Here is a 57037-nt window from a genome sequence, read left to right on the forward strand (position 1 = left end):
CTGGCCGCGCAAGTCGTCGCCATCGCGGGCAACTACAGCCACATCCTGTTCCCGGCCACCGCCTCGGGCAAGAACGTCGCGCCGCGCGTGGCCGCCTTGCTCGACGTCGGCCAGCTCAGCGACGTCACCAAGGTCATCAGCCCCGACACCTTCGAGCGCCCGATCTATGCCGGCAACGCGATCGCCACCGTGCAATCGGCCGATGCCATCAAGGTCGTCACCGTGCGCACGACCGGCTTCGATGCCGCCGCCGCCACCGGTGGCAGCGCCGCCGTCGAAACCATTGCCGCCGCGGCCGATAGCGGCAAGAGCACATTCGCCGGCCGCGAGGTCACCAAGAGCGATCGCCCCGAACTCACCGCCGCCAAGATCATCGTCTCTGGCGGCCGCGCGCTGGGCTCGAACGACAAGTTCATGGAAGTGCTGACCCCGCTGGCCGACAAGCTCGGCGCCGCCCTGGGTGCCAGCCGTGCCGCGGTGGACGCCGGCTATGCGCCCAACGATTGGCAGGTCGGCCAGACCGGCAAGATCGTGGCGCCGCAGCTCTACATCGCCGCCGGCATCTCGGGCGCGATCCAGCACCTGGCCGGCATGAAGGATTCGAAGGTGATCGTCGCGATCAACAAGGATCCCGAGGCGCCGATCTTCTCGGTGGCCGACTACGGCCTCGAGGCCGATCTGTTCACGGCCGTGCCGGAACTGGTCAGCAGCCTGTAATTCCTAAAGCCTATTGAGCCTGAGGGGCGCCCGACTTCACGGTCGCGGCGCCCTTGTTGTATCTGGAGTGAGACCATGACTTACCGCGCCCCCGTCAAAGACATGCTGTTCGATATGCAGGAGCTTGCCGGCCTGCAGACCCTCACCGAGCAGATCCCCGCCTTCGCCGACTATGGCGTCGACACCGCCCAGGCGGTGCTCGAGGAATGTGCCAAGCTGAACGAGGACGTGATCGCCCCGCTGAACGTCGACGGCGACCGCAACCCGTCGTCCTGGAAGGACGGCGTCGTCACCGCCACGCCCGGCTTCAAGGAGGCCTTCGCCCAGTTCGCCGCCGGCGGCTGGCAGGGCCTGCAGCACCCGAGCGACTTCGGCGGCCAGGCGCTGCCCAAGACCATCGGTGCCGCCTGCGGCGAGATGGTCAACAGCGCGAACCTCAGCTTCGCCCTGTGCCCGCTGCTGACCGACGGCGCCATCGAGGCGCTGCTGACCGCCGGCACCGACGCGCAGAAATCGACCTACATCCCCAAGATGATCGACGGTAGCTGGACCGGCACGATGAATCTGACCGAGCCGCAGGCGGGGTCGGATCTTGCGCTGGTGCGCACGCGTGCCGAGCCGCAGGGCGACGGCACGTACAAGATCTTCGGCACCAAGATCTTCATCACCTGGGGCGAGCACGACATGGCCGAGAACATCGTCCATCTGGTGCTGGCCCGCGTCGCCGGCGCGCCGGAGGGCGTCAAGGGCATCAGTCTGTTCGTCGTGCCCAAGTACCTGGTCAACGCCGACGGCTCGCTCGGGGCGCGCAACGACGTGCACTGCGTATCGATCGAACACAAGATGGGCATCAAGGCCAGCCCGACCGCGGTCCTGCAATTCGGCGACCATGGCGGCGCGATCGGCACGCTGGTGGGCGAGGAAAACCGCGGCCTCGAGTACATGTTCATCATGATGAACGCGGCCCGCTTTGGCGTCGGCGTGCAAGGCATCGCCGTGGCCGAGGCCTCGTACCAGAAGGCCGTCGCCTATGCGCGCGATCGTGTGCAATCGCGCCCGGTCGACGGCTCGGTGGCCGGCAGCGCCGCCATCATTCACCACCCGGACGTGCGCCGCATGCTGATGACGATGCGCGCGCTGGTCGAGGGCTCGCGCGCGATGTCCATCGTCGCTGCCGCCGCCTACGATGCCGCCCACCATCACCCGGACGCCGAGGCGCGCAAGCAGAACCAGGCCTTCTACGAATTCATGGTTCCTCTCGTCAAGGGCTACAGCACCGAGATGAGCCTGGAGGTCACCGACCTCGGCGTGCAGGTCCATGGCGGCATGGGCTTCATCGAGGAGACCGGCGCGGCGCAGTTCTACCGTGACGCCAAGATCCTGACGATCTACGAAGGCACGACCGCCATCCAGGCCAATGACCTGGTCGGCCGCAAGACCACGCGCGACGGCGGCCAGCTGGCCCGCGCCGTGGCCGGCCAGATCGAGGCGACCGAGGGTCTGCTGGCCCAGCGCGATAGCGCCGCGGCCAAGGCGGTGCTGAAGCGCCTGAAGGCGGCGCGCGAAGCCTATCTGGACGTGGTCGACTTCATCGCCAAGAACGGCAAGAGCAATCCGAACGCCGCCTATGCCGGCTCGGTGCCCTATCTGATGCTGGCCGGCAATCTGGTCGCCGGCTGGCAGCTGGCGCGCTCGCTGCTGGTCGCCGAGGACAAGCTGGCGGCCGGCGAGGATGCGCCGTTCATGACGGCCAAAATCGCCACCGCGCGCTTCTATGCCGAGCACATCCTGAGCCGCGCCGGCGGCCTGCGCGACGCGATCGTCGAGGGCGCCGACAGCGTCACCGCCCTGAGCCTGGAAGCCTTTTAAGGAGCCGCCCCGTGTCCCTGCCTCCCGTTTTGCAGAAACTCCCGCTGCCCATCATCGGCTCGCCGCTGTTCATCATCAGCAATCCCAAGCTGGTGATCGAGCAGTGCAAGGCCGGCGTGATCGGCTCGATGCCGGCGCTCAATGCCCGTCCGGCCGAGTTGCTCGAAGAGTGGCTGAAGGAAATCACCGAGACCCTGGCCGCCTACAACGCGGCCCATCCGGACAAGCCGGCCGCACCGTTTGCGATCAACCAGATCGTGCATAAGAGCAATGACCGGCTCGAACACGACATGGCCCTGTGCGCCAAGTACAAGGTGCCCATCATCATCACCAGCCTGGGCGCGCGCGAGGATGTCAACCAGGCCGTGCATGGCTGGGGCGGCATCGTGCTGCACGACATCATCAACAACAAGTTCGCCAAGAAGGCGATCGAGAAAGGGGCCGACGGCCTGATCGCCGTCGCGGCGGGCGCCGGCGGCCACGCCGGGGTCAAGAGCCCGTTCGCGCTGATCCACGAGATCCGCGAATGGTTCGACGGCCCGCTGGCGCTGTCGGGCTCGATGGCGACCGGCGACGCGGTGCTGGCGGCGCAGGCCATGGGCGCCGACTTCGCCTACATCGGCTCGGCCTTCATCGCCACCGAGGAGGCGCGTGCGCCCGAGGCCTACAAGCAGATGATCGTCGACAGCAATAGCGACGACATCGTCTACAGCAGCCTGTTCACCGGTGTGCATGGCAACTACCTGAAGGGCTCGGTGCTCGCGGCCGGCATGGACCCGGACAATCTGCCCGAAGGCGATGTGAAGACCATGGACTTCGGCGGCGCCGGTGCCAAGAAGGCCTGGAAGGATATCTGGGGCAGCGGCCAGGGCATAGGCGCGGTGCGGGAGATCGTGCCGGCGCGGGTGCTGGTCGAGCGCCTGGCGCGCGAGTACCAGGCGGCGCGCAAGCGGCTTGCGCTCTGAGTCGACGCGACGCGCAAAACAAAGGCCTCCCGCGGGAGGCCTTTTTCATCGCTGAGGCGGTTTACTTCACGGTGGTGAACCGTGCCTGCGGCGCGTCGTTGGCCTGGTGGATGGTCTCGACGTTCGCGCGCATTGCCCAGGGCCGCACCTGGTGGTGCAGCGGTACGAAGAAGAACTCGTCGCGCGTGCGCAGCAGCGCCTCGCGCATCAGCGCATTGCGCTTGGCGGCGTCGGTCTCGACCTTCATGGCCTGCACCAACTGGTCGATCTTCGCGTCGCTGAGCTTGGTGTAGTTACCCTTGCCGTCGATGCCGCTGGTCTTGGTGTGGACGATGTCCTGCAAGGTGTACTGCGCATCGAAGGTCGTGACGCCCCAGCCATACAGATAGAAGGGCGTCTCGAATTTCTGCAGGGTGATCGAGTGCTGCGACATCGGCGCGGCGATCAGCCGTGCCTTGATGCCGATCTTGGCCCACATCGCCACCGCCGCCTGGCAGATCTCCTCGTCGTTGACGTAGCGGTCGTTGGGGCAGTTCAGCGGCACCTCGAAGCCATCGGCATAGCCGGCCTCGGCCAGCAGGGCCTTGGCCTTGGCGACGTCGGCCTTGGGCGCCTGGTCGATATCGCTGGAATAACCCTGCGTGCCGGGTGCCACCATGACGGCGGCCGGCATCGACAGGCCGCGCATGATGGTGCGCTTGATCGCCTCGCGGTCGATCGCCAGGTTCAGCGCCTCGCGCACGCGCTTGTCCTTGAACGGGTTCCTGCCCTTGATATTGGAGCCGCGCAGTTCCTCGCTGCCCTGATCCATCGCGAAGAAGATGGTGCGGTTCTCGTTGCCCTCGAGCACCTTCAGCTTGGGGTCGGCGCGCAGCTTGGCGACGTCCTGCGTCGGCAGGTCGGTCAGCAGGTCCACATCGCCCGAGAGCAGGGCCGCTACCCGCGTCGCGTCCGACTTGATCGGCGTGTAGGTCACCTCGGTCACATTGCTCTTGTTCTGGTCCCACCAGTCCTTGTTGGCGACCATGGTGATCTTCTGGTCGGGCTGCCAGCCGGTGATCTTGTACGGCCCCGTGCCCATCGCATTGCGCGAGGCATAGGTGTCTTCCTTGGCCTTGTAGTCCTGCGTGTTGAGCGACTTGTTCTTCTCCGCCCAGCTCTTGCTGATGATGCGGAAGTAGACGATGTTGCGCAGCAATACGGGGTTGGGGCCCTCGAGCACCATGTCTATCGTGTGGCTGTCGACCTTCTTGATCTCCTTGATGCCCGACACATAGATGGACATATTGGCCTGCGGCTGGCGGATGCGGCCGAAGGAGAAGATCACGTCGTCGGCGGTGAAGGGCGTGCCGTCATGGAACTTGACGCCCTTGCGGAGTTCGAAGCGCACCTGGGTCGGACTGGTGAAGGTCCACTTGGTGGCCAGCGCCGGCTCGACCTGGAACTTCTCGTCGTAGCGGGTCAGGCCCTCGTAGGCATAGCCGGTGATCGTGTTCGTCGACGAATGGTTCTGCGAATGCGGATCCAGGGTCTGGATGTCGTTCTGCGCCGCCCAGCGCAGCGGCGCCGCCTGGGCCACGAGAACGCTGCCGCTCAGCAGCAGGGCCGCGGCCAGGGTCGTCAGGGTCTTCTTCTTGCTCATGCTTGGGGTTCTCACTTGATCGTGGTGAAACGGGCTTCGGGGCGGTCGTTGGCGCGGTGCAGGGTCTCGACATTGGCCTGCATCGCCCAGGGCCGGATCTGGTGGTGCAGCGGGACGAACAGCGACTCGTCGCGCACGCGCAGCAGCGCCTCGCGGATCAGCGCATTGCGTTTCGTGATGTCGGTCTCGTACTTCATCGCGTCGATCAGCTGATCGAGCTTAGCGTCGCTGACCTTGGAGAAGTTGAAGCTGCCGTCGGCGCCGCTGGTCTTGGTGCGGGCCAGCGCCTGCAGCGCATAGAGCGCGTCGAAGGTCGAGACGCCCCAGCCCAGCATGTACAGCGGCGCCTCGAAGCGCTGGAAGGTCTGGCTGTGCAGCGACATCGGCTGCGCGATCAGCCGCGCCTTGATGCCGATCTTGGCCCACATCGCCACCGCCGCCTGGCAGATCTCCTCGTCGTTCACATAGCGGTTGTTCGGGCAATGCAGCGGCACTTCGAAGCCCTGCGCATAGCCGGCCTCGGCCAGCAGCTTCTTGGCCTTGTCCAGGTCGGGCTTCAAGGGCTGGTCGATGTCCGGCGTATTGCCGTTGACGCCGGGCGCCACCATGATGCCGGCCGGCACCGACAGTCCGCGCATGATGGTGCGCTTGATCGCCTCGCGGTCGATCGCCACGTTCAGGGCCTCGCGCACGCGCTTGTCCTTGAACGGGTTCTTGCCCTTGACGCTGGCGCCGCGCAACTCCTCGCTGCCCTGATCCATCGCGAAGAAGATGGTGCGGGTCTCGTTGCCCTCCAGCACCTTGAGCTTGCCGTCGGCCTTCAGCTTGGCGAGGTCCGGCGTCGGCAGATCGGTCAGCAGATCGACGTCGCCGGAGAGCAGGGCGGCGACGCGGGTCGGATCGGATTTGATCGGCAGGTAGCTGACTTCGGTCACATTGCTCTTGTTCTGGTCCCACCAGTCCTTGTGGGCGACCATCGTGATCTTCTGCTCGGGCTGCCAGCCGGTGATCTTGTAGGGGCCGGTGCCCATCACATTGTGCGAGGCGTAGGTCTCCTCCTTGGCCTTGTAGTCCTGCACGTTCTGGCTCTTGTTCTTCTCCGCCCAGGCCTTGCTCATGATGCGGAAGTCGACCAGATTGCGCAGCAGGATGGGGCTGGGCGCATCGAGGATCAGATCGATGGTGAAGTCATCGACCTTCCTGATCTCCTTGATGCCCGCCACATAGATCTGCATCGTGCCCTGCGGTTGGCGGATGCGGTTGAAGGAGAAGATCACGTCGTCGGCGCTGAAGGGCGTGCCGTCGTGGAACTTGACGCCACGGCGCAGCTCGAAGCGCACCTGGGTCGGGCTGGTGAAGCTCCACTTGCTCGCCAGGCCCGGCTCCACCTCGAACTTGGCGTTGTAGCGTGTCAGGCCTTCATAGGCATGCTGAAGGATCGCGCTGGTGGTCGCATGGTCCTGCGAATGAGGGTCGAGCGTCAGCACATCGTTCTGCGCGGCCCAGCGCAAGCTGGCGGCCTGGGCGCCGAGCGCCAGGCCGGCGCCCAGCAGCAGGGCGGCAATCGTCTTGAGGCGGGTCTTCATCGTCATTCCTTCCTGCGTATCGAATGAGATTGATGCCGGCCATGCTAGCCTTGCCGTCGCTGCTGCCGGCTAGTGGCTTGCCCGGACTGCGGCTCCAGCTCGGAATCGCAACCGACGCCGGCGGCGATCCAGCGTGCAACCAGCCGGGCCCGAAGGCGGGCGGCGAGGCCTTGGCCCTGCCCGTGCAGCAGACCGCAGACATAGCGACCATCGTCCTCGGACCAGCGCAGCGCGCGGCAAGCGCCGTGCCGTCTGAGGCTGACGACGATGCCGACGGGGCAGGGCTCGGCCAGGCAGCAGACGCCGCAGCCATTGCAGGGCTGGCCCGGCGCCGGCTTGAGCGGCGCCTCGGGCTGGATCAGGATGACGCGGGGCGGCGTGGCCATGGGCCACTGTAATGAGAAATGAAAAGGCCGGGCGCCTGGCGGCGTCCGGCCTTGTCTGCGGGCGTTTCAGTGAGCGTTTCAGCAGGTGGGGTCAGGTCTTCACGCCCAGTTCGCGCAGGCGCTCCTGCAGATAGCTGTCGGCCGTGTAGCGGTCCGAGAGCACCACGTCCGGGCGCGGATGCAGGAACAGCGGCAGCGAGACGCGGCTCTTCTTGGCGCCTTCGCCCGTCGGGTTGACGACGCGGTGCTGCGTCGAGGGGTAATAGCCCTGGCTGGCCTCCTGCAGCATGTCGCCGATATTGATGGTCAGGGTGCCGAAGTCGCAGGGCACGTCGTACCAGGCGCCGTCCTTGCCCAGCACCTGCAGGCCCGGCTCGTTGGCGGCCGGCAGGATGGTCAGCAGATTGATGTCGCCATGCGCGGCGGCGCGCAGCGAGCCGGCCGGCTCGGATCCGGTCAGCGGCGGATAGCGCAGCACGCGCAGCAGCGTCAGCCGGCTGTCCTGGATCATGTTCGAGAGCGGCTCGCGGTAATGCTGGGCGATCTCGGGCGGCGTGTAGCGCTCGACCCAGGACAGCAGTTCCTGCGCCAGCTCATTGGCCTGCTGGTAGTAGGCGTCGGCCTTGGCCTTCAGCTGCGCGGGCACGCGGCCCCAGGGGTAGATGTGGAAGTATTCCTTGATGTCCTTCTGCGTCGCGCCCTTGGCCGTCTCGGAGATCGCGGTCGAGAAATAGCCGTCCTGGGTTTCCTTGGAGAAGGCGAACTGGTGCTTTTCCTCGCCGTTGAAGAAATCCAGCCATTCGGCGTAGATGCCCTCGACCAGCGCCTGCTGGATCGGGTGATTGGTCAGCACCCCGAAGCCGGTCTCGTGCAGCGAGCGGGTGAATTTCTCGGCCGCGTCGGACGCGCGGTAGTCGACGACTTGAACTTGCATGGGATCTCCTATTGTCCCGGCGGCCGGCCATTCAATCGTGGGGCGGGACCGCAGCCGTTAGTCTAGGCCAAAGCCCTGCCGGTTCGCAAACGTTTGCAGTCAAGGCCGGCAGCTCGCCGCGGCGCTGGAGCGTGGATTGATTCACATCAGAGCGCGCCGGATTTCCTAGGGTAAGCCAGCAGTGCTACAGTCCGCCCCGAGACTTTTCTCGGTCCTTCCCGTCCCCTTTTCTGGCAACAGTCAAGGCGGGTCGCAATCCGCCAACCGGTCGAGCCGTGTCGCGGAAGGTTTATCAACCAGCCAACAGCTCTGGAAACCAGGGCAGAAGGTGAGCGAAAGATGATGCAGCAATACAGGTCGAACTCGTACCTGTTCGGGGGCAATGCGCCCTACGTCGAGGAGATGTACGAGGCCTACCTCGACAACCCGGGCTCCGTGCCCGAGAACTGGCGCGCCTACTTCGACGCGCTGCAGAACGTGCCGGCCGTCGACGGCTCGGACAACCGCGATGTGGCCCATGCGCCGGTGATCGAATCGTTCGCCCAGCGCGCCCGCGCCAATGCCTTCGGCAACAAGGCCTCCAGCACCGAGCTGGCCGTGGCCCGCAAGCAGGTCCATGTGCAGTCGCTGATCGCCGCCTACCGCAATGTCGGTTCGCGCTGGGCCGACCTGGATCCGCTCAAGCGCACCGAACGCCCGAAGATTCCCGAGCTGGAGCCCGCGTTCTACGACCTGAGCGAGTCCGATATGGACATCTCGTTCAGCGCGACGAACACCTATTTCTCCAAGGCCGAGACGATGACGCTGCGCGAGATCGTCCAGGCCCTGCGCGAGACCTACTGCGGCACGATCGGCGCAGAAATCATGCACATCACCGATCAGGTCGAGAAGCGCTGGTGGCAGGAGCGCCTGGAAAGCGTGCGCGCCAAGCCCGCCTTCTCGCCGGAGAAGAAGAAGCACATCCTGAACCGCCTGACCGCGGCCGAGGGCCTGGAGCGCTATCTGCACACCAAGTACGTCGGCCAGAAGCGCTTCTCGCTGGAGGGCGGCGAGAGCTTCATCGCCTCGATGGACGAGGTCGTGCAGAGCGCCGGCGCCCAGGGCGTGCAGGAAATCGTCATCGGCATGGCCCACCGCGGCCGCCTGAACGTGCTGGTCAACACCCTGGGCAAGATGCCCGGCGATCTGTTCGCCGAGTTCGAGCACAAGGCGCCCGAGGATCTGCCGGCCGGTGACGTCAAGTACCACCAGGGCTTCTCCAGCGATGTGTCGACCGCCGGCGGCCCGGTTCACCTGAGCCTGGCCTTCAACCCCTCGCACCTGGAGATCGTCAATCCGGTCGTCGAGGGCTCGGTCAAGGCGCGCATGGACCGCCGCGGCGATGCCGAGGGCGACCAGGTGCTGCCGGTGCTGGTGCACGGCGACGCCGCCTTCGCCGGCCAGGGCGTCGTGATGGAAACCCTGGCGCTGGCGCAGACCCGCGGCTACTACACCGGCGGCACGCTGCACATCGTCATCAACAACCAGATCGGCTTCACCACCAGCGACCCGCGCGACACCCGCTCGACGCTGTACTGCTCGGACGTCGTCAAGATGATCGAGGCGCCGGTGCTGCATGTGAACGGCGACGATCCGGAAGCGGTGGTGCTGGCCACGCAGCTGGCGCTGGAATACCGCCAGCAGTTCAACAAGGACGTGGTCGTCGACATCGTCTGCTTCCGCAAGCTGGGCCACAACGAGCAGGACACGCCGGCGCTGACGCAGCCGCTGATGTACAAGAGCATCGCCAAGCACCCCGGCACCCGCAAGCTCTACGGCGACAAGCTGGTCGCCCAGGGCGTGCTGGCGGCCGACGGCCCGGACGAGATGGTCAAGGCCTTCCGCGCCGCGATGGACGAGGGCCGCCACACGGTCGACCCGGTGCTGACCAACTTCAAGAGCAAGTACGCCACCGACTGGTCGCCCTACCTGGGCAAGAAGTGGACCGACAGCTGCGACACCGCGCTGCCGGTGACCGAGTGGAAGCGCCTGGCGGAGAAGGTCACCACGGTGCCGGCCGGCTTCAAGGTCCACCCGCTGGTCGAGAAGGTCTTGGCCGACCGCGCCGCCATGGGCCGCGGCGAGATCAATGTCGACTGGGGCATGGGCGAGCACATGGCCTTCGCCTCGCTGGTGGCCTCCGGCTATCCGGTGCGCCTGTCGGGCGAGGACTGCGGCCGTGGCACCTTCGTGCACCGCCACGCGGTGCTGCACGACCAGAACCGCGAGAAGTTCGACGAGGGCATCTACATCCCGCTGCAGAACGTCGGCGAGGGCCAGGCGCCCTTCGTCGTGATCGACTCCATCCTGTCCGAAGAGGCGGTGCTCGGCTTCGAGTACGGCTACGCCTCGGCCGACCCGCAGACGCTGACGATCTGGGAAGCCCAGTTCGGCGACTTCGTCAACGGCGCGCAGGTCGTCATCGACCAGTTCATCGCCTCCGGCGAAGTGAAGTGGGGCCGTGCCAACGGCCTGACGATGATGCTGCCGCACGGCTACGAAGGCCAGGGCCCCGAGCACAGCTCGGCCCGCCTGGAGCGCTTCATGCAACTGGCCGCCGACAACAATATGCAGGTGGTGCAGCCGACGACGGCCTCGCAGATCTTCCACCTGCTGCGTCGTCAGCAACTGCGCATGTTCCGCAAGCCGCTGGTCATCATGACGCCGAAGTCGCTCTTGCGTAACAAGGATGCGACCAGCCCGCTGAACGAGTTCACCAAGGGCGAGTTCAAGACCGTCATCGCCGAGCAGAATCCCGACATCGATGCAGCCAAGGTCAAGCGCGTGATCGCCTGCTCGGGCAAGGTCTATTACGACCTGGTCAAGGCGCGCGGCGAGAAGAAGGACGTGGCCATCATCCGCGTCGAGCAGCTCTACCCCTTCCCGCACAAGGCCTTCGCGGCCGAGATCAAGAAGTACGGAGCAGCGAGCGACATCGTCTGGTGCCAGGACGAGCCGCAGAACCAGGGCGCCTGGTTCTTCGTCCAGCACTACATCCACGAGAACATGCTCGATGGCCAGAAGCTCGGCTATGCCGGCCGCCCGGCCTCGGCCTCGCCGGCCGTCGGCTACGCCCACCTGCACCAGGATCAGCAGAAGGCGCTGCTGGAGCAGGCCTTCGGCAAGCTCAAGGGCTTCATCCTGACCAAGTAATGCTGCACGGGCCCGGCCGCTGAAGAGCGCGCCGGGTCGCCAGCTTCCGAACACCGAAAAAGACACACATCATGGCTATCGTTGACGTCAATGTTCCCCAGTTTTCCGAGTCCGTGTCCGAAGGCACGCTGCTGACCTGGAAGAAGAAGCCCGGCGAGGCCGTCGCTATCGATGAGACCCTGGTCGAGATCGAGACCGACAAGGTCGTGCTCGAAGTCCCGGCGCCGGCCGGCGGCGTGATGGGCGAGATCCTGGTCGCCGACGGCGCCACCGTCACCAGCCAGCAGCTGATCGCCAAGATCGACACCGAGGGCAAGGCCAGCGCTGCCGCCGCTCCGGCTGCGGCCCCGGCCGCCGCACCGGCCGCTGCCGCCGCCGCCGCACCCGCCGCCAACAAGGGCGACGTCGCGATGCCGGCCGCCGCCAAGCTGCTGGCCGAGAAGGGCCTGGCCGCCACCGACGTGGCCGGCAGCGGCAAGGACGGCCGCGTCACCAAGGCTGACGCGCTGGCCGCCGCACCGAAGGCCGCCGTGCCGGCACCGGTCTCCGCACCGGTGGCCGCCAAGCCGGCGCTGCCGCCGGTGGCCGCGCCGGTCCAGCAAAACCTGGGCGATCGCCCCGAGCAGCGCGTGCCGATGTCGCGCCTGCGCGCCCGCGTCGCCGAGCGCCTGCTGCAGTCGCAGTCGACCAACGCCATCCTGACCACGTTCAATGAAGTGAACATGGCGCCGGTGATGGAGATGCGCAAGAAGTTCCAGGAGAAGTTCGAGAAGGAGCACGGCGTCAAGCTGGGCTTCATGAGCTTCTTCGTCAAGGCGGCCGTCGCGGCGCTGAAGAAGTTCCCGGTGCTGAACGCCTCGGTCGACGGCAATGACATCGTCTACCACGGCTACTTCGACATCGGCATCGCCGTCGGTTCGCCGCGCGGCCTGGTCGTGCCCATCATCCGCAATGCCGACCAGCTGAGCTTCGCCGACATCGAGAAGAAGATCGCCGAGTTCGGCCAGAAGGCCAAGGAAGGCAAGATCTCGATCGACGACCTGACCGGCGGCACCTTCTCGATCTCGAACGGCGGCACCTTCGGCTCGATGCTGAGCACACCCATCATCAACCCGCCGCAGTCGGCCATCCTGGGCGTGCATGCGACCAAGGACCGCGCCGTGGTCGAGAACGGCCAGGTCGTCGTGCGCCCGATCAACTATCTGGCGATGAGCTACGACCACCGCATCATCGACGGCCGCGAGGCCGTGCTGGGCCTGGTGACGATGAAGGAAGCGCTGGAAGATCCGGCCCGCCTGCTGTTCGACATCTAAGCCTCACAAGAACCGCCGCGTGGCCTGGGTCTATCTGCTGCTGGCGGGCCTGTTCGAGATCGGCTGGCCGCTGGGCTTCAAGCTGTCTCAGCAGGCCGAGTACCGCGTCAGCGGCATCGTCGGCGCCGTCGTCTCGATGGGGCTGTCGGGCTGGCTGCTGTGGATGGCCCAGCGCGAGATCCCGATCGGCACCGCCTACGCGGTGTGGACCGGCATCGGCGGCGCCGGCACTTTTCTGATCGGCGTGATGTTCTTCGGTGACGCCGCCACGCTGTGGAGATTCCTCGGCGTGGCGATGATAGTCGGCGGGGTCGTCACCCTCAAACTCGCGCACTGACCCCAGGTCTTGCGCCAAGGAGTTCTCGATATGAGCAACAAGCAATTCGACGTCGTCGTCATCGGCGGCGGCCCCGGCGGCTATGTGGCCGCGATCCGCGCCGCCCAGCTGGGTTTCAACACCGCCTGCATCGACGAGTGGAAGAACGAGAAGGGCGGTCCGGCCCCGGGCGGCACCTGCACCAATGTCGGCTGCATTCCGTCCAAGGCCCTGCTGCAGTCCAGCGAGCATTACGAGCATGCGCGCGAGCATTTCGCCGAACACGGCATCTCCACCGGCGAGGTGAAGATGGACGTGGCCAAGATGCTGGGCCGCAAGGACCAGGTCGTGAAGCAGAACAACGACGGCATCCTCTATCTGTTCAAGAAGAACAAGGTCAGCTTCTTCCACGGCCGCGGCAGCTTCGTCGCCGCTTCGGACGGTGGCTATGAGCTCAAGGCCGGCGACGAGAGCATCACGGCCAAGCATGTGATCGTCGCCACCGGCTCGAACGCCCGCCAGCTGCCCGGCGCACCGTTCGACGAGGAGCAGATCCTGTCCAACGACGGCGCGCTGCGGATCCCCACCGTGCCGAAGAAGCTGGGCGTGATCGGCTCCGGCGTGATCGGCCTGGAACTCGGCTCGGTCTGGCGCCGCCTGGGTTCGGAAGTCGTCGTGCTCGAAGCGATGCCCAGCTTCCTGCCCACCGTCGACGAGGCCGTCGCCAAGGAAGCCGCCAAGCTGTTCAAGAAGCAGGGCCTGACGATCGAGCTGGGCGTCAAGATCAGCGAGGTCAAGAAGGACAAGAAGGGCGTCAGCGTCAGCTACACCGACGCCAAGGGCGCCGAGCAGAAGCTCGAGGTGGACCGCCTGATCGTCTCGATCGGCCGCACGGCCAACACCATAGGCCTGAACCCGGAGGCCGTCGGCCTGGCGCTGGACGAGCGCGGTGCCATCGTCGTTGATCATGACTGCAAGACCAATCTGCCCAATGTCTGGGCCGTCGGCGACGTCGTGCGCGGGCCGATGCTGGCGCACAAGGCCGAGGAAGAGGGCGTGGCCGTGGCCGAGCGCATCGCCGGCCAGCATGGCCATGTCGACTTCGACATCATCCCCTCGGTGATCTACACGCACCCGGAGATCGCCCAGGTCGGCAAGACCGAGCAGCAGCTTAAGGCCGACGGCCGCGCCTACAAGTCGGGTCAGTTCCCCTTCCTGGCCAACGGCCGCGCCCGCGCGCTGGGCGACACCTCGGGCTTCGTCAAGTTCCTCGCCGACGCGACGACGGACGAGATCCTCGGTGTCCACATCATCGGCCCCTTCGCCTCGGAGCTGATCTCGGAAGCCGTGGTCGCGATGGCCTTCAAGGCCTCGGCCGAGGACATCGCGCGCATCTGCCATGCGCACCCGAGCCTCAGCGAGTCGACCAAGGAGGCGGCGCTGGCCGTCGACAAGCGCACGCTGAACTTCTGAGCGATGTAATCGACCAAGGGGCGGCGCGAGCTGCCCCTTCCTTCATGACCTCTGTCACCGAGCTTTATCAGCAGACCCTGGCCGAGCGCGGCTACACGGCCGACCCGGCGCAGCTGCGCGCCGTCGCGGCGCTGCAGCGCTGCCAGGACGAATGGGCGGCCTACAAGGCGCGGCGCGGCAATGCGGTGACCAAGCTGCTGGTACGGCCGCCGCTGCCGCGCGGCGTCTATATGTACGGCGGGGTCGGCCGGGGCAAGAGCTTCCTGATGGACTGCTTCTTCCAGGCCGTGCCGCTGACGCGCAAGACGCGGCTGCACTTCCACGAGTTCATGCGCGAGGTGCATCGCGAGCTGCAGGAGTTGAAGGGCATCGCCGATCCGCTGGAGGAACTGGGCAAGCGGATTGCCAAGCGCTTCCGCCTGATCTGCTTCGACGAGTTCCATGTGGCCGACGTCACCGACGCGATGATCCTGCACCGTCTGCTGGACGCGATGTTCAAGCACCGCGTGTCCATCGTCACGACCTCGAATTTCCGCCCCGACGAGCTGTATCCGAACGGCCTGCACCGCGATCGCATCCTGCCGGCGATCGCCTTGCTGAACGAGAAGCTCGAGGTGATCAATGTCGACAACGGCTTTGACTACCGCCGCCGCGCGCTCGAGCATGTCGAGCTCTACCACTGGCCGCTGGACGAGACGGCCGACCAGGCGCTGAGGACGGCCTTCGAGTCGCTGGCCGAGGCGCAGGACGAGGATCCGCTGCTGCATATCGAACACCGCGAGATCCGCGCGCGCCGCCGCGCCGGCGGCGTCGTCTGGTTCGACTTCCAGACCCTGTGCGGCGGCCCGCGCTCGCAGAATGACTATCTGGAGCTGGCCTCGCAGTTCCACACCCTGATCCTGTCCGAGGTGCCCGAGATGCCGGTGCGCCTGGCCAGCGAGGCGCGCCGCTTCACCTGGCTGGTCGATGTGCTCTACGACCGCCGCGTCAAGCTGATCGTCTCGGCCGCGGTGCCGGCCGAGCGCCTCTACACCGAGGGACCGCTGGCCCACGAGTTCCCGCGCACGGTCTCGCGCTTGCAGGAGATGCAATCGTCGGAGTATCTTGCCCTGGCCCGACGGGATGTCGATACCTCGCTGACCTGAGGCCGCCGCGATGAAGCTGCTGACGACGACCTTTTTGCTGAGCCTGCTGGCGCCCTTGAGCGCTGCCGCTGCCGCTGCCGCTGCCGCCGAGGCCGGCGACGAACGCGCGCAGTTGCAGCAGCAGCGCGCCGCGATCGAGGCGCGCTTCGCGCAGGACAGCGAGGCCTGCCAGCACCGCTTTGCCGTCAACGACTGCCTGGACAAGCTGCGCCAGCGCCGCGGCGCCGAACTGCAGCCGCTGCTGCAGCGCGAGCAGGAGCTCGATGCCGAGCAGCGCCGCGTGCGCGCTCAGCAGCAGCGCGAGCGGGTCGCCGACAAGCAGCGCGAATTCGCCGAGGAAGAGGCGCGCCGCCGCAACGAGTTGCTGAACGCACCGGCCGCCGCCTCGGCGCCGGCGGGCCGGCTGACGCCCGATCCACGCACGCCGCGCGGCTCGGCGCAGGTCCATGGCGAGGCGGTGCAGGCCGAGCTGGCCAACGCCGAGCGCGAGGCGCAGCGCCGGCTCGAGCAGACCGCCGCGCGCGAGAAGGCGGCGCGCGAGCACCAGCAGGCGGTGCAAAGGCGCGAGCAGCAGCGCCTGAAGGAAGGCAAGAAGCCGGCCGCGCCGCTGCCGCTGCCCTCGGCCGCCGAGGTGGCCGCCATCGCGGCGAGCGCCGCCAGCGCGCCGGCCTCGTCGACCCGGCGCTAGGGTCTGTTAGCAGGCCCTAGTCCAGCGCCTGCAGACGCACGATCGCCAGCGACAGGTTGTCGCCGCAGCCGCGCGCCCGCTGGCGCGCCTTGTCGATCAAGAGCTCGGCCGCCTCGCGTGGCGGCAGGCTGTTCAGCACCGTGCCCATCTCGCGCGGGGTGAAGTAATGCCAGAGCCCGTCGCTGCAGCACATCATCGTGTCGCCGACCTGCAGCGGCTCGCTGTGGTCGATGCTCAGGGTCGGATCCTGCACGGTGCCCAGGCAGCCGGTCAGCAGATTCGACTGCGGGTGGACCGCCGCCTCGGCCTCGGTCAGCTGGCCCTCGTCGACCAGCTTCTGAACATAGGAATGGTCGAAGGTGCGCTGGAGCATGGTCGCGCCGCGGAACAGGTAGAAGCGCGAATCGCCCGAATGCACCCAGTGGCAGCGCCGGTCGGCGCCGATGACGAAGGCGGCGACCGCGCTGTGCGGCTCCTCCTCGGTGGCCAGCGCGGTCAGCTTGATCATCAGATGCGCCTCGGCAACCAGCTGGGCCAGCAGCTCGGCCGGATCCTCCTCGCCGGGCACGAAGCGCTCGAACAACTGCCTTGCGGTCAGCACGACCTGGTCGGCCGCCTTGCGGCCGCCGCTCTTGCCGCCCATGCCGTCGGCGACCAGGGCCAGCATGCAGCTGCTATTGCGCGGATGGGTCATCACCTCGACCTGATCCTGCTGGTAGACGCGGTCGCCACGGTGGATGCCGGTGGCGGCGCTCAGGCGAAAGCCCGGGGGGGTGCGAGTCATGCGGTCGGTCGGCTGTGGCGGTGATTCCAACGATTCCCGGGTCATGCCCTGGGGATCGCAAAACTATAATCGTTTCTCCGGCGCGCCCCCGCGCTGACTGTGTCCATGGACGAACAACTTCACTCCCTGTCGCGCCGCCTGATCGAGTTGCGCATCGAGCATGCCGACCTCAACGTGCTGATCGATCGCCTGGCGCTGGAGCAGCCGCTGGACGAGCTGGCGCTGCAGCGCCTGAAGAAGCGCCGCCTCGGCCTGCGCGACATCATCGTGCGCCTGGAGCGGGCCTGCGAGCCCGATGAACCCGCATGAGAACGGGTCCCTCAGCTTGAGCGAATCCGCAACGACCAGCGTTCCGAGCGAACTGGAGCAGTGGGTGCTGGCCGCCTTCGACGAGGGCGGCCCGCTGGCGCGCTCGGCGCCCGGCTACAGGCCGCGCGAGCAGCAACTGGCGATGAGCCAGGCGGTCGCGCGCGCGATCGCGCATCGCGAGACCCTGGTCGTCGAGGCCGGCACCGGCGTGGGCAAAACCTTCGCCTATCTGGTGCCGGCGCTGCTGTCGGGCAGCCGTGCGCTGATCAGCACGGCGACCAAGAACCTGCAGGACCAGCTCTTCATGCGCGACCTTCCGCGCCTGTGCGAGGCGCTGCAGGTGCCGCTGCGCATCGCGCTGCTGAAGGGTCGAGGAAGTTACCTCTGCTTGCACCGCATGCAGCATGCGCGCCACAGCGCCGAGCTGCCCGACCGCCGCGCCGTGCTGGCGCTGTCGCGCATCGAGCGCTGGGCGCAGGGCACGGTCAGCGGCGACTTTGCCGAGCTGGACGGCCTGGACGAGCGCTCGCCGGTGATCCCGCTGGTCAGCTCGACGCGCGAGAACTGCCTGGGCAGCGACTGCCCGGAGTTCCGCGCCTGTCATGTGGTGAAGGCGCGGCGCGAGGCGATGGAGGCCGATGTGGTGGTCGTCAACCACCATCTGTTCTTTGCCGACGTGACCCTTCGCGACACCGGCGTCGCCGAGCTGCTGCCCAGCGTCGAGCTGGCGGTGTTCGACGAGGCCCATCAGCTGGCCGAGGCCGGCGTGCAGTTCCTCGGCCGCATGCTGGGCACGGCCCAGCTGATCGATTTCGGCCGCGATGTGCTGGGCCTGGGCCTGGCGCAGGCGCGCGGACTGCAGGACTGGCAGGGCCTGCAGGCGCGGCTGGAACGCGCCGCGCGCGAGCTGCGCCTGGCCTGCGCCGGGCCGCTGGCCACAGGCGGCCGCGAGGTCCGCGGCATGCTCAAGCTGGGCTGGAAGGAGCGCGCCGGCCGGCCCGGTTTCGCCGAGGCGCTGGACGAGGTGGCCGAGGTGGCCGGCCTGGCGATCGAGATGCTGGCCACCGTCACCGAACTGGCGCCCGACTTCCTGCGCCTGCACGAGCGCGCCGGCCAGCTAAAGAAGCTGGTCGAGCTGTTCGCCCGCGAGCCCGATGCGGCCGATGTGCGCTGGATCGACCTGACGCCGCACCAGGCGCGCCTGGTCGAGTCGCCGCTGGACATCCGCGAGGCGATGCAGGAGCAGCTGGCCGCCGCGCCCAAGGCTTGGATCTTCACCTCGGCCACGCTGGGCGACGACGAGCGCCTGTCCTGGTTCACCGAGCCGGCGGGCCTGGACGACGCCACGGTGTTGCGCGTCGGCAGTCCCTTCGACTATGCCCAGCATGCGCGCTTCTACATTCCGCGCGCCTTTCCCAAGCCCTCCGAGCCTGACCATCCGCTCGAGGTGGCGGCGCTGGCCGGACGCTGCGCACGTGCCCTCGGCGGCCGCACCTTCGTGCTGACCACGACCCTGCGCGCGCTGCAAAGCGTCGCCGACCAGTTGCGTGCCGAGTTCGAGCACCATGGCGACCAGCTGGCCGTGCTGCAGCAGGGCGCCGCGCCGAAGCGGGTGCTGCTGCAGCGCTTTCTCGACGATCCGCGCGCGGTGCTGGTCGGCTCGGCCAGCTTCTGGGAGGGCATCGACGTGCCCGGCGACAGCCTGCAATGCGTGCTGATCGACAAGCTGCCGTTCCCGCCGCCGAACGATCCGCTGGTGGAGGCCCGCGTGCAGCGCCTGGAGGCCGAGGGTCGCAACGCCTTTGCGCATTACTTCATCGCCGAGGCGGCGATTGCGCTGAAGCAGGGGGCCGGCCGGCTGATCCGCACCGAGCGCGACCGCGGCCTGCTGGTGGTCTGCGACCCGCGCATGGCCGGCATGAACTATGGCCGGCGCCTGCGCGAGGCGCTGCCGCCGATGACGCGTCTGGAGCGCGAGGAGGAGGCGCTGGACTGGCTGGCGAAGCTGGCGGCGGAGCGCGAGGCGCCATAAACGAAAAAAACGCGTGCCTGGGCACGCGTTCTGGTTCAGTCGGGGCGGCGGGCGCTTACCAGAGCTTCCACCAGGCCTTCTCGGAATAGCCCTTGGCGGCCAGGGTGCTGTTGGGGAAGTTCAGCTTCAGCACGCGCAGCGCGTCGTCGCGCAGATTCGGCAGGCCCAGCTTGTCGTAGCTCTGCACCATCAGGTACAGCGCCTCCTCGGCCGAGGGGGCGTAGCGGAACTCGCTCAGCGACTGCTGGGCGCGGTTGGCCGCGGCCAGGTAGGCGCCGCGGTTGTAGTAGTAGCGCGCGACATGGACCTCGTACTTGGCCAGGGTGTTGGTGATGTAGTCGATCCGCACGCTGGCCTCGGCCGAGTACTTGGACTCGGGGAACTGCTCGACCAGTTGCTTGAAGGCCAGCATCGCGTCGCGCGAGGCCTGCTGGTCGCGCTCGGAGATGTCCTGGTTGGCCATGCGGCCGAACAGGCCCAGGTCCTCGTTGAAGTTGACCAGGCCCTTCATGTACAGCGCGTAGTCCAGCGCCGGGCTGGACGGGTTCAGCTTGATGAAGCGGTCCAGCACCGTCAGCGCGGCGGCGCGCTCGCCGGCGCGGTAATTGGCCCAGGCCAGATCGAGCTGCGCCTGCTGCGCCATCAGCGTGCCGGCGGCGCGGCCCTCGATGCGCTCCAGGGTCTTGATCGCGCGGTCATAGCTGCCCGAGCTCAGGTCGTCGCGGGCGTCTGCGTACAATTTGTCCAGGCTGGCCTGCGAATTCGGGTCGTCCTTCGGCGAAGACGAGCAGGCCGACAGGGCCAGCAGGGCGACGCCGGCGGCCGCCGCCAGGGCGGCTCCGAAACGGCCCCGCGGTGCCTCCGTCAGGGCCTGTGCCGGGCGGCGTTCCACGCTTTTTTCGATCATGATCCCTATACGGGCGGTGCTCTTCACCGACCCAGCTGAAAACGGAGCGCCGATTATATGGTTGAGGCCCTGCCTGCCCGCTTGGGTGTCACGGCGAGCACTGCCGACGAGGAATGGGAGGGCGCCGGTGCCGACGCCGGCGAGGAGGGCGCCGAGGTCCGCGAGGCCGAGGTCGGCGCCGATGGCCATGCTCAGCGCCTCGATCGCTGGCTGGTCGGCCTGGCGCCGGAGTTCTCGCGCAACCATCTGCAGCATCTGGTCGAGCGCGGCTGCGTGAGCATCGACGGCCAGGCCGTGCGCAAGGACGCGCGCAAGCTGCGCGCCGGCGAGCGCGTGCGCATCGAGCTGCTGCCGACCGAGGAGAGTCGCGCCTTCCGCGCCGAGCCGCTGGCGCTGGACATCGTCCACGAGGATGCGCATCTGCTGGTGCTGAACAAGGCGGCCGGCATGGTCGTCCACCCGGCCGCCGGCAACTGGTCGGGCACGGTGATGAACGGCCTGCTGGCCCACCATCCGTCCGCCGCGACCCTGCCGCGGGCCGGCATCGTGCACCGGCTCGATAAGGACACCAGCGGCCTGATGGTCGTCGGCAAGACGCTGGAGGCGGTGACGGCGCTGGTGCGCATGATCGCCGCGCGCGAGGTGCACCGCGAATACCTGGCGCTGGCCCATGGCCGGCTGGCCGAGCCCCTGGTCGTCGACGCGCCGCTGCGCCGCGACCCGGCCACCCGCATCAAGATGGCGGTGCTGGCCGGCGGCAAGCCCTCGCGTACCGATGTCTATCCGCTGGGGCAGGGCGAACTGGCCGATCCGAACGGCGCGGCGCGCAGCGTCAGCGCCGTGCACTGCGTGCTGCACAGCGGCCGCACCCACCAGATCCGCGTCCACCTCGCGCACAAGGGTCATCCGCTGATCGCCGACACGCTCTACGGCGGCGCGCCGGCGCTGGGGCTGGCGCGCCAGGCACTGCACGCGGCGCGCCTGGGGTTTGCCCACCCCATCGGTGGTCAGGCGCTGCAATTTGATGCGCCCATGCCACAGGATCTGGCCCGGGCCTGGACTTTGCTGGGCCTGGATGCGCCACGGCTTCCCCAGCGCGGCGATTGAGCGCGATACAATGCGGCCTCGTGCGATGCCAGAAAAGGCGCGACGGGCCGCAAGTCTTGAGTCCGCCGCAGCCGGTGTCGCCGCCGCCTTGCCGCCGCCATCGGACGATGGGCCGCGAGGCAGCCGCAGGACCGATGGTCCCGGTCGGCTCAGAGCCAGGCCAGCCCCAGGGGCCTGGACCGCAAAAACCCCGCTTGAACGGGAAAGATGACGAAAGTCAATGAACACACAGGATGCGAAGCGCGTCCTTGAGACCGCGCTGATTTGCGCCCAGCAGCCCTTGACCCTGCGCGAGATGCGCAGCCTGTTCGCCGACGAGCTTGGCGCCGACACCCTGCGCAGCCTGCTTGACGAGCTGTGCCGCGACTGGGAAGGTCGCGGCGTCGAGCTGGTGGCCGTCGCCTCGGGCTGGCGCTTCCAGAGCCGGCCGGAGCTGCGCGAGTACCTGGATCGGCTGCATCCGGAGAAGCCGCGCCGCTATTCGCGCGCGGTGATGGAGACGCTGGCCATCATTGCCTACCGCCAGCCGGTCACGCGCGGCGACATCGAGGATATCCGCGGCGTCGTCGTTTCCAGCGAGATCGTCAAGCAGCTCGAGGAGCGCGGCTGGATCGACGTGATCGGTCATCGCGAGGCGCCGGGCCGCCCGGCGCTGTATGCGACGACGCGCCAGTTCCTCGACGACCTGGGTCTGTCCAGCCTCGAGCAGTTGCCGACGCTGGAGGTCGGCGCCGCGCCCGGCCATGCGCTGGGCCAGGCGCTTGGCGACGGCGCCGCTCTGCAGGGCCTGCTGCTCGAAGAATCCAATTCCGAACCCCACCCGCCTGCCGACAGCCCCGATGCGGCAGCCCCGACCCCACCGGCTCCCGACGAGCCCTCCCAGTCCGACGCCGCCGAACAGGTGCAAGCCAACGCATGAATTCCAACGACATCGATCCCAAGTCCGAAGCCGCCGCGCCGGTGAATGATGAGGCCGCCGAGGCCGCTGCGAGCAGCAAGCGCAAGCGTGCCCCGGCCAAGCCCAAGGTCGCCGCCGAGGCGGCCGGCGAAGCCGAGGCCGCGCCGGTCGCCGCCAAGCCGCGCGCTCCGCGCAAGACGGCGGCCAAGAAGGTCGCCGAGGAAGCGGCGGCGCCAGCAGTGACGGGCGAGACCGTCGCTGCCGCTGCCGCTGCCGACGAGGCGCCGGCGCCGAAGAAGCGCGCGCCGCGCAAGACCGCGGTGAAGATCGAGGCGGCCGAGGCGCCGGTGCCCCCGGCGGCACCGGCCCCCGCTGCGCCTGCCGAGCAGGTCCCGCTGTTCAGCCTGGCGCCCGAGCCGGCCGCCGCGGCCGATGAAGGCGGCGGCGAGGCCGAGGCGGGTGGTGAAGCGGCCGAAGCCGCCGACGGTGAAGCCGAAGGCCAAGGCGAGGGCGGCGAGCGCCGCGGCCGCAACCGTCGCCGTGGGCGCAAGGAACGCGGCGAGCGTGCCGAGGCCGGCGAGTCCGCCGAGGCCGGTGGCGAGGGCCGTGCGCCGCGCGAAGTGCCGGCGCCGGCGCCCGAGCTGCTGGCGGCCGTCGGCGAGCGTTTTGCCGCCGTGCTGACCGGTGATTTCGATGCCGAGGAGGCCGAAGCGGGTGCCGAGGAGCCGGCCGAAGAGGCACAGGCCGAAGAGGGCGAGAGCAAGCGCGTGCTGGCGCCGGAGCCCGATGCACCCAAGCTGCAGAAGGTGCTGGCCCAGGCCGGCATCGGCTCGCGCCGCGATATCGAGGACATGATTGCCGAGGGCAAGATCGAGGTGAACGGCGAGGTCGCCCATATCGGCCAGCGCATCTCCTTCGGCGATCGCGTCCATGTCAATGGCAAGCAGATCCGCGTGCGCATCTCGCCGCCGGCGCCGCGCATCCTGGCCTATCACAAGCCGACCGGCGAGGTCGTGACCTTCAACGACCCCGAGGGCCGTCCGACGGTGTTCCGCAGCCTGCCCAGGTTGCAGCAGGGCAAGTGGCAGGCGGTCGGTCGCCTGGACCTGAACACCGAGGGCCTGCTGCTGTTCACCAATTCCGGCGACCTGGCCAACCAGCTGATGCATCCGCGCTTCGGCGTCGAGCGCGAGTACGCGGTGCGCGTGCTGGGCACGCTGACGCCGGAGCAGAAGGCGCGCCTGCTGGAGGGCGTGATCGTCGAGGGTCAGCAGGCCTCGTTCAAGAGCATCGAGGACGGCGGCGGCGAGGGCGTCAACCACTGGTACCGCGTCGTCATCACCGAGGGCCGCAACCGCGAGGTGCGCAAGCTCTTCGACACCCAGGGCCTGACGGTCAGCCGCCTGATCCGCATCCGCTACGGCACGGTGGTGCTGCCGCGCGGCCTGAAGCGCGGCGTCTGGGTCGAGCTGGGCGAGGACGATACGCGTCTGATCCGCCGCCTGGCCGGTGGCGGCCGCGAGGAGCGCGGCGAGCGCGGTGAGCGCAATGCCCAGGGCGATCGCAACGAGCGCGGCGATCGCGGCGATCGCGGCGACAAGAACCGCAACCAGCAGCAGAAGCGCCGCGCCGATGGCCGCCAGGCCGGTGTCGGCCCGCGCCCGAGCCGTCCGCCGGAGCGCCAGGACCGTCCGGAGCGCGACCGCTTCAACGAGGCGCCGCGCGGCCAGGATCGCAACCAGGACCGCGGTCCGGATCGCGAGCGCGAGGACGACGACGACTTCATGCCGCGCAATATCAACCCGCTGGAGCAGACCTTCGACCGGCGCTTCGCGACCGGCAGCAAGCGCATCCCGCAGGGCTTCGGCGCCGGCGGCAGCGGCCAGGGCCATGGCCCGAACCAGGGGCGCGGCGGCAAGGGCAAGCAGGGCAGTGGCCCGCGCGAGCCGGATCCGATGCAGACCTCGGTCGGCTATATCGGCGCCGATGCCTACCAGCGCCGCGGCGGTCGCGGTGGTGGTGGCGGCGGACGCGGTGGCCAGGGCGGCGGCCGCTCGGGCGGCGGCTTCGGTGGCCGCCATCGCTGAATGCGCGTCCCCGGCCGGTTTGAAGCCCCGGCCGGCCGCGGTTTGTCACCATCTGACATTACAATAGCGGGTTTTCCCAAGCCCCCAGATTCAAGAACTTTAAGGAGTTGAGCCATGGCCATCGAACGTACCCTTTCCATCATCAAGCCCGATGCCGTGGCGAAGAATGTCATCGGCCAGATCTACGCCCGCTTCGAGGCCGCCGGCCTGAAGGTCGTGGCCGCCAAGATGGTCCACCTGTCGCGCGGCGAGGCCGAGGCCTTCTACGCCGTCCACAAGGCCCGTCCCTTCTTCAATGACCTGGTCTCGTTCATGATCTCGGGCCCGGTGATGATCCAGGCGCTGGAAGGCGAAGGCGCGATCCTGAAGAACCGCGACCTGATGGGCGCCACCGATCCGAAGAAGGCCGAGAAGGGCACGATCCGCGCCGACTTCGCCGACAGCATCGACGCCAACGCCGTCCACGGCTCGGACGCCGCCGAAACCGCCGCGCAGGAAGTTGCCTTCTTCTTCCCCGGCATGAATGTTTACAGCCGTTAAATCGGTCAAGCGCCTCTTGTGCTCCGGCCTCGAGGCCGGCACTCGGAGGTAGTCGATATGGACGCGGTCAACCTGCTTGGATTTGATCTGGAAGGCCTGGCCGCGTTCTGCGAGCAGCTGGGGGAGAAGCGCTTTCGCGCGACCCAGCTGTTCCGCTGGATCCATCAAAAGGGCGCCGCTGATTTCGATCAGATGAGCGACCTGGCCAAGTCGCTGCGCGACAAGCTGCGCGACAAGGCCCATATCCGTGCGCTGCCGGTGATCTCGGAGCATGTCTCCACCGACGGCACGATCAAATGGCTGTTCGACGTCGGCAATGGCGATGCGGTCGAGGCCGTCTACATCCCCGAGACCGATCGCGGCACCTTGTGCGTCTCCAGCCAGGCCGGCTGCGCGGTCGGCTGCCGTTTCTGCTCGACCGGCCACCAGGGCTTCAGCCGCAATCTGGCCACCTGGGAAATCATCGCCCAGCTCTGGTATGCCGAGCATTCGCTGCGCAAGCGCCAAGGTACGAGCGAGCGGGTGATATCGAACATCGTGATGATGGGCATGGGTGAGCCGCTGCAGAACTATGCGGCCCTGGTGCCGGCGCTGAAGATGATGCTGGACGACCATGGCTATGGCCTGTCGCGCCGCCGCGTGACCGTCTCGACCTCGGGCGTCGTGCCCATGATCGAGCGCCTGCGCGAGGACTGCCCGGTCGCGCTGGCCGTGTCCCTGCATGCGCCCAATGACCCGTTGCGCGACCAGTTGGTGCCGCTGAACAAGAAGTACCCGATCGCCGAGCTGCTGGACGCCTGCAATCGCTATCTGGACAAGGCACCGCGCGACTTCATCACCTTCGAGTACTGCATGCTCGACGGCGTCAACGACACGCCGGAACTGGCGCAGCAGCTGGTCAAGTTGCTGAAGAACCGGGTTGCCTGCAAGCTCAATCTGATTCCATTCAATCCCTTCCCGGCCTCGGGGCTGAAGCGCAGCTCGAACGAGCGCGTGCAGGCCTTTGCCGAGGTGCTGATCAAGGCCGGGCTGGTGACAACGGTGCGCAAGACCCGGGGCGACGATATCGACGCCGCTTGCGGCCAGCTCGCGGGCGAGGTGCAGGACCGCACGCGCGCGCATATCCGTATGGTCCGTGCGCCGGTGGTGGTAAAAGGCGCGAGCCCTTCTTGACTCCGAGACAATAAAAAGCTCATGAAACAAGCCCGGTCGGTTTCCGAACAGCGTTCCCTGTGGTCCCTGCTGGGCTGCTGGGCTCTTGCCGCGCTGACGGCCCTGACGCTGGCGGCCTGCACGACGACGAGCAAGGGGGGCGGTGCCACCGATGCCGCCGCGCCGCGCACCGATTCCGACCAGACCGATGCCGACCGCCGCGCCGGCGTGCGCATGGAACTGGCCGCCGGCTATTTCGCACGCGGCCAGTACACCACCGCGCTCGACGAGGTCAAGCTGGCGCTGCAGGCCAAGCCGAATATGCGCGAGGCGATCAATCTGCGCGGCCTGATCTATGCCGCGATGGGCGAGACCCAGCTGGCGGAGGAGAACTTCCGCCGCGCGCTGGCCAGCTATCCGAACGATCCGGACACCCTGCACAACTACGGCTGGATGCTGTGCCAGCAGCGCCGCTGGCCCGAGGCCGACGCGCAGTTCGACCAGGCGCTGGCCCAGACCAGCTACCGCGCGCCGGCCCGCACCCTGCTGGCCAAGGGCGTCTGCGAGGCGCGCGCCGGCCGCATGGACGCCGCCGAGCGCAGCCTGGCCAAGGCCTTCGAATACGACCCGGCCAGCCCGGCGGTGGCCGTCAATCTGGCCGAGGCCCTGTACCGTAACAAGCAGTTCGACCGCGCGCGCTTCTACATCCGCCGCGTCAATGCCCAGCCCGAGCAGAGCAATGCGCAAAGCCTGTGGCTGGAGCTGCGCATCGAGCGCAAGCTCGGCCATGGCGTGGCCGTCGACGAACTGGCCCAGCAATTGCGCAAGCAGCATGCGCAGTCGCCGGAAACGCAGGCGCTCAATGCGGGGCGTTTCGATGAGTGACGACAACAACAAGGACGACGAGGGGGAGCAGCGCATGACAGCCATCGACAGCGAGCTCGACGCGCGACCGGCCGCCGCCGCCGCATCCGCCAGCACGGCCGGCGCCTGGTTGCGCGCCGCGCGCCAGCAGCGCGGCCTGCATATCGCCGCGCTGGCGGCGCTGCTGAAGGTGCCGCAGGCCAAGCTGGAGGCGTTGGAGGCCGATCGCTACCAGGACCTGCCCGATGCCACCTTCACCCGCGCGCTGGCCAAGGCGATGTGCCGCGCGCTGAAGGTCGACGCGGCGCCGGTGATGCTGATGCTGCCGCCCGGCGGCGAGCGCGAGCTCGATGTCTCGCGCGGCCTGAACCAGCCCTACCGCGAGCGCGGCGGGCGCGAGGAGGGCGCGTCGCTGGCCTGGCTGCAGCGCCCGGTGGTCTGGGGCCCGCTGCTGCTGCTCGTTGCCGCCGCGGTGGTCTACCTGCTGCCGGCCCACTGGCTGTCCGCGCCGGCGCCGGTCGACACGGCAGCGACGCCGGTGGCCGCACCGGCCCCGATGGCTCCGATCGCCAGCGAGGTGGCCGCGACCCCGCTGCCGGCGGCCAGCGAGACCGTGCAGAGCGCCGCCGTGCCGACGCTGCCGCCCGCGGCGGCCAGCGCGGCGCCGCTCGGCGCCGTACCCGCCCTCGTGGCCCAGGCCTCGGCGCCCGCGCCGGGCGAGCTGCCGCTGTCCTTCAAGGCCAAGGCGGACTCCTGGGTGCAGGTCGTCGATGCCCGCGGCCAGACCCTGCTGTCGCGCCTGCTGCGCGCCGGCGAGCAGCAGGAACTGGCGGGCGTTCCGCCGCTGAAGGTGACGATAGGCAATGTGGCCGGCACCGAGCTGAGCGTGCGCGGCGCGCCGCTCGATCTGGCCGGCCAGAGCAAGGACAACGTCGCCCGGCTGGAATTGAACTGAACCGACGAGCAGTACCGATGATCGATACGCAGACAAGCATTGAAGAAGCGATCGCGGCCGCCAGCCCGGCGCCGCGCCGTTCGCGCCAGGCCCAGGTTCGCTGGGGCTCGCGACTGGTGACCATCGGCGGCGACGCGCCGGTGCGCGTGCAGTCGATGACGAACACCGACACGGTGGACGTGATCGGCACGGCGATCCAGGTCAAGGAGCTGGCGATCGCCGGCTCGGAGCTGGTGCGCATCACCGTCAACACGCCGGAGGCGGCCGAGGCCGTGCCGCATATCCGCGAGCAGCTGGACCGCATGGGCATCGACGTGCCCCTGGTCGGCGACTTCCACTACAACGGCCACCGCCTGCTGACCGAGCACCCGGCCATGGCCCAGGCGCTGTCCAAGTACCGGATCAATCCGGGCAATGTCGGCAAGGGCGACAAGAAGGACCGCCAGTTCGCGATGATGGTCGAGGCGGCGATGAAGTACGACAAGGTCGTGCGCATCGGCGTCAACTGGGGCAGCCTGGATCAGGAACTGCTCGCGTCCATGATGGACGAGAACGCCCAGCGCGCCGAGCCCTGGGACGGCCAGCAGGTGATGTACCAGGCGCTGATCCAGTCGGCGCTGAGCTCGGCCGAGTACGCGCGCGAGCTGGGCATGAACCCGGACAACATCATCATCAGCTGCAAGGTCAGCGGCGTGCAGGACCTGATCTCGGTCTACCGCGCCTTGGCCAGGCGCTGCGACTATGCGCTGCACCTGGGCCTGACCGAGGCCGGCATGGGCACCAAGGGCACGGTGGCCTCCAGCGTCGCCCTGGGCATCCTGGCGCAGGAGGGCATCGGCGACACGATCCGTGTGAGCCTGACGCCGCAGCCCGGCGAGTCGCGCACCCAGGAGGTCGTCGTTGCGCTGGAGATCCTGCAGTCGCTGGGCCTGCGCCATTTCAACCCCAGCGTCACCGCCTGCCCCGGCTGCGGCCGCACGACCAGCACGACCTTCCAGGAACTGGCCAAGCAGATCGACGACTTCCTGCGCGCGCAGATGCCGATCTGGCGCGGCAAGTACCCGGGCGTCGAGAACATGAAGGTCGCCGTGATGGGCTGCATCGTCAACGGCCCGGGCGAGAGCAAGCATGCCGACATCGGCATCAGCCTGCCCGGCACCGGCGAGGCACCGGCCGCCCCCGTGTTCATTGACGGCCAGAAGGCCGTCACCTTGCGCGGCGACAACATCGCCAGCGAGTTCCACGCGCTGGTCGAGAACTACATCGAGAAGCGCTTCGGCGCCACCGTCTGAATGACTGAGCAGAAGAAGTTGCAGCCCTTGCAGGCCGTCAAGGGCATGAACGACATCCTGCCGCCGGAATCGGCGCGCTGGGAATGGCTGGAGGCCAAGATGCGCAGCGTGCTGCAGCGCTATGGCTACCAGAACGTGCGCACGCCCATCGTCGAGCCGACGGCCCTGTTCGTGCGCGGCATCGGCGAGGTGACCGACATCGTCGAGAAGGAGATGTACGCCTTCGAGGACCGCGCCGACAAGCATGGCCAGGCCGAGCATCTGGCGCTGCGCCCCGAGATGACGGCCGGCGTGGTGCGCGCGATGACCGAGCACAGCTTTCTGCGCGACTCGGGCCGGCGCCTCTACTACTTCGGCGCGATGTTCCGCCGCGAGAAGCCGCAGAAGGGCCGCTACCGCCAGTTCCATCAGATGGGCGTCGAGGCCCTGGGCTTTGCCGGCCCCGATGTCGATGCCGAGGTGATCCTGATGGGCAGCCGGCTGCTGCGCGAACTGGGCCTGAAGGACGGCGAGCATTTCCGCCTCGAGCTGAACTGCCTCGGTGCGCCGGACGAGCGCCGCGCGCACCGCGAGGCGCTGGTCGCCCACCTGGAAGCGCACAAGGCCCTGCTGGACGAGGACAGCCAGCGCCGCATGTACACCAACCCGCTGCGCGTGCTGGACACCAAGAACCCGGCGCTGCAGGCCATGGCCAATGCGGCGCCCAAGCTGCTGGACTTCCTGGGCGAGGCCTCGCTGGCGCACTTCAATGGCGTGCGCGCCATCCTCGACGCGGCCGGCATTGCCTACACGATCAACCCGCGCCTGGTGCGCGGCCTCGACTACTACAACCTGACCGTGTTCGAGTGGGTCACCGACAAGCTCGGCGCGCAGGGCACGATCTGCGGCGGCGGCCGCTACGACGGTCTGATCGAGCAGCTCGGTGGGAAGCCGGCGCCGGCGGTCGGCTTCGGCATGGGCTTCGAGCGCATGCTCTTGCTGCTGGAGGAAGTCGGCGTGCTGCCGGCGCCGCCGGTGCCGCATGCCTATGCGATCGTGCCCTCGGCCAAGGGCCTGCCGCAGGTGATGGTGGCGCTGGAGGCGCTGCGTGAGGCCGGCGTGCAGGTGGTACTGCATCCGGGCCAGTCGAGCATGAAGTCGCAGTTCAAGAAGGCCGACGCCAGCGGCGCCGCCTGGGCGCTGATCTTCGGCGAGGACGAGCTGGCGCAGGGCCTGGTTGCGGTCAAGCCCCTGCGTGGCGAGAAGGGCGGCGAGGGCGGCGAGCAGGTCGCCCGGCCGCTGTCCGCAGTGGCCGACTGGGCCGTCGAACTGCTCAACGCATAATCGCGGCTTTGCCGCACCTTACCCAATAAACCGAATCTCTCATGGCGTCGCATCTCGATCTCGAAGAACAGGAACAGCTCGATCAGCTGAAGGCTTTCTGGAAGCAGTGGGGCAATCTGATCACCTGGGTGCTGACCCTGGTGCTGGCCGCCTATGCCGGCTGGATGGGCTGGAACTGGTGGCAGCGTGACCAGGCCGCCAAGGCCGCGGCGATGTACGAGGAGCTGGACCGCGCGGTCCAGGCCGGCGACGCCGACCGGGCCGGCGCCGTCTTCGGCGACCTGAAGGAGCGCTATGCGCGCACCGGCTATGCCGCCCAGGGCGCCTTGCAGACGGCCAAGCTGCAGTTCGACAAGGGCCAGGCCGACAAGGCACGCGCCAGCCTGGCTTGGGTGACCGAGAACGGCAGCGAGGACGAGTACCGCGAGCTGGCCCGCCTGCGCCTGGCCGGCCTGCAACTCGACGCCAAGCAGTACGACGAGGCCGCCAAGACCCTGGACGGGATCAAGTCGGCCGATTTCGCCGCCCTGGTCGCCGACCGCCGCGGCGATCTGGCCATGCTGCAGGGCAAGCCGGAGCAGGCGCGCGCCGAGTACCAGAAGGCGCTTGCCGCCATGGACAAGGCGGTCGATTACCGCCGCCTGATCGAGGCCAAGCTGGCCGCGCTGGGCGTGGCCACCGAAGAGCCGAAGACCGCGGCCGCCAAGTGATGAAGACGACGATGCCCAACAAGATCTTCTCCATCAAGCTGGCCGCCGCGCTGACGCTGGCCTCGCTGCTGTCGGCCTGCTCGCTGTTCGGCTCCTCGAACGCGCCCAAGCCGACGCCGCTGGAGGCCGATGTCTCGGCCGGCAAGGCGCGCGTGCTCTGGAACGCCCGTGTGGACGGCCTGCAGACGCCGCTGAGCTTCGTCGCGCGCGGCGAGCAGTTCATCGTCGCCGGCAATGACGGCGTCGTGCAGGCGCTGCGCGCGGCCGATGGCCAGTCGCTGTGGCGCGCCGAGGTCGGCGGCAAGCTCAGCGCCGGCGTCGGCAGCGACGGTCGCTTCGCCGCCGTCGTGACCCGCAGCAACGAGCTGGTCGTCATCGACGCCGGCCAGGTGCTCTGGCGCAAGACCATGCCGACGCCGGTCAACACGGCGCCGCTGGTGGCCGGCGAGCGCGTCTTCGTGCTGACGGTGGACCGCCAGGTGCAGGCCTTCGACGCGCTGGACGGCCGCAAGCTGTGGGAGATGCGCCGCCCCGGCGATGCGCTGACCCTGGCCCAGGCCGGTGTCATCGGCGTCTACAAGGACACCTTGATCGTCGGGCAGGGTCCGCGCATGGCGGGCGTCGACCCGCTGCGCGGCACCGTGCGCTGGGAGGCCAGCGTGGCCAATCCGCGCGGCACCAACGAGGTCGAGCGCCTGGCCGATCTGATCGGCCCGCTGGTGCGGCAGGGCGAGATGCTTTGCGCGCGCGGCTTCCAGTCGGCCGTCGGCTGCGTCAGCGGCGAGCGGGGCAACACGATCTGGAGCCGCAATGTCGGTGGCACCCGCGGCATCGGCGGCGATGCGCAGTACATCTACGGCGCCGACGGCTCGGACCGCCTGACCGCCTGGAAGATCGGCAATGGCGACACCTTCTGGACCGCCGAGCAGTTCCAGAACCGCAAGCTGAGCTCGCCGGCCGCCGTCGGCGAGTTCGTCCTCGTCGGCGATTTCGAAGGCTATGTGCATCTGGTCGCCCGCGACAGCGGCAAGACCGTCGCCCGCCTGGCGACCGACGGCTCGGCCATCGTCGCGGCACCGCTGGTGCTGAACGGCGTCGCGCTGGTCGCCACCCGCAATGGCGGTCTTTACGCGATCAAGCCAGAATAGGCCGTCGCAGCGCAACCGCCCGAGTCGACAAGAACAAGAAGATGAAACCCGCCGTATGAAGCCCGTTATCGCCCTGGTCGGACGCCCCAATGTGGGCAAGTCCACGCTGTTCAACCGGATGACCAAGAGCCGCGACGCGATCGTGGCCGATTTCGCCGGCCTGACGCGCGACCGCCATTACGGCGATGGACGGCTCGGCGAGCGCGAGTTCATCGTCATCGACACCGGCGGCTTCGAGCCCGACAGCACGACCGGCATCGTCAAGGAGATGGCCAAGCAGACCCGCCAGGCCGTCGCCGAGGCCGATGTGGTCGTCTTCGTCGTCGACATCCGCCTGGGCCTGTCGGCGCAGGATCAGGACATCGCGCGCTATCTGCGCACCGCCAACAAGCGCATCCTGCTGGCCGTCAACAAGGCCGAGGGCATGAGCGAGTCGCCGTTGCTGGGCGAGTTCCACGAGCTGGGCCTGGGCGAGCCGCACCCGGTTTCGGCCGCCCACGGCCAGGGCATCCGCAGCCTGATCGAGGCGGCGCTGGAGCCCTTCGAGTTCGACGAGCAGGGCGAGGCCGGCGGCGAGCCCGACGGCGTGATCCGTCTGGCGGTGGCCGGCCGCCCGAACGTCGGCAAGAGCACGCTGATCAATACCTGGCTGGGCGAGGAGCGCCTGGTCGCCTTCGACATGCCGGGCACCACGCGCGATGCGATCTCGGTGCCCTTCGAGCGCAATGGCCAGCAGTTCCAGCTGATCGACACGGCGGGCCTGCGCCGCAAGGGCAAGGTCTTCGAGGCGATCGAGAAGTTCTCGGTCGTCAAGACGCTGCAGGCGATCGCCGACGCCAATGTGGTGCTGCTGCTGCTCGACGCGACCCAGGGCGTGTCGGACCAGGACGCCCATATCGCCGGCTACATACTCGACAGCGGCCGTGCCGTCGTGCTGGCCGTCAACAAATGGGACGCGATCGACAGCTACCAGCGCGAGCAGCTGAAGCGCTCGATCGAGCTGCGTCTGTCCTTCCTGAAGTTCGCGCCCATCCACAATATCTCGGCGCTGAAGCGCCAGGGTCTGGGCCCGCTGTGGGGGGCGCTGGCCGATGCCTACAGCTCGGCCTACAAGAAGATGACGACGCCGGTGCTGACCCGGCTGATCCAGGAAGCGGTCGAGCACCAGACGCCCAAGAAGGTCGGCCATTTCCGCCCAAAGCTGCGCTATGCGCACCAGGGCGGCATGAACCCGCCTATCGTGATCGTGCACGGCAATTCGCTGGAAGGCGTCACCGACGCCTACAAGCGCTATCTGGAAGGCCGCATCCGTGCCCACTACAAGCTGGTCGGCACGCCGCTGCGCATCGAGATGCGCTCGTCGAAGAATCCCTTCGACGACAAGGATTGAGTCGCGCTTGCTCGGGGCTCGGCTTTCCGCAAAGCTCGGCCCTCGCCCCGGCTTTGCCTTCGGCGAAGCCCTTGGCTTGGAGTTCCTCCAACCCAAGGGCTTTCCCTGTGTTAAGGTGCAACTTGCCTGCCCGCTTTCTCTAAAACAAACTCTCTCAACACGGAGCATATCGTGAGCAATAAAGGCCAACTCTTGCAAGATCCCTTCCTGAATCTGCTGCGCAAGGAGCATGTGCCCGTCTCGATCTATCTGGTCAACGGTATCAAGCTGCAAGGTCATATCGAGTCCTTCGATCAATACGTGGTCCTGCTGCGCAACACCGTCACGCAAATGGTCTACAAGCACGCGATCTCGACCGTCGTGCCGGGCCGTGCGGTGAACTTCCACGCTGCCGAGGGCAGCGGCGACGCGGCGGCCTGAGCGACAACGGCTAGCGGCCCCCTCGCAACACCTTGACCTCTTCCGCTTCCTCACCCGCGTCGCCGCCCGCCGAGGCGGGGCGCGCAATTCTCGTCGGGGTCGATTTCGGTCGCGCCTCGACGAATCCCCATCCGAGCGGCAGCTTCGATCCGACCCTGGACGAGCTCGCCCTGCTGGCCGAATCGGCCGGCGACCTGCCGGTGGCCAAGATCGTCGCCAAGCGCGCGGCGCCCGATGCGGCGCTGTTCGTCGGCTCGGGCAAGGCCGACGAGATCAAGCTGCTGGTGCAGGCGCACCAGGCGCACACGGTCTTGTTCGACCAGGCGATCTCGCCCGCCCAACAGCGCAATCTGGAGCGCGTGCTGGGCGTGCCGGTGGCCGATCGCACGGCGCTGATCCTCGAGATCTTCGCCGCCCGCGCGAAGAGCCACGAGGGCAAGCTGCAGGTCGAGCTGGCGCGGCTGCAGTACCTGGCGACGCGCCTGGTGCGGCGCTGGAGCCACCTGGAGCGCCAGAGCGGCGGCATCGGCATGCGCGGCGGCCCCGGCGAGGCGCAGATCGAGCTGGACCGCCGCATGATCGACGACCGCATCAAGAAGACCAAGGAGCGGCTGAAGCAGGTGCAGCGCCAGCGCGGCACCCAGCGCCGCGCGCGCGAGCGCAACGGCGTCTTCAAGGTCTCGCTGGTCGGATACACCAATGCCGGCAAGTCGACCCTCTTCAATGCGCTGGTGAAGGCGCGCGCCTACGCGGCCAACCAGCTGTTCGCGACCCTGGACACCACGACCCGCTCGCTCTATCTGGAGCAGGCCGGCGCCAGCGTGTCGCTCAGCGACACGGTCGGCTTCATCCGCGATCTGCCGCACAAGCTGGTCGAGGCCTTCCGCGCGACCCTGCAGGAGGCGGCCGACGCAGATCTGCTGCTGCATGTGGTCGACGCGGCCTCGCCGGTGCTGGACGAGCAGATGGCCGAGGTTGAGCGCGTGCTCGAGGAAATCGGCGCGGCCGAGATCCCGCAGATCCTGGTCTACAACAAGGCCGATCTGCTCGACGAGAGCCAGCGGCCGCGCGCGCCGCTGGACTGGATCGAGCGCCAGGAGAACGGCAAGACCGGCGTGCGCACGCCGCGGGTCTTCGTCAGCGCGCTGGAGGGCAGCGGTCTGAACGTGCTGCGCGAGCAGCTGGTGCAGGCGATGCAGGCCGCCGCCTTGAACATCGACGAAGCCGCCTCAGATGATCCCAGGGGCATCGCCCGGCACGAGGCCGCGGTGGAAGAACAACAAGGCCCGCACGCCGAGGACGAGCGCGCGGCCACCCATCCGACACAGGCATGAGCAGCAGCATGAATACCCATCCCCGTTCCGGCGGAGCGATCAAGCGCCTCTGGGATCGCATCTACAGCAACGGCCGCAACGACGGCCCGCCCGATCTGGACGAGCTGTGGCGCGACTTCAACCGCAAGCTGTCCGGCATGTTCGGCGGCAAGCCCAGCGGCGGCAACGGCGGTGACAACGGCAACAAGAACTTCCAGCCAGATATGAAGAGCGCCGGCATCGGCGCCGGCCTGATCGCCGGCGTTGTCGTGCTGGGCTGGCTGGGCAGCGGCTTCTACATCGTGCAGGAAGGCCAGCAGGCGGTCGTCACCTCCTTCGGCAAGTACAGCAAGACGGTGGACGCCGGCTTCCAGTGGCGCCTGCCTTACCCCTTCCAGGCCAACGAGATCGTCGCCGTCACGCAGCTGCAGCAGGTCGAGGTTGGCCGCAACTCGGTCGTGCAGGCGACCGGCCTGCGCGACTCCTCGATGCTGACCCAGGACGAGAACATCGTCGACATCCGTTTCACCGTGCAGTACACGCTGAAGGATGCGCGCGACTATCTGTTCGAGAATGCAAGCCCGGACGAGGCGGTGATGCTGGCGGCCGAATCGGCCGTGCGAGAGATCGTCGGCAAGAGCAATATGGATTCGGTGCTCTACGAGCAGCGCGACGCGATCGCCGCCGAACTGGTCAAGTCGGTGCAGGCGCAGCTGGACCGCCTGAAGACCGGCATTCTGATCAAGAACGTCAATGTGCAGAACGTGCAGGCGCCCGAGCAGGTGCAGCAGGCCTTTGACGACGCCTTCAAGGCCGGCGCCGACCGCGAGCGCCTGAAGAACGAAGGCCAGGCCTATGCCAACGACGTGATCCCGAAGGCGCAGGGCACGGCCGCGCGCCTGCGCGAGGAGGCGGAAGGCTACAAGGCCAGCGTCGTCGCCCAGGCCGACGGCGATGCGCAGCGCTTCAAGAGCGTGCTGGCCGAGTACCAGAAGGCGCCTGCCGTGACGCGCGACCGGCTCTACATCGACACCATGCAGCAGGTCTATTCCAACGTCAGCAAGGTGATGGTCGACAGCCGCAACGGCTCGAACCTGCTTTACCTGCCGCTGGACAAGCTGATGCAGCAGGCCGGCGGCAGCAGCGTGACCGCCTCGCCGCCGGTGCCGGCCGCCTCCGCCGAGCCGCCGGCCCAGGCCAACAACAACGATATGCGCTCGCGCGACGGCCTGCGTGGCCGCGACCGCGAGGGCCGCTGAGCGGGAGTCAGCACGATGAACCGTATTGTCATGATCGTCGCCGGCGCGCTGATCGCCTTCATGCTGGCCAGCTCGATGCTCTTCATCGTCGACCAGCGCCGCTTCGCCGTCGTCTATGCGCTGGGCGAGATCAAGGAAGTGATCACCGAGCCGGGCCTGAAGTTCAAGCTGCCGCCGCCGCTGCAGAACGTCGTCATGCTCGACCGCCGCGTGCAGACGCTGGACAGCCCCGAGTCGCGCCCGATCTTCACCGCCGAGAAGAAGAGCCTGGTGATCGACTGGCTGGTCAAGTGGCGCATCGCCGAGCCGCGCCAGTTCATCCGCAACAGCGGCGTGAACATGCGCAATGTCGAGAACCGCCTGAGCCCGGTCGTGCAGGCCGCCTTCAACGAGGAGGTGACCAAGCGCACCGTGCTGGCCGTGCTGGCCACCGAGCGGGACAAGGTGATGTCCGATGTGCGCAAGCGCCTCGAGGACGAGGCCAAGCAGTTCGGCATCGAGATCATCGATGTGCGGATCAAGCGGGTGGACTTCTCGGCCAATATCACCGACTCGGTCTACCGCCGCATGGAATCGGAGCGCAAGCGCGTCGCCAACGAGCTGCGCTCGACCGGCGCCGCCGACGGCGAGAAGATCCGCGCCGACGCCGATCGCCAGCGCCAGGTGATCGTCGCCGAGGCCTATCGCGAGGCGCAGAAGATCAAGGGCGAGGGCGATGCCAAGGCCTCGGCCCTCTATGCCGAATCGTTCGGCCGCGACCCCCAGTTCGCGCAGTTCTACCGCTCGCTGGAGGCCTATCGCGCGAGCTGGAACAAGAAGTCCGACGTGATGGTGGTCGACCCGGCCAATGACTTTTTCAAGGCCATGCGCGGCAGCGGCGGTGCGGCCGCGCCGGCGCCAGCTCGCGGCGGCAAGTAAGCAGCAGACGGGCGGCACGGCGTGTCGGACATGCTGCTGGGCGCGATGGCGCTGATGCTGGTGCTCGAAGGGCTCCTGCCCTTTCTGAGCCCGACGCTGTGGCGCCAGGTCTTCGCCCGCGTGCTGGCGATGAGCGATGGGCAGATCCGCTTCGTCGGTCTGTCCAGCATGCTGGCCGGCCTGCTGATGCTGTTCCTGTTCCTGAACTGAGGAAGCTGGCAAGCCGGTCGCTCATCTGCGGGCTTGGGCCGGGCGGCAAGCCCGGTACAATGCCGTTTTTAACCGCCCGCCTCAAACCCATGTCCTCTGCTTGGCTGCTGCCCGAGCACATCGCCGACGTCCTGCCGTCCCAGGCGCGCCGCATCGAAGAACTGCGCCGCGAGTTGCTGGACATGGCGCGCACCTATGGCTGCGAGCTGGTCATGCCGCCGCTGCTGGAGCATCTGGATTCGCTGCTCTCGGGCACCGGCCATGCGCTGGATCTGAAGACCTTCAAGCTGGTGGACCAGTTGTCGGGCCGCTCGCTGGGCCTGCGCGCCGACACGACGCCGCAGGTCGCCCGCATCGACGCGCATCTCTTGAACCGCCGCGGCGTGACGCGGCTGTGCTACTGCGGCCCGGTGCTGCACACGCGGCCCGACGGCCTGCATGCGACGCGCGAGCCGCTGCAGTTCGGCGTCGAGATCTACGGCCATGCCGGCCTCGAGGCGGACCTCGAGGTGCAGGAGATGGCGCTGGATGCGGTGCGCCGCGCGGGCCTGGCCGAGATCACCCTGGACCTCGGCGATGCGCGCCTGGTGCAGGGCGTGCTCGGTGATGTGAAGCTGGCGCCGGCGGCGCTGGACGCGATCATCGCCGCGCTGGCCAGCAAGGACGTGGCCGAGTTGGCCCAACTGACCGTCGATCTGCCCGAGGCCCAGCGGGAGGGGCTGCTGGCCCTGCCCAGCCTGTTCGGCGGCATCGAGGTGCTCGAGCAGGCGCGCCGGCAGTTGCCGAAGAACGCGACCATAGAGGCCGCGCTCGATGATCTGCAGTGGCTGGCCAAGCACCTGCAGCAGACGCATCCGCAGGTGCGGCTGGGCTTCGACCTGGCCGATCTGCGTGGCTATGCCTATTACAGCGGCACCCGCTTCGCGCTCTATGCCAGCGGCAGCAGCGATGCGGTGCTGCGCGGCGGCCGCTACGACGAGGTCGGCGCGGTGTTCGGCCGGCGCCGTCCGGCGGTGGGCTTCAGCCTCGATCTGAAGACGCTGGTGAGCCTGAGCCCGACCAGCCCGCTGCGGGCGGCCGTGCGTGCGCCCTGGAGCGGTGATGCGCAGGACGGCGGCGAGGACGGCAGCGGCCTGCGCGCGGCGATCCGCCGCCTGCGCGAGCTCGGCGAGACGGTCGTGTGCATGCTGCCGGGGCATGAGCACGAAGGCGACGAATTCGACTGCGACCGTGAACTGGTCCGCGTCGACACGCAGTGGGTGGTGCGCGCGCTCTGAAGCCGCCCGCCACCGAAGACTAATAATCATTGATCGAATCGGGTATCAAGATGCAAAGCGAAATCGCGCGCGGCCGCAATGTGGTCGTTGTCGGCACCCAGTGGGGTGACGAAGGCAAGGGCAAGGTCGTCGACTGGATGACCGATCACGCCCAGGGCGTGGTGCGCTTCCAGGGCGGCCACAATGCCGGCCATACGCTGGTCATCAAGGGCGTCAAGACGGCCCTGCAACTGATCCCCTCGGGCATCATGCGCGACGGCGTTGCCTGCTATATCGGCAACGGCGTGGTCGTCGATCCGACCCATCTGCTGAGCGAGATCGAGCGCCTGGAGAAAGCCGGCGTCGAGGTGCGTTCCCGCCTCTTCATCAGCGAGAGCTGCCCGCTGATCCTGCCCTTCCACGTCGAGGTCGACCGCGCCCGCGAGGCGCTGCGCGAGAGCAGCGGCAGCGGCAAGATCGGCACGACCGGCAAGGGCATCGGCCCGGCCTATGAGGACAAGGTCGCCCGCCGCGCGCTGCGCGTGCAGGACCTGAAGCACCCGGAGCGCTTTGCCAAGAAGCTGAAGGAGTTGCTGGACTTGCACAACTTCGCGCTGCAGGGCTATCTGAACGCCACGGCGCTGGAGTTCCAGCCCATCTTCGAGCAGGCGATGAAGATGGCCGAGGTGATCAAGCCGATGATGGCCGATGTCGGCTACCTGATCCACAAGGCGCACAAGGCCGGCGCCAACATCCTGTTCGAGGGCGCGCAGGGCACCTTGCTCGACATCGACCACGGCACCTACCCCTACGTCACCTCGAGCAATTGCGTGGCCGGCAATGCCGCCGCCGGTGCCGGCGTCGGCCCGCAGATGCTGCACTACATGCTGGGCATCACCAAGGCCTACACGACGCGCGTCGGCTCGGGCCCGTTCCCGACCGAGCTCGAGTGGGAAAAGGAAGGCACGGTCGGCCACCATCTGGCCACGGTCGGCCAGGAGAAGGGCACCGTCACCGGCCGCGCGCGCCGCTGCGGCTGGCTCGATGCCGCCGCGCTGAAGCGCTCCATCATCATCAACGGCATCACCGGCCTGTGCATGACCAAGCTGGACGTGCTGGACGGCCTGACCGAGATCCAGATGTGCGTCGGCTACGAGCTCGACGGCAAGCGCATCGACATCCTGCCGCTGGACGGCGACGAGATTGCGGCCTGCAAGCCGATCTACGAGACCTTCCCCGGCTGGACCGAGACCACCTTCGGCGCGACCTCCTGGGACGCGCTGCCGCTGAACGCGCGCCGCTATCTGGAGCGTATCCGCGACCTGATCGGCGCACCGATCGACATGGTGTCGACCGGCCCCGATCGCGAACACACGATCCTGCTGCGCCATCCGTACCAGGCCTGACATCCCGAGAAACCGAACAGGAGAACCATCCATCATGCTGACCGACGACGGCAAACATCTGTACGTATCCTGGGACGAATACCACATGCTGATCGAGCGCCTGGCGCTCAAGGTCCATGCCTCGGGCTGGCAGTTCGACCAGATCCTGTGCCTGGCCCGCGGCGGCATGCGTCCGGGCGATGTGCTCTCGCGCGTGTTCGACAAGCCGCTGGGCATCATGTCGACCAGCTCCTACCGCGCCGAGGCCGGCACGATCCAGGGCCGTCTGGACATCGCCAAGTACATCACCATGCCCAAGGGTGAACTGGCCGGCCGCGTGCTGCTGGTCGACGACCTGTCGGACTCGGGCGTCACGCTGAAGGCCGTGGTCGAGCGCCTGCGCGGCATGCCGGCGATCAGCGAGCTGCGCTCGGCCGTGCTGTGGACCAAGTCGGTGTCCAGCTACACGCCCGACTACTACGTCGAAATGCTGGAAACCAGCCCCTGGATCCACCAGCCCTTCGAGGAATACGACGATCTGCGGCCGGACGCGCTGGCCAAGAAGTTCGTCGTCTGAGCGCAGAATCGCCGATGACGAAAAGCCGACCCCGCAGCGATGCCGGGTCGGCTTTGTTGTATTGGCGCCAGCGCAAATGCCTCGAGAAAATGAAAAAGGCCAGCACAATGGGTGCTGGCCTTTTGTATTTTGGTGCCCAGGAGAGGACTCGAACCTCCACGGAGTTACCCGCTAGTACCTGAAACTAGTGCGTCTACCAATTCCGCCACCTGGGCATTTCAGGAAAGACAGAGATTCTATCATCAAAAATTTTAAGAATGCAATAGCGGCGCCGCAAGATGGCGGTGCACTGCTCGGCGAGGTCGAAGGTCAGGTGCAGGGGCACCGCGACGGCCACGGCTTTCTGCTGCCCGACGATGGGCAGCCGGACATCTATCTCTCGGCCCAGGAGATGCACGCCGTCATGCACGGGGACCGCCTGCGCGTGCGCGTCGTGCGCTACGACAAGCGCGGCCGGCCCGAGGGCAGGGTGCTGGAGATCCTGGAGCGCAAGAAGCGGCCCATCATCGGCCGCCTGCTGCTCGAGTCGGGCATCTGGTTGGTCGCGCCGGAAGACAAGCGCATGGGCCAGGACATCCTGATCCCGAAGAACGGCATCGCCAATGCGACGGCCGGCCAGGTCGTTGCGGTCGAGTTGACCGAGCCGCCGTCGCTGTATTCGCAGCCGGTTGGTCGCGTGGTCGAGGTGCTGGGCGAGATCGACGATCCGGGCATGGAGATCGAGATCGCGGTGCGCAAGTACGATGTGCCGCACCGCTTCAGCCCCGAGGCGCTGCAGCAGGCGGCCAAGCTGCCCGAGCGCCTGCGCGCCATCGACCTGAAGCACCGCGTCGATCTGCGCGATGTGCCGCTGGTGACCATCGACGGCGAGGACGCGCGCGACTTCGACGACGCCGTCTACTGCGAGCCGCACAAGCAGGGCCGCGGCAAGAACGCCTTCAAGGGCTGGCGCCTGCTGGTCGCGATCGCCGATGTCAGCCATTACGTGAAGCCGGGCGAGCCGCTGGACGAAGACGCCTACGAGCGCGCGACCTCGGTCTATTTCCCGCGCCGGGTGATCCCGATGCTGCCGGAGAAGATCTCCAACGGCCTGTGCTCGCTGATCCCCTACGAGGACCGGCTGTCCATGGTCTGCGACATGCTGGTCAGCGAGGCCGGCGAGGTGACCGCCTACCAGTTCTACCCGGCCGTGATCCGTTCGCACGAGCGCTTCACCTACACCGAGGTGGCTGCCATCCTCGGCAACACCCGTGGCCCCGAGGCGGCCAAGCGGCAGGAGCTGGTGCCGCATCTGCTGCATCTGCACGATGTCTACCGCGCCTTGCTGGCGCAGCGCCAGCAGCGCGGCGCGATCGACTTCGACACGACCGAGACGCAGATCATCTGCGACGACAACGGCCGCATCGAGAAGATCGTGCCGCGCACGCGCAATGACGCGCACCGGCTGATCGAGGAGGCGATGCTGGCGGCCAATGTCTGCTCGGCCGACTTCATCGCGCACAGCAAGCATGCGGCGCTGTTCCGCGTGCACGAGGGTCCGACGCCGGAGAAGCGCGTCGCCCTGCAGGCCTATCTGCGCTCGCTGGGCCTGGGCCTGTCGATCAGCGACGACCCCAAACCGGCCGAGTACCAGGCGATCGCCGCGGCGACCAAGGAGCGGCCCGACTCGGCGCAGATCCACGCGATGCTCTTGCGCTCGATGCAGCAGGCGATCTACACCTCGGCGAACTCGGGTCACTTCGGCCTCAGCTACGCCGCCTACACGCATTTCACCAGCCCGATCCGGCGCTATCCGGATCTCTTGGTGCACCGCGTGATCAAGTGCATCCTGGCCGGCAAGCGCTACCACCTCGATGCCGGCAAGATGAATGTGCCGATGCCGGCCAAGCGGCCGGGCCGCGCGCCGCCGATGAATCCGGCCCATGCCTCGACCGAGATCGAACGCTGGGACGTCGTCGGCGCCCATTGCAGCGCCAATGAGCGGCGCGCCGACGAGGCCTCGCGCGATGTCGAGGCCTGGCTCAAGTGCCGCTATATGCGCGAGCACCTGGGCGAGGAGTTCGCCGGCACCGTCAGCGCGGTCACCAGCTTCGGCCTCTTCGTGCAGCTCGACGCGCTCTATGTCGAGGGCCTGGTCCACATCACCGAGCTCGGCGGCGAGTACTACCGCTTCGACGAACTGCGCCAGGAGCTGCGCGGCGAGCGCACCGGCATCCGCTACGCCACCGGCGCGCGCGTGCAGGTGCAGGTCAGCCGCGTCGACCTCGACGGCCGCAAGATCGACTTCCGCCTGGTGCGCGACAACGAGGAGGCCCGGCTGCTGGCCCGCGCGATGCGCGACAAGGCCGGGGCCTCGGCCCCGGCCGCGCCGGGCAGCGCCGTCGAGGCGCTGGAGCAGGTGCGGCGCGCCGACCGCGAACTGAAGGGCGCCAAGCGCAAGGCGGGCGGCAGCAAGGCCGCCGCGCCGCATCCGGTCAAGGCGGCCCGGCAGTCGGCCAAGGCGGCCAAGCCGGGCACGAAGACCGGCAAGAGTGGCGCTGGCGAGGCGCGCACGCGCAAGCGCCGCTGAGCCGTTGAAGCGCTGAGTTAGTCCTCAGGCGGCGCATGCAGTGCATGCATGCGTTCGATCAAATCGCCGGCGCGCAGCGGCCCTGCCGCCTGCTGCTCGCCGGCCAGCCCATGCCAGAAGGAGGCCGCGCCGGCCAGCAGATGGGGCTCGATGGCGGGTCGTGGCGCCCACAGGCCGGCAATCCAGCCGGCCAGCACGTCGCCGCTGCCGGCGCTGGCCAGCGCCGCGCTGCCGCTGCTGCACAGCTGCGGCCGCCGTCCCGGCGAGGCGATCACGCTGCCCGAGCCTTTCAGCACGATCGTCGCCGCGCAGCGCTCGGCCAGCGCTTGCGCCGCGTCCAGGCGGTCGGCCTGGACGCGCGCGGTGTCCGTGCCGAGCAGGCGCGCGGCCTCCAGCGGGTGGGGCGTCAGCACGCTGCTCAGCGGCGCGCGCTGGCGCAGCAGCTGCTGCAGTGCCGGGCTGGCGGCGATCGCGTTCAGCGCGTCCGCGTCCACGATCAGCCGAGGCGCATGCCGCAAGGCCGCGGCGAGCGGCTCGGCGAGTCCTTGCTGGCCGCCGCCGCAACCGATGGCGACGGTCTTGCCGGCCAGGTCCTGCGGCTCGCAGCGCACCGCCAGCATCAACTCGGCCCGCGCCGGATCGGCCTCCTCGACCGGCTCGCCGAGCAGGTGCAGATAGACGCGGCCGGCGCCCGCTGCCAGCGCCGCGCGCGCGGCCAATCGCGCCGCCCCGCGCATGCCCGGCGCGCCACCGATCACCAGCACATCGCCCTGGCTGCCCTTGTGTGCGGCGTGGTCCGGCCCGGCCAGTTCGGCCAGGCAGTCGCGGCCCAGCAGGCCGGCGTCGCCGCGCCGCGCCGGCGCGATGGCCAAGTCGTCGAACCAGATCGTGCCGGCATGCGCGCGGCCCTGGGCGGTGAACAGGCCCGGCTTGAGGCTCAGCAGGCACAGCGTATGCGTCGCCCGCACCGCCTCGGCGCCGGCCAGGGCACCGCTATCGGCCAGCAGGCCGCTGGGCAGGTCGACGGCCAGCACCGGCACGGTCAGTGAATTCAGGGCGGTGATCGCGGCGGCCATTGCCGCATCGGGCGTGCGGTTCAGCCCCAGGCCGAGCAGCGCATCGATCGCTAGGCAGCAATCGGCCGGCGGCGTCAGACCGATGCTGACGCGCCGCCCCTGCGCCTGCAGCAGCCGGGCGGCGATGCGTCCATCGCCGCCGTTGTTGCCGGGCCCGCAGGCGACCCAGATCGTGCCGGCTCCCGGCTGCAGCGCCAGCGCGAGCCGGGCGACCGCCAGGCCGGCGCGCTCCATCAGCGCGTCGACGGGCAGGCCCGCCAGTGCCGCCGCCTCGATCGCGCGGCTGCTCGCCACATTGAACAGGGGCAGGCTTAGCGGCAGGGGCAGCAATCTTTGCATGGCCCCAGCTTGTCAGCCGAAGCGGGCGCTGTCCAGTCCGCTCACATCGAGCTCGGGCGTCAGGCCGCCGACCTGCTCGGCCAGCACGCGCGCGGCGCCGCAGGCGAGGGTGAAGCCGCCGTCGGCATGGCCGAGGTTCAGCCAGATGCCGGCCAGGCCGCTGCCGCCGAGCACCGGCAGGCCGTCGGACAGCGTGGCATGCGGGCCCTGCCAGCGCTGCAACTGGCCGGCCACCATCGCGCCGGGCAGCCAGTCGTTGAGCACCTTGTGCAACTGCGCCTCATCGCTGCCAACCACGCGCACGCGCTGGCCGATGCGGCTGATATGGACCTGTTTCTGCTGGTCGAACAGCCCCGCCTTGGGTCCCAGCTCCGGGTGCGCCTCCAGCTGGCGCAGCGGCGCGGTGATCGAGCAGCTCTGCGCGCTGGCCAGCGGCAGTTTCAGCTTCAGCGGCTGCAAGAGCGCGGCCGAGTCCTGCGCGCCGCAGACGATGATGGCCTCGAAGCTGTCCTGCTGGGGGCCGGTCTCGGCCGGCTGCGTATCGCCGCCATTCTCGCCATTGCCATTGCGTGCGCTCGGCCCCGGCCCCTCGTGCGGTGGCGTGTACTCGTGCACCAGCCGCGCCGGTGTGCCCGGCGCGATGCTGCGCACCGTCGTGTGAAAGCGGAACTGCACGCCCAGGCGCTGCGCCTCCAGCCGCAGCTGGTGGGCGAACTGGCGGCAGTTGCCGACCTCGCCGGCGTTCAGCAGCACGCCGCCGTGCAGCGCGGCCTCCGGGTTCAGTCCCGGCTCGGCCTGGCGGCATTGCGCGGCATCGAGCGCGCGATGGGCGATGCCGGCCTCGGCCAGCAGCTCCAGCCCGGGTGCGATCGCCGCCTGTTCGCGCGCGCTGCGCAGGAGCACCAGCATGCCCTCGGCGCGCTCGTAGTCGAGCTTGAGGCTGCGGCGCAGCTGCTGCAGGCGCTCGTGGCTGTAGACGGCCAGCTTCAGCAGGCGCTGGCGGCGCAGGGCGGCCGCCTCGTCGCGCCCCTGGCGCCAGCGCCGCCAGCGGCCCGCCAGCGACAGTGGCGCCTGGGTCCAGCCCAGTACCAGGCCCGGCGCGACCAGACCGCTGTTGGCGAAGCTGGCCTCGGCGGCGACGCTGCCGCGGCGCTCGAAGACGCTGACCTGATGGCCATCGGCGGCCAGCTCGTAAGCGGTGCAGACGCCGGCAATGCCGGCGCCGATGATGGCGATGCGCATCTCAGTGGCCCGCCTTCGTCAGGATCGCTTCGACTTGCAGGGCCAGATCGAGCACGGTGTCGTCCTGCAGCGCCGTGCTCCACAGCATCAGGCCGACCGGCAGCTCGTCCGCGCCCTGGCAGGGCAGCGAGATCGCGCAGCCGTCCAGCGCATTGACGATGCTGGTATTGCGCAGCAGCAGCGCGTTGGCGGCGACGTAGTCGGTATCGCTGTCCAGCAGCGGCTGTAGCAGCGGCGCGACCACCGGCACCGTCGGGCTCAGCACCGCGTCGAAGCCGCGCAGCTGCGCCTCCATTGCAGCGATGAAGGCACGTCGCGCGGCCAGGCGCTCCAGGTACTCGGCGCCGCTGATCGCCTCGCCCTCGCGGATGCGGCGGGCGACGCGCGGGTCGTACTCGGCCTCGCGGGCGCTCAGCAGCGGCTTGTGCCAGGCCCAGGCCTCGATCGCGACGCTGGAGACGCGATAGGACACCAGCCCGGCCAGCGGCGGCAGCGAGATCGTCTCGATCTGCGCGCCGGCCTGGGCAAGGGCGGCGAGGCTGCGCTCGAACGCGGCGGCGGTGGCGGCATCCAGGCCGTCCTGGAAGATCTCCTTGACCACGGCCAGGCGGCGCGCGCGCAGCGGGCGGGCGCTCGGCTTCACCTGCCGATCGGCCAGGATCTCGTGCAGCAGCACCGCATCGCGCACCGAACGGGTGATCGCGCAGGCGGTGTCCAAAGCCGGCGACAGCGGCACCGTGCCCTCGGTCGGCGTCAGCCGGGCCGTGTTCTTGAAGCCGACCAGGCCCTGCAGCGCGGCGGGGATGCGGATCGAGCCTCCGGTATCCGAGCCGAGCGCGGCCCAGGCGGCGCCGGCGGCGACGCTGACCGCGGCGCCGGAGCTCGAGCCGCCGGGGATGCGCGCCAGGCCGTCGATGCGCCGCGTGGCCGGGTTCAGCGGCGTGCCGTGATGCGGGTTGAGGCCGAGACCGGAATAGGCGAACTCGGTCATATTGGTGTGGCCGATCAGCGCGGCGCCGGCGCGGCGCAAGCGGGCGACGGCCGGGCAGTCGACCGCGGCCGGCGCGGCGCCGGCCAGCACGCGCGAACCGGCGGTGGTCGGGAAGCCGGCCACGTCGAACAGGTCCTTGACGCTGATCGCCAGGCCGGCCAGTGCCGGTGCGGGCAGGCCGGCGCGGCGCTGCGCATCGGCAGCTTCGGCGCAGGCCAGCGCCGAAGCGGCGAAATCGCGCACGAAGGCCTGGCTGCAGGCGTCCGAACGCAGGGCGTCCAGGTTCTGTCGCAGGGCATCCGCCGCTTGCAGCCGGCCTTCTTGCACGCGCTGCAAGGCCTCCCTGAGGTCATCTGACATGAATCGTGTATACTCGTTCGGTTTTGCTGGGCCGCCTCCCGTCGGGAAGCCTCGGCGAATCAATCGCGAATCCGGCACTGAAAGGTGTCGCCCGTGTCCTGCTGAAACAGCGGTAACCGGGCGATTCGAGCCGGATTTTAGACACAACCCTTCGGAGTTACTTATGTCCGTCACGATGCGCGAGATGCTGGAAGCCGGCGTCCACTTTGGTCACCAAACCCGCTTCTGGAATCCCAAGATGGCCCCGTATATCTACGGCCATCGCAACAAGATTCACATCATCAACCTGGAAAAGACGCTGCCGGCGTTCCAGGACGCGATGAAGTTCGTGCGCAGCCTGGCTGCCAAGCGCGGCACCATCCTGATGATCGGCACCAAGCGCCAGGCCCGCGAAGTCGTCGCGATGGAAGCCCAGCGCGCCGGCATGCCCTATGTCGACCAGCGCTGGCTCGGCGGCATGATGACCAACTTCAAGACGGTCAAGACCTCGCTGAAGAACCTGAAGGACATGCAGTCCCAGGTCGAGGCCGGCACCCAGCCCGCCATCAAGAAGGAAGCGCTGATGTTCCAGCGTGACCTGGCCAAGCTGGAAAAGAACATCGGCGGCATCCAGGACATGAACGCGCTGCCGGACGCCATCTTCGTTATCGACGTCGGCTACCACAAGATCGCCATCGCCGAAGCCAAGAAGCTGGGCATCCCGGTCATCGGCGTGGTCGACACCAACCACTCGCCCGAGGGCATCGACTACGTGATCCCCGGCAACGACGACTCGGCCAAGGCCGTGGCGCTGTACGCCAAGGCCGTGGCCGACGCGGTCCTGGAAGGCAAGGCCAACGCCACCAATGAAGTGGTCCAGGCCGTGGCCGCTTCCGGCGACGAGTTCGTGGAAGTGCGCGAAGGCGCCTGATTCCCGCTCGTTGGCGCACAAGAGGGGGCTGATTCATCAGCCCCTTTTTTGCAGAAGATCGCCGGCCCGCCCGGTGGTTTGCAAAGAATTCAGATTTACGGAGATTGATATGGCTGCTATTACCGCAAGCATGGTCGGCGAGCTGCGTGCCCGCACCGACGCCCCGATGATGGAATGCAAGAAGGCGCTGACCGAGGCCGACGGCGATCTGGGCCGCGCCGAGGAAATCCTGCGCGTCAAGCTGGGCAACAAGGCCGGCAAGGCCGCCTCGCGCGTGACCGCCGAGGGCGTGGTCGCCGCGGCCGTCGTCGGCACGGCCGGCGCGCTGCTGGAAGTGAACTGCGAAACCGACTTCGTGTCGAAGAACGACGCTTTCCTGGCCTTCACCAACGCCTGCGCCCAGCTGATCGCCGAGAAGAACCCGGCCGACGTGGTCGCGCTGTCGGCGCTGCCGCTGTCGCAGGAAGGCTTCGGCCCGACGGTCGAGGACGTGCGCAAGGGCCTGATCGGCAAGATCGGCGAGAACATGACGATCCGCCGCTTCCAGCGCTACGCCTCGGGCGCCAAGCTGGCCTCCTATCTGCACGGCACCCGCATCGGCGTGATGGTCGAGTTCGACGGTGACGAGGTCGCCGCCAAGGATGTCGCCATGCACGTCGCCGCGATGAAGCCCGTGGCCCTGTCCAGCGCCGACGTTTCGGCCGAGCTGGTCGAGAAGGAGCGCAAGATCGCCACCGAGAAGGCGGCCGAATCGGGCAAGCCGGCCGACATCGTCGCCAAGATGGTCGAGGGTTCGGTGCAGAAGTTCCTGAAGGAAGTCTCGCTGCTGGACCAGGTCTTCGTGAAGGCGGCCGACGGCAAGCAGACCGTCGGCGCGATGCTGAAGGACAAGGCCACGACGGTGAAGAGCTTCACGCTCTATGTCGTCGGCGAAGGCATCGAGAAGAAGGTGGACGATTTCGCCGCCGAAGTGGCCGCACAGGTGGCCGCCGCCAAGGGCGCGTAAACCGCCCGACGGCAAGCAAAACAAAGGGCGCCCAGGCGCCCTTTATTACACTTGCGCTTGCGTCGCGGCGGCCCACAAGGCGGGTTTGCGGCGCTTGCAGCAGCAAAATACATCACCAGCAGCTCACAGAGGTAAGAAATGCCCGCGCACAAACGCATCCTGCTCAAACTCTCCGGCGAAGCCCTGATGGGCGATGACGCCTACGGCATCAACCGCGCGACCATCGTGCGCATGGTGCAGGAGGTGCGCGAGATCACGCAGCTGGGCGTCGAGGTGGCCGTCGTGATCGGCGGCGGCAACATCTTCCGCGGCGTCGCGGGCGGCTCGGTGGGCATGGATCGTGCCACGGCCGACTACATGGGCATGCTGGCCACCGTGATGAACTCGCTGGCCCTGGCCGACACGATGCGCCAGGAAGGCATGACCGCGCGCGTGATGTCGGCGATCGCGATCGAGCAGGTCGTCGAGCCCTATGTGCGGCCCAAGGCGCTGCAGTACCTCGAAGAGGGCAAGGTCGTCATCTTCGCCGCTGGCACCGGCAACCCCTTCTTCACGACCGACACGGCCGCTGCGCTGCGCGGCGCCGAGATCGGCGCCGAGATCGTGCTGAAGGCGACCAAGGTCGACGGCGTCTACACGGCCGATCCGAAGAAGGACCCGTCGGCGACACGCTACACGCGCATCAGCTTCGACGAGGCGATCACCAAGAACCTGCAGGTGCTGGACGCGACCGCCTTCGCGCTGTGCCGCGACCAGAAGCTGCCGATCAAGGTGTTCAGCATCTTCAAGCCGGGCGCGCTCAAGCGCGTGGTGCTCGGCGAGGACGAAGGCACGCTGGTCCACGTCTGAGCGCGTGGCCGCGTTAGGTTGAATCGGAACGACATCAAGGTCGAAGAATCATGAGCATTGCAGACATCAAGAAGAACGCCGAAGCCAAGATGGCCAAGTCCATCGAGTCGCTGAAGGGCGAGTTGCACAAGATCCGCACCGGTCGCGCCCATCCCGGCATCCTCGACCAGGTCAGCGTCGATTACTACGGCTCGATGGTGCCGATCTCGCAGGTGGCCAACGTCAGCCTGCTCGATGCCCGCACGATCAGCGTGCAGCCCTGGGAAAAGGGCATGGGCGCCAAGATCGAGAAGGCGATCCGCGAGTCGGACCTGGGCCTGAACCCCTCCGCCCAGGGCGAGCTGATCCGCGTGCCGATGCCGCCGCTGACCGAGGAGCGCCGCCGCGACCTGACCAAGGTGGTGCGCAATGCCGGCGAGGACTGCAAGATCGCCGTGCGCAATCTGCGCCGCGACGCCAACGAGCAGGCCAAGAAGCTGCTGAAGGACAAGGAGATCGGCGAGGACGACGAGCGCCGCAGCCTGGACGAGGTGCAGAAGCTGACCGACCGCGTGATCGCCGAGATCGACAAGGTGATTTCGGCCAAGGAAGCCGAGATCCTCGCGGTCTGATCAGCGGATGCCGCCAGTGACGACGACGAACTCCGACAACAAGCCGATGCCGCGCCATGTGGCCATCGTGATGGATGGCAACGGGCGCTGGGCCAAGAAGCGCTTCCTGCCGAGATTCTTCGGCCACAAGCAGGGCGTCGACGCGCTGGTCAAGATCGTCCAGGCCTGCATAGCCCGCGACATCGAGTACCTGACCGTCTTCGCCTTCTCCAGCGAGAACTGGAAGCGGCCCAGCGACGAGGTCTCCGGCCTGATGGGCCTGGTGCTGGCCGCCGTCAGCCGCTACCTGGCCCGCATGGGCGCGATGGGCGTGCGCATCCGCATCGTCGGCGACCGCGAGGCGGTCTCGGACAAGCTGCGCAATGCCTGGAACGAGGCCGAGGCAGCGACCGCGCACAACAGCAAGCTGACCCTGAACGTCGCCTTCAACTACGGTGGCCGCTGGGACATCGTGCAGGCGACCAAGGCGGCGATCAAGGCCGGCGTGCGACCGGAAGACCTGACCGAAGCCAAGCTCTCGGAGTTCATGGCCATGAGCTATGCGCCCGATCCGGACCTGTTCATCCGCACCGGCGGCGAGGTGCGCATCAGCAACTTCATGCTCTGGCAGGTCGCCTACACCGAGTTCGTGTTCTCCGACTGCCTCTGGCCCGAGTTCGGTGAGGCGCAGCTGGACGCGGCGATCGAGGCCTTCCGCGAGCGCGACCGGCGTTTCGGCGGCGTCAAGCCGAGCCCGGCCGCGGCCTCGCTGGCCAGCGCCTGACCGCCATGCTGAAGACCCGTATCCTGACGGCCATCGTGCTGCTGGCGGTGCTGCTGCCGACGATGTTCGCTGCCTCGCCCTGGCCCTTCGCGCTGCTGACCATCGTGATGATTGCCGCCGGCGGCTGGGAATGGGCGCGGCTCAATGGCGCGCCCGGCGCGCCGGCGCTGATCTTCGGCGCCGGCCTGGCCGCCGCCTGCGGCGCGACCCTGCTGGCCTGGGGCCTGCAGGCGCCACCGGCCTGGTGCTGGTGGCTGGCCGGCCTGATCTGGGTGCTGGGCGGCGTGTTCGCCCTGCGTGCCGGCCCCACGCGCTGGCCCGGCGTGTCGCGCCTGCTGCGCCTGGCGCTGGGCGCGCTGGCGCTGTGGGCCGCCTGGCTGGCCATCGTGCAGGCGAGGGCGGTCGGCATCAACTACCTGCTGTCCATCTTCTGCCTGGTCTGGATGGCCGATATCGCTGCCTACTTCGGCGGCCGGACCTTCGGCCGCCGCAAGCTGGCGCCCGCGATCTCGCCCGGCAAGAGCTGGGAGGGCGTCTGGTCCGGCATGGCCGGCGTGCTGCTGCTGGGCCTCGTCTGGGTGCATGGCATCGACGCGCATCTGCAGGTCGACTCCGCCAGCCTCTATGGCCGGCTGCTGCACGGCATGGGCGCGGTGTCCATCCTGGCTCTGGTCTTTCTTGCCGCGATGAGCGTCGTCGGCGATCTGTTCGAGTCGCTGATCAAGCGCGCCGTCGGCGCCAAGGACAGCAGCCAGCTGCTGCCCGGCCATGGCGGCGTGCTCGACCGCGTCGATGCCTTGCTGCCGGTGTTCCCGCTGGCGCTGGCCCTGAGTTCCTCCTTCCATCCATGAGCGCATCGCCGCAACAACGCCAGCGCGTCAGCGTGCTGGGCTCCACCGGCTCGATCGGCGTCAACACGCTGGACGTGCTGGCCCGCCATCCCGAGCGCTACGAGGTCTTCGCGCTCAGCGCGATGAGTCGCGTCGACGAACTGGCCGCGCAATGCCTGCAGTGGCGGCCGCGCTTCGCGGTGATGCCCGAGGCGGCCAAGGCCGCCGAGCTGCGCCGCGTGCTGCGCGAGCAGGGCAGCCAGACCGAGGTGCTGGACGGCGCGGCGGCGCTGGCCGAGATCGCCGCCCATCCGGACGTCGATGCGGTGATGGCCGCCATTGTCGGCGCGGCCGGCCTGGCACCCTGTCTGGCGGCGGCGCGCGCCGGCAAGCGCCTGCTCCTGGCCAACAAGGAGGCGATCGTCGTCGGTGGCGCCCTCTTCATGCAGGCGGTCGAGCAGGGCGGGGCGATGCTGCTGCCGGTCGACTCCGAGCATTCGGCGATCTTCCAGTGCCTGCCCGAGGACCCCTCGACCTGGGCGCAGCGCATCGACCATATCGTGCTGACCGCGTCCGGCGGCCCCTTCCGCCAGCGCGACCCGGCCAGCCTGGCCGATGTGACGCCGGAGCAGGCGGTCGCGCATCCCAACTGGGTGATGGGCCGCAAGATCTCGGTCGACTCGGCGACCATGATGAACAAGGCGCTCGAGGTGATCGAGGCGCGCTGGCTGTTCCATCTGCGGCCCGAGCAGATCAAGGTCGTCATCCACCCGCAGAGCATCATCCATTCGATGGTGGTCTGCCGCGACCGCTCGGTGCTGGCCCAGCTGGGCACGCCGGACATGCGGGTGCCGATCGCCTATGCGCTGTCCTTCCCCGAGCGGGTCGAGTCGGGCGCCGAGCAGCTGGACTTCCTCGCCAAGCCGACGCTCACCTTCGAGGATGCCGACGAGCGCCGCTTCCCGGGCCTGCACCTGTCCTGGCAGGCGCTGCGCGCGGCCGAAGGCTCGACGGCGGTGCTGAACGCGGCCAATGAGGAGGCGGTTGCCGCCTTCCTGGAGCGACGGCTGCGCTTCGACCATATCTACCGCGTCAACCGGCAGTCGCTGGAGGAGCTGCATCCCGAGGCCGGCGAATGTGCCAGCGTCGAGGGCCTGCTGGCGCTGGACGCGCGCGCGCGCCGCCATGCACAGGCACTGATCGCCGAGCTGTCCGCATGATGACCTTGCTGGCCTTTGTGCTGACCCTGGCGGTGCTGATCGTCGTGCACGAGTACGGCCATTACCGTGTCGCCAAGGCCTGCGGCGTCAAGGTGCTGCGCTTCTCGGTGGGCTTCGGCCGCGTGATCTGGCGTCGCCAGAACGGCCCCGAGGCCACCGAGTTCACGCTCAGCGCGCTGCCGCTGGGCGGCTATGTGCGTATGCTGGACGAGCGCGACGGCCCGGTCGCGCCGCAGGAGCGCGCCCAGGCCTTCAACAACCGGCCGCTGTGGCAGCGGGTCGCCGTCGTCGCGGCCGGGCCGCTGGCGAACCTGCTGCTGGCCGCGCTGCTATTCGGCGCCGCTGGCTGGATCGGCAGCGAGGAGCCGAAGGCGCTGCTGGGCACGCCGGCGGCCGGCTCGCTGGCCGAGCATGCCGGGCTGCGCGCCGGCGATCTGGTGCGCGCCACCTCGCTCGACGGCCAGCAATGGGACGAGGTGCGGGCGCTGTCCGAACTGCGCTGGCAGCTCAGCGCGGCGGTGGCCGATGGCCGCAAGCTCTGGCTGGAGCTCAGCGATGCGCAGGGCCATGGCCGGCGCAGCGTGATGCTGCCGACCGATACGCTGGGGGGCGGCGAGCTCGACGCGGCGATGCTGCGCAAGCTCGGCTTCGGCGGCCCCTTCAGCGAGCCGCTGCTGGGCCGGCTGGCGCCGGGCGCTGCGGCCGAGGCGGCCGGCCTGCGCGCCGGCGACCGGGTGCTGACGATAGACGGCATCCCCATCGTCGATGCGGCCGGCCTGCGCGAACGCATCCGCGCAGCGGTGCAGCCGGACGGCCAGCCGCGGCTGCAGAGCTGGCGCGTCGAGCGCGCCGGCCAGACGCTCGAGATCGAGGTGCAGCCCAAGGTGGTCGACGAGGCCGGTCATGCGATCGGCCAGATCGGCGCGCTGGTCGGCGGTCCGCCGGAGCTGGTGCTGCTGCGCCATGGCTTCATCGACGGTCTGGTGCACGGCGTCGAGCGCACCTGGGAGACCGCCACCATGACCCTGCGCGTGCTGGGCCGCATGCTGATCGGCCAGGCCTCGCTGAAGAACCTCAGCGGCCCGCTGACGATCGCCGATTACGCCGGGCAGTCGGCGCGCGCCGGCCTGCCGCAATACCTGGGCTTTCTGGCCCTGGTCAGCGTGAGCCTGGGCGTGCTGAACCTGCTGCCGCTGCCGATGCTCGATGGCGGACACCTGATGTATTATCTTTTCGAGGGTCTGAGCGGCCGCCCCGTCTCCGAGTGGTGGCAGCGGCAACTGCAGCGCATTGGCGCGCTGATCCTGATGCTGATGATGGTTCTGGCCCTTTCCAACGACGTGGCCCGCTTGGCGGGCCTGCATTGATTCCTACTGCATGTCCTCTTCTCCAAGAATGGGAGCGCGTGTGCGCCCCTCGATCCTGACTTTGGCCTTTGCGGCCGCGTTCCAGTCAGGCGCCGCCTGGGCGGTCGACCCCTTCGTGCTCAAGGACATCCGCGTCGAGGGCCTGCAACGTACCGACCCCGGCACCGTCTTCGCCTCGCTGCCCTTCCGCATCGGTGACACCTACAACGACGACAAGGGCGCCGCCGCGCTGCGCGCGCTGTTCGCGACCGGCCTGTTCAAGGACGTGCGCATCAATATCGACGGCAACTCGGTGGTCGTCGTCATCGACGAGCGGCCCATCATCGCCAACGTCAGCTTTGTCGGCCTGAAGGAGTTCGACACCGAGGCGCTGACCAAGTCGCTGAAGGAGGTCGGCATCGGGGAGGGCAAGCCCTTCGACAAGGCGCTGGCCGACCGCGCCGAGCAGGAACTGAAGCGGCAATACCTGACCCGCTCGCTGTACGGCGCCGAGGTCACGACCACCATCACCCCGCTGGAGCGCAACCGCGTCAACGTCAGCTTCTCGGTCGCCGAAGGCGAGCCGGCGCGCATCGGCGAGATCCGCATCCTGGGCAACAAGGTGTTCTCGGAGGGCACCCTGCTGGGCCTCCTGGAGCAGACCACCAGCGGCTGGCTGACCTGGTACACCAAGACCGACCGCTATTCGCGCGCCAAGCTCAATGCCGATCTGGAGACCTTGCGCTCCTACTACCTGAACCGCGGCTATCTGGAGTTCGCCGTCACCTCGACCCAGGTGACGATCTCGCCGGACAAGCAGAGCATCAATATCGCCATCACCGTCAACGAGGGCCAGCCCTACACGGTGACGGCGGTCAAGCTCGAGGGCGAGTACCTCGGCCGCGAAGAGGACTTCAAGCGCCTGATCCAGCTCAGGCCCGGCCAGCCCTACCAGGGCGAGGCGGTGGCGCAGACGACACGCGCCTTCCAGGACCTCTACGGCACCTATGGCTACGCCTTTGCCCGCGTGGACAGCCGCCCCGAGATCGACCGCGCGACCGGCCAGGTCGTCGTGACCTTCGTGGCCGAGCCACAGCGCCGCGTCTATGTGCGCAAGGTGATCGTCTCCGGCAACACGCGCACCCGCGACGAGGTGATCCGCCGCGAGTTCCGCCAGTTCGAATCGGCCTGGTACGACGGCCAGAAGATCAAGGCCTCGCGCGACCGCATCGAGCGCCTGGGCTACTTCAAGGAAGTCACCGTCGACACCAACGAGGTGCCCGGCGCGCAGGACCAGGTCGACGTGGTGCTGAACGTGGTCGAGCGCCCGACCGGCAATATCTCGGTCGGTGCCGGCTACTCGAGCCAGCAGAAGCTCTCGCTGACCGGCTCGATCCGGCAGGAAAACGTGTTCGGCTCGGGCAACTACCTCGGCATCGACGTCAACACCGCCTACACCGGCCGTGCGCTGGTGCTGTCGACGGTCGACCCCTACTTCACCGTCGACGGCGTCTCGCGTGCCTTCGATCTGTTCTACCGCACGACCAAGCCCTACAACACCCTGGGCGAGCAGTACGAGCTGATCAGCCGCGGCGGCTCGCTGCGCTTCGGCGTGCCCTTCTCGGAGCTGGACACGGTGTTCTTCGGGGCCGGCTTCGAGCAGACGACGATCTCCACCTCGGCCGGCCTGCCGAACAGCTATCTGCTGTACGCGATCACCTTCGGCCAGGACAGCACGGCCTTCCCGCTGACCATCGGCTGGCAGCGCGACAACCGCGACAGCGTGATCTCGCCGACGGCCGGCAAGTACCAGCGCGTCAACCTGGAGCTGAGCCCGGCCGGCGATGCGACCTATGCGCGCGC

50 protein-coding genes and 1 tRNA gene (1 of these 51 cut by a window edge) are annotated in these 57037 nt (G+C 68.3%); 41 read left to right on the top strand and 10 right to left on the bottom strand.

From position 1 onward, the window contains the following. The 3 genes from QWJ38_RS22150 to QWJ38_RS22160 form a co-directional block, all read left to right on the top strand. Positions 1-717: electron transfer flavoprotein subunit alpha/FixB family protein (locus QWJ38_RS22150; protein ID WP_290361316.1), on the top strand; the 717-nt coding region annotated here is incomplete at its 5' end. Positions 718-792: 75 nt separating this feature from the next. Next, positions 793-2586, top strand: coding sequence for an acyl-CoA dehydrogenase (locus QWJ38_RS22155; protein ID WP_290361317.1), 1794 nt, complete (start codon positions 793-795; stop codon positions 2584-2586). Between the two features lie 11 nt (positions 2587-2597). Continuing rightward, positions 2598-3551: an NAD(P)H-dependent flavin oxidoreductase gene (locus QWJ38_RS22160; protein ID WP_290361318.1), complete on the top strand. Its 954-nt coding sequence runs from the start codon at positions 2598-2600 to the stop codon at positions 3549-3551. Positions 3552-3612: 61 nt separating this feature from the next. On the opposite strand, the gene QWJ38_RS22165 is transcribed toward QWJ38_RS22160, so the two are convergent. From QWJ38_RS22165 to QWJ38_RS22180, 4 genes are all read right to left on the bottom strand, one after another. Then, entirely contained in the window at positions 3613-5193 is a 1581-nt protein-coding gene (locus QWJ38_RS22165; RefSeq protein WP_290361319.1) for an ABC transporter substrate-binding protein, read from the bottom strand. A gap of 11 nt (positions 5194-5204) precedes the next feature. Then, on the bottom strand, positions 5205-6779 hold the full coding sequence (locus QWJ38_RS22170) for an ABC transporter substrate-binding protein (protein ID WP_290361320.1): 1575 nt from the start codon (positions 6777-6779) through the stop codon (positions 5205-5207). Between the two features lie 44 nt (positions 6780-6823). Next, a complete protein-coding gene (locus tag QWJ38_RS22175; RefSeq protein WP_290361321.1) occupies positions 6824-7165 on the bottom strand; it encodes a hypothetical protein in 342 nt (113 codons plus the stop codon). Between the two features lie 91 nt (positions 7166-7256). Next, complete coding sequence (locus QWJ38_RS22180; protein ID WP_290361322.1) at positions 7257-8099, bottom strand: isopenicillin N synthase family dioxygenase; 843 nt, start codon at positions 8097-8099, stop codon at positions 7257-7259. A gap of 339 nt (positions 8100-8438) precedes the next feature. Between QWJ38_RS22180 and QWJ38_RS22185 the strand changes: the two genes are divergently transcribed. The 6 genes from QWJ38_RS22185 to QWJ38_RS22210 all read left to right on the top strand — a co-directional run bounded on the left by QWJ38_RS22185 (position 8439) and on the right by QWJ38_RS22210 (position 16226). Then, on the top strand, positions 8439-11291 hold the full coding sequence (locus QWJ38_RS22185) for a 2-oxoglutarate dehydrogenase E1 component (protein ID WP_290361323.1): 2853 nt from the start codon (positions 8439-8441) through the stop codon (positions 11289-11291). A 71-nt stretch (positions 11292-11362) separates the two neighbouring features. Then, the gene (gene odhB, locus QWJ38_RS22190; protein ID WP_290361324.1) at positions 11363-12604 is read left to right on the top strand and encodes a 2-oxoglutarate dehydrogenase complex dihydrolipoyllysine-residue succinyltransferase; all 1242 of its coding nucleotides are present in this window, start codon (positions 11363-11365) and stop codon (positions 12602-12604) included. A 19-nt stretch (positions 12605-12623) separates the two neighbouring features. Beyond that, positions 12624-12941 (top strand): DMT family transporter, encoded by a 318-nt coding sequence (locus QWJ38_RS22195; protein ID WP_290361325.1) that lies wholly within the window; start codon positions 12624-12626, stop codon positions 12939-12941. A 30-nt stretch (positions 12942-12971) separates the two neighbouring features. Further along, positions 12972-14393: a dihydrolipoyl dehydrogenase gene (gene lpdA / locus QWJ38_RS22200; protein ID WP_290361326.1), complete on the top strand. Its 1422-nt coding sequence runs from the start codon at positions 12972-12974 to the stop codon at positions 14391-14393. Between the two features lie 44 nt (positions 14394-14437). Next, positions 14438-15538, top strand: a complete 1101-nt coding sequence (gene zapE / locus QWJ38_RS22205; protein WP_290361327.1) for a cell division protein ZapE — start codon at positions 14438-14440, stop codon at positions 15536-15538. Positions 15539-15548: 10 nt separating this feature from the next. Beyond that, entirely contained in the window at positions 15549-16226 is a 678-nt protein-coding gene (locus tag QWJ38_RS22210; RefSeq protein WP_290361328.1) for a hypothetical protein, read from the top strand. A gap of 16 nt (positions 16227-16242) precedes the next feature. On the opposite strand, the gene QWJ38_RS22215 is transcribed toward QWJ38_RS22210, so the two are convergent. Next, positions 16243-17010: a PP2C family protein-serine/threonine phosphatase gene (locus tag QWJ38_RS22215; protein ID WP_290361329.1), complete on the bottom strand. Its 768-nt coding sequence runs from the start codon at positions 17008-17010 to the stop codon at positions 16243-16245. Between the two features lie 105 nt (positions 17011-17115). On the opposite strand from QWJ38_RS22215, the gene QWJ38_RS22220 reads away from it, so the two are divergent. Then, on the top strand, positions 17116-17319 hold the full coding sequence (locus QWJ38_RS22220; RefSeq protein ID WP_290361330.1) for a YdcH family protein: 204 nt from the start codon (positions 17116-17118) through the stop codon (positions 17317-17319). Positions 17320-17335: 16 nt separating this feature from the next. Next, positions 17336-19351, top strand: a complete 2016-nt coding sequence (gene yoaA / locus QWJ38_RS22225) for a DNA repair helicase YoaA (protein ID WP_434064019.1) — start codon at positions 17336-17338, stop codon at positions 19349-19351. A gap of 55 nt (positions 19352-19406) precedes the next feature. On the opposite strand, the gene QWJ38_RS22230 is transcribed toward yoaA, so the two are convergent. Then, positions 19407-20258, bottom strand: coding sequence for an outer membrane protein assembly factor BamD (locus QWJ38_RS22230; RefSeq protein ID WP_434064020.1), 852 nt, complete (start codon positions 20256-20258; stop codon positions 19407-19409). A 57-nt stretch (positions 20259-20315) separates the two neighbouring features. Here QWJ38_RS22230 and QWJ38_RS22235 point away from each other — a divergent pair, with 57 nt between their 5' ends. The 20 genes from QWJ38_RS22235 to QWJ38_RS22330 all read left to right on the top strand — a co-directional run bounded on the left by QWJ38_RS22235 (position 20316) and on the right by QWJ38_RS22330 (position 41062). After that, positions 20316-21365, top strand: coding sequence for an RluA family pseudouridine synthase (locus QWJ38_RS22235; RefSeq protein WP_290361332.1), 1050 nt, complete (start codon positions 20316-20318; stop codon positions 21363-21365). A gap of 220 nt (positions 21366-21585) precedes the next feature. Continuing rightward, positions 21586-22284, top strand: coding sequence for an SMC-Scp complex subunit ScpB (gene scpB / locus QWJ38_RS22240; protein ID WP_290361333.1), 699 nt, complete (start codon positions 21586-21588; stop codon positions 22282-22284). Next, complete coding sequence (locus QWJ38_RS22245) at positions 22281-24350, top strand: pseudouridine synthase (protein WP_290361334.1); 2070 nt, start codon at positions 22281-22283, stop codon at positions 24348-24350. Before scpB ends, QWJ38_RS22245 begins: the two co-directional genes overlap by 4 nt. 114 nt (positions 24351-24464) lie before the next feature. Further along, positions 24465-24890, top strand: coding sequence for a nucleoside-diphosphate kinase (gene ndk / locus QWJ38_RS22250; protein WP_289254920.1), 426 nt, complete (start codon positions 24465-24467; stop codon positions 24888-24890). 57 nt (positions 24891-24947) lie between these two features. Beyond that, positions 24948-26063 carry a dual-specificity RNA methyltransferase RlmN gene (gene rlmN / locus QWJ38_RS22255; protein ID WP_290361335.1) on the top strand — a complete coding sequence of 372 codons (1116 nt, stop codon included), beginning with the start codon at positions 24948-24950 and terminating at the stop codon, positions 26061-26063. A gap of 21 nt (positions 26064-26084) precedes the next feature. Then, positions 26085-26927 (top strand): type IV pilus biogenesis/stability protein PilW, encoded by an 843-nt coding sequence (pilW, locus tag QWJ38_RS22260; protein WP_290361336.1) that lies wholly within the window; start codon positions 26085-26087, stop codon positions 26925-26927. Then, positions 26920-27861 (top strand): RodZ domain-containing protein, encoded by a 942-nt coding sequence (locus QWJ38_RS22265; RefSeq protein ID WP_290361337.1) that lies wholly within the window; start codon positions 26920-26922, stop codon positions 27859-27861. The genes pilW and QWJ38_RS22265 overlap by 8 nt, the downstream gene beginning before the upstream one ends. A 17-nt stretch (positions 27862-27878) precedes the next feature. Further along, positions 27879-29153, top strand: coding sequence for a flavodoxin-dependent (E)-4-hydroxy-3-methylbut-2-enyl-diphosphate synthase (gene ispG / locus QWJ38_RS22270; RefSeq protein WP_290361338.1), 1275 nt, complete (start codon positions 27879-27881; stop codon positions 29151-29153). Further along, positions 29154-30476, top strand: a complete 1323-nt coding sequence (hisS, locus tag QWJ38_RS22275) for a histidine--tRNA ligase (protein WP_290361339.1) — start codon at positions 29154-29156, stop codon at positions 30474-30476. Between the two features lie 41 nt (positions 30477-30517). Further along, positions 30518-31186 carry a YfgM family protein gene (locus QWJ38_RS22280; protein WP_290361340.1) on the top strand — a complete coding sequence of 223 codons (669 nt, stop codon included), beginning with the start codon at positions 30518-30520 and terminating at the stop codon, positions 31184-31186. 11 nt (positions 31187-31197) lie between these two features. Continuing rightward, a complete protein-coding gene (gene bamB / locus QWJ38_RS22285) occupies positions 31198-32334 on the top strand; it encodes an outer membrane protein assembly factor BamB (RefSeq protein WP_290361341.1) in 1137 nt (378 codons plus the stop codon). A 55-nt stretch (positions 32335-32389) separates the two neighbouring features. Further along, positions 32390-33724, top strand: a complete 1335-nt coding sequence (gene der / locus QWJ38_RS22290) for a ribosome biogenesis GTPase Der (protein ID WP_290361342.1) — start codon at positions 32390-32392, stop codon at positions 33722-33724. Between the two features lie 171 nt (positions 33725-33895). Beyond that, entirely contained in the window at positions 33896-34144 is a 249-nt protein-coding gene (gene hfq, locus QWJ38_RS22295; RefSeq protein WP_290361343.1) for an RNA chaperone Hfq, read from the top strand. Positions 34145-34176: 32 nt separating this feature from the next. Then, positions 34177-35478: a GTPase HflX gene (gene hflX / locus QWJ38_RS22300; RefSeq protein ID WP_434064021.1), complete on the top strand. Its 1302-nt coding sequence runs from the start codon at positions 34177-34179 to the stop codon at positions 35476-35478. A gap of 8 nt (positions 35479-35486) precedes the next feature. Then, on the top strand, positions 35487-36716 hold the full coding sequence (gene hflK, locus QWJ38_RS22305; protein WP_290361344.1) for an FtsH protease activity modulator HflK: 1230 nt from the start codon (positions 35487-35489) through the stop codon (positions 36714-36716). A 15-nt stretch (positions 36717-36731) separates the two neighbouring features. Next, positions 36732-37634: a protease modulator HflC gene (hflC, locus tag QWJ38_RS22310; protein ID WP_290361345.1), complete on the top strand. Its 903-nt coding sequence runs from the start codon at positions 36732-36734 to the stop codon at positions 37632-37634. Between the two features lie 21 nt (positions 37635-37655). Then, the gene (locus QWJ38_RS22315) at positions 37656-37844 is read left to right on the top strand and encodes a DUF2065 domain-containing protein (protein ID WP_290361346.1); all 189 of its coding nucleotides are present in this window, start codon (positions 37656-37658) and stop codon (positions 37842-37844) included. An 89-nt stretch (positions 37845-37933) separates the two neighbouring features. Continuing rightward, complete coding sequence (locus QWJ38_RS22320) at positions 37934-39121, top strand: ATP phosphoribosyltransferase regulatory subunit (RefSeq protein ID WP_290361347.1); 1188 nt, start codon at positions 37934-37936, stop codon at positions 39119-39121. A gap of 50 nt (positions 39122-39171) precedes the next feature. Continuing rightward, the gene (locus tag QWJ38_RS22325; protein ID WP_290361348.1) at positions 39172-40506 is read left to right on the top strand and encodes an adenylosuccinate synthase; all 1335 of its coding nucleotides are present in this window, start codon (positions 39172-39174) and stop codon (positions 40504-40506) included. Between the two features lie 34 nt (positions 40507-40540). Further along, positions 40541-41062 (top strand): phosphoribosyltransferase, encoded by a 522-nt coding sequence (locus QWJ38_RS22330; protein WP_290361349.1) that lies wholly within the window; start codon positions 40541-40543, stop codon positions 41060-41062. A 130-nt stretch (positions 41063-41192) separates the two neighbouring features. Here QWJ38_RS22330 and QWJ38_RS22335 read toward each other — a convergent pair. Then, positions 41193-41277 (bottom strand) — tRNA-Leu (locus QWJ38_RS22335). A 47-nt stretch (positions 41278-41324) separates the two neighbouring features. On the opposite strand from QWJ38_RS22335, the gene rnr reads away from it, so the two are divergent. Beyond that, on the top strand, positions 41325-43631 hold the full coding sequence (rnr, locus tag QWJ38_RS22340) for a ribonuclease R (protein ID WP_434064031.1): 2307 nt from the start codon (positions 41325-41327) through the stop codon (positions 43629-43631). Between the two features lie 17 nt (positions 43632-43648). Here the strand turns inward: rnr and QWJ38_RS22345 are convergent, their stop codons facing one another. Genes QWJ38_RS22345 through QWJ38_RS22355 form a run of 3 tightly spaced genes read right to left on the bottom strand, consistent with a single transcriptional unit; the run spans position 43649 to position 47639 of the window. Beyond that, positions 43649-45046 (bottom strand): NAD(P)H-hydrate dehydratase, encoded by a 1398-nt coding sequence (locus QWJ38_RS22345; RefSeq protein WP_290361350.1) that lies wholly within the window; start codon positions 45044-45046, stop codon positions 43649-43651. Between the two features lie 12 nt (positions 45047-45058). Continuing rightward, a complete protein-coding gene (locus QWJ38_RS22350; protein WP_290361351.1) occupies positions 45059-46288 on the bottom strand; it encodes an FAD-dependent oxidoreductase in 1230 nt (409 codons plus the stop codon). A 1-nt stretch (position 46289) separates the two neighbouring features. Continuing rightward, positions 46290-47639 (bottom strand): amidase, encoded by a 1350-nt coding sequence (locus tag QWJ38_RS22355; RefSeq protein ID WP_290361352.1) that lies wholly within the window; start codon positions 47637-47639, stop codon positions 46290-46292. 163 nt (positions 47640-47802) lie between these two features. Between QWJ38_RS22355 and rpsB the strand changes: the two genes are divergently transcribed. The 9 genes from rpsB to bamA all read left to right on the top strand — a co-directional run. Then, on the top strand, positions 47803-48549 hold the full coding sequence (gene rpsB, locus QWJ38_RS22360) for a 30S ribosomal protein S2 (RefSeq protein ID WP_290361353.1): 747 nt from the start codon (positions 47803-47805) through the stop codon (positions 48547-48549). 109 nt (positions 48550-48658) lie between these two features. Beyond that, the gene (tsf, locus tag QWJ38_RS22365) at positions 48659-49555 is read left to right on the top strand and encodes a translation elongation factor Ts (RefSeq protein WP_290361354.1); all 897 of its coding nucleotides are present in this window, start codon (positions 48659-48661) and stop codon (positions 49553-49555) included. Positions 49556-49693: 138 nt separating this feature from the next. Next, the gene (gene pyrH, locus QWJ38_RS22370; RefSeq protein WP_290361355.1) at positions 49694-50404 is read left to right on the top strand and encodes a UMP kinase; all 711 of its coding nucleotides are present in this window, start codon (positions 49694-49696) and stop codon (positions 50402-50404) included. Between the two features lie 50 nt (positions 50405-50454). Next, positions 50455-51015, top strand: coding sequence for a ribosome recycling factor (frr, locus tag QWJ38_RS22375; RefSeq protein ID WP_290361356.1), 561 nt, complete (start codon positions 50455-50457; stop codon positions 51013-51015). A 7-nt stretch (positions 51016-51022) separates the two neighbouring features. Beyond that, positions 51023-51778: a polyprenyl diphosphate synthase gene (gene uppS, locus QWJ38_RS22380; RefSeq protein WP_290361357.1), complete on the top strand. Its 756-nt coding sequence runs from the start codon at positions 51023-51025 to the stop codon at positions 51776-51778. 5 nt (positions 51779-51783) lie between these two features. Further along, the gene (locus QWJ38_RS22385; RefSeq protein WP_290361358.1) at positions 51784-52629 is read left to right on the top strand and encodes a phosphatidate cytidylyltransferase; all 846 of its coding nucleotides are present in this window, start codon (positions 51784-51786) and stop codon (positions 52627-52629) included. Next, positions 52626-53828, top strand: a complete 1203-nt coding sequence (gene ispC / locus QWJ38_RS22390) for a 1-deoxy-D-xylulose-5-phosphate reductoisomerase (protein ID WP_290361359.1) — start codon at positions 52626-52628, stop codon at positions 53826-53828. Before QWJ38_RS22385 ends, ispC begins: the two co-directional genes overlap by 4 nt. After that, entirely contained in the window at positions 53825-55195 is a 1371-nt protein-coding gene (rseP, locus tag QWJ38_RS22395) for an RIP metalloprotease RseP (RefSeq protein WP_290361360.1), read from the top strand. Before ispC ends, rseP begins: the two co-directional genes overlap by 4 nt. Positions 55196-55205: 10 nt before the next feature. Next, positions 55206-57037, top strand: the 5' portion of a protein-coding gene (gene bamA / locus QWJ38_RS22400) for an outer membrane protein assembly factor BamA (protein ID WP_290361361.1). 475 nt of this gene lie beyond the right edge of the window; the window shows 1832 of its 2307 coding nt (coding positions 1-1832); its start codon is at positions 55206-55208; the stop codon falls past the right edge of the window.

Origin of the sequence: Roseateles violae, from assembly GCF_030410485.1 — a bacterium.
In the GTDB taxonomy this organism is placed as follows: domain Bacteria; phylum Pseudomonadota; class Gammaproteobacteria; order Burkholderiales; family Burkholderiaceae_C; genus Roseateles_D; species Roseateles_D violae.

Bases quoted from the DNA above. Each gene is read 5' to 3' on its own strand.
- pilW (WP_290361336.1), top strand. From the start codon at position 26,085: ATGAAACAAGCCCGGTCGGTTTCCGAACAGCGTTCCCTGTGGTCCCTG.
- frr (WP_290361356.1), top strand. From the start codon at position 50,455: ATGAGCATTGCAGACATCAAGAAGAACGCCGAAGCCAAGATGGCCAAG.
- hflK (WP_290361344.1), top strand. From the start codon at position 35,487: ATGAATACCCATCCCCGTTCCGGCGGAGCGATCAAGCGCCTCTGGGAT.
- QWJ38_RS22325 (WP_290361348.1), top strand. From the start codon at position 39,172: ATGCAAAGCGAAATCGCGCGCGGCCGCAATGTGGTCGTTGTCGGCACC.
- QWJ38_RS22185 (WP_290361323.1), top strand. From the start codon at position 8,439: ATGATGCAGCAATACAGGTCGAACTCGTACCTGTTCGGGGGCAATGCG.
- ndk (WP_289254920.1), top strand. From the start codon at position 24,465: ATGGCCATCGAACGTACCCTTTCCATCATCAAGCCCGATGCCGTGGCG.
- odhB (WP_290361324.1), top strand. From the start codon at position 11,363: ATGGCTATCGTTGACGTCAATGTTCCCCAGTTTTCCGAGTCCGTGTCC.
- QWJ38_RS22155 (WP_290361317.1), top strand. From the start codon at position 793: ATGACTTACCGCGCCCCCGTCAAAGACATGCTGTTCGATATGCAGGAG.
- QWJ38_RS22385 (WP_290361358.1), top strand. From the start codon at position 51,784: ATGCTGAAGACCCGTATCCTGACGGCCATCGTGCTGCTGGCGGTGCTG.
- QWJ38_RS22180 (WP_290361322.1), bottom strand. From the start codon at position 8,099: ATGCAAGTTCAAGTCGTCGACTACCGCGCGTCCGACGCGGCCGAGAAA.
- QWJ38_RS22175 (WP_290361321.1), bottom strand. From the start codon at position 7,165: ATGGCCACGCCGCCCCGCGTCATCCTGATCCAGCCCGAGGCGCCGCTC.
- QWJ38_RS22170 (WP_290361320.1), bottom strand. From the start codon at position 6,779: ATGAAGACCCGCCTCAAGACGATTGCCGCCCTGCTGCTGGGCGCCGGC.
- hisS (WP_290361339.1), top strand. From the start codon at position 29,154: ATGACTGAGCAGAAGAAGTTGCAGCCCTTGCAGGCCGTCAAGGGCATG.
- QWJ38_RS22345 (WP_290361350.1), bottom strand. From the start codon at position 45,046: ATGCAAAGATTGCTGCCCCTGCCGCTAAGCCTGCCCCTGTTCAATGTG.
- lpdA (WP_290361326.1), top strand. From the start codon at position 12,972: ATGAGCAACAAGCAATTCGACGTCGTCGTCATCGGCGGCGGCCCCGGC.
- hflC (WP_290361345.1), top strand. From the start codon at position 36,732: ATGAACCGTATTGTCATGATCGTCGCCGGCGCGCTGATCGCCTTCATG.
- ispG (WP_290361338.1), top strand. From the start codon at position 27,879: ATGATCGATACGCAGACAAGCATTGAAGAAGCGATCGCGGCCGCCAGC.
- QWJ38_RS22235 (WP_290361332.1), top strand. From the start codon at position 20,316: ATGGTTGAGGCCCTGCCTGCCCGCTTGGGTGTCACGGCGAGCACTGCC.
- zapE (WP_290361327.1), top strand. From the start codon at position 14,438: ATGACCTCTGTCACCGAGCTTTATCAGCAGACCCTGGCCGAGCGCGGC.
- ispC (WP_290361359.1), top strand. From the start codon at position 52,626: ATGAGCGCATCGCCGCAACAACGCCAGCGCGTCAGCGTGCTGGGCTCC.
- QWJ38_RS22330 (WP_290361349.1), top strand. From the start codon at position 40,541: ATGCTGACCGACGACGGCAAACATCTGTACGTATCCTGGGACGAATAC.
- tsf (WP_290361354.1), top strand. From the start codon at position 48,659: ATGGCTGCTATTACCGCAAGCATGGTCGGCGAGCTGCGTGCCCGCACC.
- QWJ38_RS22165 (WP_290361319.1), bottom strand. From the start codon at position 5,193: ATGAGCAAGAAGAAGACCCTGACGACCCTGGCCGCGGCCCTGCTGCTG.
- QWJ38_RS22320 (WP_290361347.1), top strand. From the start codon at position 37,934: ATGTCCTCTGCTTGGCTGCTGCCCGAGCACATCGCCGACGTCCTGCCG.
- QWJ38_RS22220 (WP_290361330.1), top strand. From the start codon at position 17,116: ATGGACGAACAACTTCACTCCCTGTCGCGCCGCCTGATCGAGTTGCGC.
- QWJ38_RS22245 (WP_290361334.1), top strand. From the start codon at position 22,281: ATGAATTCCAACGACATCGATCCCAAGTCCGAAGCCGCCGCGCCGGTG.
- QWJ38_RS22265 (WP_290361337.1), top strand. From the start codon at position 26,920: ATGAGTGACGACAACAACAAGGACGACGAGGGGGAGCAGCGCATGACA.
- QWJ38_RS22355 (WP_290361352.1), bottom strand. From the start codon at position 47,639: ATGTCAGATGACCTCAGGGAGGCCTTGCAGCGCGTGCAAGAAGGCCGG.
- rpsB (WP_290361353.1), top strand. From the start codon at position 47,803: ATGTCCGTCACGATGCGCGAGATGCTGGAAGCCGGCGTCCACTTTGGT.
- rseP (WP_290361360.1), top strand. From the start codon at position 53,825: ATGATGACCTTGCTGGCCTTTGTGCTGACCCTGGCGGTGCTGATCGTC.
- rlmN (WP_290361335.1), top strand. From the start codon at position 24,948: ATGGACGCGGTCAACCTGCTTGGATTTGATCTGGAAGGCCTGGCCGCG.
- pyrH (WP_290361355.1), top strand. From the start codon at position 49,694: ATGCCCGCGCACAAACGCATCCTGCTCAAACTCTCCGGCGAAGCCCTG.
- QWJ38_RS22215 (WP_290361329.1), bottom strand. From the start codon at position 17,010: ATGACTCGCACCCCCCCGGGCTTTCGCCTGAGCGCCGCCACCGGCATC.
- bamB (WP_290361341.1), top strand. From the start codon at position 31,198: ATGCCCAACAAGATCTTCTCCATCAAGCTGGCCGCCGCGCTGACGCTG.
- QWJ38_RS22230 (WP_434064020.1), bottom strand. From the start codon at position 20,258: ATGATCGAAAAAAGCGTGGAACGCCGCCCGGCACAGGCCCTGACGGAG.
- QWJ38_RS22210 (WP_290361328.1), top strand. From the start codon at position 15,549: ATGAAGCTGCTGACGACGACCTTTTTGCTGAGCCTGCTGGCGCCCTTG.
- der (WP_290361342.1), top strand. From the start codon at position 32,390: ATGAAGCCCGTTATCGCCCTGGTCGGACGCCCCAATGTGGGCAAGTCC.
- QWJ38_RS22280 (WP_290361340.1), top strand. From the start codon at position 30,518: ATGGCGTCGCATCTCGATCTCGAAGAACAGGAACAGCTCGATCAGCTG.
- QWJ38_RS22350 (WP_290361351.1), bottom strand. From the start codon at position 46,288: ATGCGCATCGCCATCATCGGCGCCGGCATTGCCGGCGTCTGCACCGCT.
- uppS (WP_290361357.1), top strand. From the start codon at position 51,023: ATGCCGCCAGTGACGACGACGAACTCCGACAACAAGCCGATGCCGCGC.
- scpB (WP_290361333.1), top strand. From the start codon at position 21,586: ATGAACACACAGGATGCGAAGCGCGTCCTTGAGACCGCGCTGATTTGC.